General features: G+C 70.8%; 47 protein-coding genes (1 of these 47 only partly in view). 27 read left to right on the top strand and 20 right to left on the bottom strand.

What is annotated here, in order from left to right; genetic code table 11:
* Positions 1-216 precede the first annotated feature (216 nt).
* A complete protein-coding gene (locus ACIBCK_RS15060) occupies positions 217-591 on the top strand; it encodes an STAS domain-containing protein (protein WP_399390257.1) in 375 nt (124 codons plus the stop codon).
* 25 nt (positions 592-616) lie between these two features.
* Here the strand turns inward: ACIBCK_RS15060 and ACIBCK_RS15055 are convergent, their stop codons facing one another.
* Both ACIBCK_RS15055 and ACIBCK_RS15050 read right to left on the bottom strand, forming a co-directional pair.
* On the bottom strand, positions 617-2890 hold the full coding sequence (locus ACIBCK_RS15055) for an ABC transporter permease (RefSeq protein ID WP_399390255.1): 2274 nt from the start codon (positions 2888-2890) through the stop codon (positions 617-619).
* Positions 2887-3594, bottom strand: coding sequence for an ABC transporter ATP-binding protein (locus tag ACIBCK_RS15050; RefSeq protein ID WP_399390253.1), 708 nt, complete (start codon positions 3592-3594; stop codon positions 2887-2889). The genes ACIBCK_RS15055 and ACIBCK_RS15050 overlap by 4 nt, the downstream gene beginning before the upstream one ends.
* Before the next feature lie 267 nt (positions 3595-3861).
* Here ACIBCK_RS15050 and ACIBCK_RS15045 point away from each other — a divergent pair, with 267 nt between their 5' ends.
* Positions 3862-4374, top strand: coding sequence for an EF-hand domain-containing protein (locus ACIBCK_RS15045; protein ID WP_399390251.1), 513 nt, complete (start codon positions 3862-3864; stop codon positions 4372-4374).
* A gap of 13 nt (positions 4375-4387) precedes the next feature.
* Here ACIBCK_RS15045 and ACIBCK_RS15040 read toward each other — a convergent pair whose 3' ends face one another.
* On the bottom strand, positions 4388-5986 hold the full coding sequence (locus ACIBCK_RS15040; protein WP_399390249.1) for a class I adenylate-forming enzyme family protein: 1599 nt from the start codon (positions 5984-5986) through the stop codon (positions 4388-4390).
* 159 nt (positions 5987-6145) lie between these two features.
* Between ACIBCK_RS15040 and ACIBCK_RS15035 the strand changes: the two genes are divergently transcribed.
* From ACIBCK_RS15035 to ACIBCK_RS15025, 3 genes are all read left to right on the top strand, one after another.
* A complete protein-coding gene (locus tag ACIBCK_RS15035; protein ID WP_399390247.1) occupies positions 6146-7312 on the top strand; it encodes an acyl-CoA dehydrogenase family protein in 1167 nt (388 codons plus the stop codon).
* Positions 7313-7320: 8 nt separating this feature from the next.
* Complete coding sequence (locus ACIBCK_RS15030; protein ID WP_399390245.1) at positions 7321-8190, top strand: acyl-CoA dehydrogenase family protein; 870 nt, start codon at positions 7321-7323, stop codon at positions 8188-8190.
* A 427-nt stretch (positions 8191-8617) separates the two neighbouring features.
* On the top strand, positions 8618-9115 hold the full coding sequence (locus ACIBCK_RS15025; protein WP_399390243.1) for an ATP-binding protein: 498 nt from the start codon (positions 8618-8620) through the stop codon (positions 9113-9115).
* A gap of 350 nt (positions 9116-9465) precedes the next feature.
* Here ACIBCK_RS15025 and ACIBCK_RS15020 read toward each other — a convergent pair whose 3' ends face one another.
* Entirely contained in the window at positions 9466-10386 is a 921-nt protein-coding gene (locus ACIBCK_RS15020; RefSeq protein ID WP_399390690.1) for a cyclase family protein, read from the bottom strand.
* A gap of 162 nt (positions 10387-10548) precedes the next feature.
* On the opposite strand from ACIBCK_RS15020, the gene ACIBCK_RS15015 reads away from it, so the two are divergent.
* Genes ACIBCK_RS15015 through ACIBCK_RS15005 form a run of 3 tightly spaced genes read left to right on the top strand, consistent with a single transcriptional unit; the run spans position 10549 to position 13786 of the window.
* Entirely contained in the window at positions 10549-11460 is a 912-nt protein-coding gene (locus ACIBCK_RS15015) for an SDR family NAD(P)-dependent oxidoreductase (protein ID WP_367043019.1), read from the top strand.
* Between the two features lie 17 nt (positions 11461-11477).
* Complete coding sequence (locus tag ACIBCK_RS15010; RefSeq protein WP_399390240.1) at positions 11478-12719, top strand: acyl-CoA dehydrogenase family protein; 1242 nt, start codon at positions 11478-11480, stop codon at positions 12717-12719.
* Positions 12716-13786 (top strand): Zn-dependent alcohol dehydrogenase, encoded by a 1071-nt coding sequence (locus ACIBCK_RS15005; protein WP_399390238.1) that lies wholly within the window; start codon positions 12716-12718, stop codon positions 13784-13786. The genes ACIBCK_RS15010 and ACIBCK_RS15005 overlap by 4 nt, the downstream gene beginning before the upstream one ends.
* A 289-nt stretch (positions 13787-14075) precedes the next feature.
* On the opposite strand, the gene ACIBCK_RS15000 is transcribed toward ACIBCK_RS15005, so the two are convergent.
* Positions 14076-15098, bottom strand: a complete 1023-nt coding sequence (locus tag ACIBCK_RS15000; RefSeq protein ID WP_399390236.1) for a GlxA family transcriptional regulator — start codon at positions 15096-15098, stop codon at positions 14076-14078.
* A gap of 59 nt (positions 15099-15157) precedes the next feature.
* Between ACIBCK_RS15000 and ACIBCK_RS14995 the strand changes: the two genes are divergently transcribed.
* Positions 15158-16486: an MFS transporter gene (locus ACIBCK_RS14995; protein WP_399390234.1), complete on the top strand. Its 1329-nt coding sequence runs from the start codon at positions 15158-15160 to the stop codon at positions 16484-16486.
* Here the strand turns inward: ACIBCK_RS14995 and ACIBCK_RS14990 are convergent.
* Positions 16479-17093: a flavin reductase family protein gene (locus tag ACIBCK_RS14990; protein WP_399390688.1), complete on the bottom strand. Its 615-nt coding sequence runs from the start codon at positions 17091-17093 to the stop codon at positions 16479-16481. The two genes, ACIBCK_RS14995 and ACIBCK_RS14990, sit on opposite strands and share 8 nt — an antisense overlap.
* A 111-nt stretch (positions 17094-17204) precedes the next feature.
* On the opposite strand from ACIBCK_RS14990, the gene ACIBCK_RS14985 reads away from it, so the two are divergent.
* Together ACIBCK_RS14985 and ACIBCK_RS14980 are read left to right on the top strand one after the other, a co-directional pair.
* Positions 17205-17657, top strand: a complete 453-nt coding sequence (locus ACIBCK_RS14985) for a hypothetical protein (RefSeq protein WP_399390232.1) — start codon at positions 17205-17207, stop codon at positions 17655-17657.
* Positions 17658-17664: 7 nt separating this feature from the next.
* On the top strand, positions 17665-18147 hold the full coding sequence (locus ACIBCK_RS14980) for a hypothetical protein (protein ID WP_399390230.1): 483 nt from the start codon (positions 17665-17667) through the stop codon (positions 18145-18147).
* Positions 18148-18185: 38 nt separating this feature from the next.
* Here ACIBCK_RS14980 and ACIBCK_RS14975 read toward each other — a convergent pair whose 3' ends face one another.
* The 3 genes from ACIBCK_RS14975 to ACIBCK_RS14965 all read right to left on the bottom strand — a co-directional run bounded on the left by ACIBCK_RS14975 (position 18186) and on the right by ACIBCK_RS14965 (position 23123).
* Entirely contained in the window at positions 18186-19004 is an 819-nt protein-coding gene (locus ACIBCK_RS14975) for an enoyl-CoA hydratase/isomerase family protein (RefSeq protein WP_399390228.1), read from the bottom strand.
* A 103-nt stretch (positions 19005-19107) separates the two neighbouring features.
* Entirely contained in the window at positions 19108-21333 is a 2226-nt protein-coding gene (locus tag ACIBCK_RS14970; protein ID WP_399390226.1) for an acetate--CoA ligase family protein, read from the bottom strand.
* Positions 21334-21947: 614 nt separating this feature from the next.
* A complete protein-coding gene (locus ACIBCK_RS14965) occupies positions 21948-23123 on the bottom strand; it encodes a flavin-containing monooxygenase (protein ID WP_399390224.1) in 1176 nt (391 codons plus the stop codon).
* A 280-nt stretch (positions 23124-23403) separates the two neighbouring features.
* Here ACIBCK_RS14965 and ACIBCK_RS14960 point away from each other — a divergent pair, with 280 nt between their 5' ends.
* Both ACIBCK_RS14960 and ACIBCK_RS14955 read left to right on the top strand, forming a co-directional pair.
* The gene (locus ACIBCK_RS14960; RefSeq protein WP_399390222.1) at positions 23404-23835 is read left to right on the top strand and encodes a Zn-ribbon domain-containing OB-fold protein; all 432 of its coding nucleotides are present in this window, start codon (positions 23404-23406) and stop codon (positions 23833-23835) included.
* A 79-nt stretch (positions 23836-23914) separates the two neighbouring features.
* Positions 23915-24811: a GNAT family N-acetyltransferase gene (locus ACIBCK_RS14955; RefSeq protein WP_399390220.1), complete on the top strand. Its 897-nt coding sequence runs from the start codon at positions 23915-23917 to the stop codon at positions 24809-24811.
* Between the two features lie 39 nt (positions 24812-24850).
* Here the strand turns inward: ACIBCK_RS14955 and ACIBCK_RS14950 are convergent, their stop codons facing one another.
* Positions 24851-25534, bottom strand: coding sequence for a pyridoxal 5'-phosphate synthase (locus ACIBCK_RS14950; RefSeq protein ID WP_399390218.1), 684 nt, complete (start codon positions 25532-25534; stop codon positions 24851-24853).
* A gap of 110 nt (positions 25535-25644) precedes the next feature.
* Positions 25645-26871: a thiolase C-terminal domain-containing protein gene (locus ACIBCK_RS14945; RefSeq protein ID WP_399390216.1), complete on the bottom strand. Its 1227-nt coding sequence runs from the start codon at positions 26869-26871 to the stop codon at positions 25645-25647.
* 157 nt (positions 26872-27028) lie between these two features.
* Between ACIBCK_RS14945 and ACIBCK_RS14940 the strand changes: the two genes are divergently transcribed.
* Entirely contained in the window at positions 27029-28273 is a 1245-nt protein-coding gene (locus ACIBCK_RS14940) for an acyl-CoA dehydrogenase family protein (RefSeq protein ID WP_399390686.1), read from the top strand.
* Positions 28273-28746 (top strand): nitroreductase family deazaflavin-dependent oxidoreductase, encoded by a 474-nt coding sequence (locus ACIBCK_RS14935; RefSeq protein ID WP_399390214.1) that lies wholly within the window; start codon positions 28273-28275, stop codon positions 28744-28746. The genes ACIBCK_RS14940 and ACIBCK_RS14935 overlap by 1 nt, the downstream gene beginning before the upstream one ends.
* 93 nt (positions 28747-28839) lie before the next feature.
* Here the strand turns inward: ACIBCK_RS14935 and ACIBCK_RS14930 are convergent, their stop codons facing one another.
* Entirely contained in the window at positions 28840-29487 is a 648-nt protein-coding gene (locus tag ACIBCK_RS14930; protein WP_135335578.1) for a TetR family transcriptional regulator, read from the bottom strand.
* Between the two features lie 327 nt (positions 29488-29814).
* Here ACIBCK_RS14930 and ACIBCK_RS14925 point away from each other — a divergent pair, with 327 nt between their 5' ends.
* Entirely contained in the window at positions 29815-32172 is a 2358-nt protein-coding gene (locus ACIBCK_RS14925) for a PQQ-binding-like beta-propeller repeat protein (RefSeq protein ID WP_399390212.1), read from the top strand.
* 319 nt (positions 32173-32491) lie between these two features.
* Here ACIBCK_RS14925 and ACIBCK_RS14920 read toward each other — a convergent pair whose 3' ends face one another.
* From ACIBCK_RS14920 to ACIBCK_RS14910, 3 genes are read right to left on the bottom strand one after another with little or no spacing between them, the layout of a single operon-like run.
* Positions 32492-33262, bottom strand: a complete 771-nt coding sequence (locus ACIBCK_RS14920; protein ID WP_399390210.1) for an enoyl-CoA hydratase/isomerase family protein — start codon at positions 33260-33262, stop codon at positions 32492-32494.
* Positions 33259-33720, bottom strand: coding sequence for a Zn-ribbon domain-containing OB-fold protein (locus ACIBCK_RS14915; protein WP_399390208.1), 462 nt, complete (start codon positions 33718-33720; stop codon positions 33259-33261). Before ACIBCK_RS14915 ends, ACIBCK_RS14920 begins: the two co-directional genes overlap by 4 nt.
* Before the next feature lie 60 nt (positions 33721-33780).
* Positions 33781-34932 (bottom strand): lipid-transfer protein, encoded by a 1152-nt coding sequence (locus tag ACIBCK_RS14910; protein ID WP_399390206.1) that lies wholly within the window; start codon positions 34930-34932, stop codon positions 33781-33783.
* Positions 34933-35058: 126 nt separating this feature from the next.
* Here ACIBCK_RS14910 and ACIBCK_RS14905 point away from each other — a divergent pair, with 126 nt between their 5' ends.
* Complete coding sequence (locus ACIBCK_RS14905) at positions 35059-36663, top strand: FadD3 family acyl-CoA ligase (RefSeq protein ID WP_399390204.1); 1605 nt, start codon at positions 35059-35061, stop codon at positions 36661-36663.
* 29 nt (positions 36664-36692) lie between these two features.
* Here the strand turns inward: ACIBCK_RS14905 and ACIBCK_RS14900 are convergent, their stop codons facing one another.
* Positions 36693-37070 (bottom strand): VOC family protein, encoded by a 378-nt coding sequence (locus ACIBCK_RS14900; RefSeq protein ID WP_399390202.1) that lies wholly within the window; start codon positions 37068-37070, stop codon positions 36693-36695.
* A gap of 171 nt (positions 37071-37241) precedes the next feature.
* Here ACIBCK_RS14900 and ACIBCK_RS14895 point away from each other — a divergent pair, with 171 nt between their 5' ends.
* The 3 genes from ACIBCK_RS14895 (at position 37242) to ACIBCK_RS14885 (ending at position 42553) form a co-directional block, all read left to right on the top strand.
* On the top strand, positions 37242-37841 hold the full coding sequence (locus ACIBCK_RS14895) for a TetR/AcrR family transcriptional regulator (protein ID WP_399390200.1): 600 nt from the start codon (positions 37242-37244) through the stop codon (positions 37839-37841).
* A 14-nt stretch (positions 37842-37855) separates the two neighbouring features.
* A complete protein-coding gene (gene dnaE / locus ACIBCK_RS14890; RefSeq protein ID WP_399390198.1) occupies positions 37856-41401 on the top strand; it encodes a DNA polymerase III subunit alpha in 3546 nt (1181 codons plus the stop codon).
* A 123-nt stretch (positions 41402-41524) separates the two neighbouring features.
* On the top strand, positions 41525-42553 hold the full coding sequence (locus ACIBCK_RS14885) for an alpha/beta fold hydrolase (protein ID WP_399390196.1): 1029 nt from the start codon (positions 41525-41527) through the stop codon (positions 42551-42553).
* A 31-nt stretch (positions 42554-42584) separates the two neighbouring features.
* On the opposite strand, the gene ACIBCK_RS14880 is transcribed toward ACIBCK_RS14885, so the two are convergent.
* The 4 genes from ACIBCK_RS14880 to ACIBCK_RS14865 all read right to left on the bottom strand — a co-directional run bounded on the left by ACIBCK_RS14880 (position 42585) and on the right by ACIBCK_RS14865 (position 47529).
* On the bottom strand, positions 42585-43202 hold the full coding sequence (locus ACIBCK_RS14880; RefSeq protein ID WP_399390194.1) for a hypothetical protein: 618 nt from the start codon (positions 43200-43202) through the stop codon (positions 42585-42587).
* An 82-nt stretch (positions 43203-43284) separates the two neighbouring features.
* Complete coding sequence (locus ACIBCK_RS14875; RefSeq protein ID WP_399390192.1) at positions 43285-43905, bottom strand: DJ-1/PfpI family protein; 621 nt, start codon at positions 43903-43905, stop codon at positions 43285-43287.
* A gap of 288 nt (positions 43906-44193) precedes the next feature.
* Complete coding sequence (locus ACIBCK_RS14870; RefSeq protein WP_399390190.1) at positions 44194-44376, bottom strand: sigma-like protein; 183 nt, start codon at positions 44374-44376, stop codon at positions 44194-44196.
* Positions 44377-44580: 204 nt separating this feature from the next.
* A complete protein-coding gene (locus ACIBCK_RS14865; RefSeq protein WP_399390188.1) occupies positions 44581-47529 on the bottom strand; it encodes an AfsR/SARP family transcriptional regulator in 2949 nt (982 codons plus the stop codon).
* Positions 47530-47827: 298 nt separating this feature from the next.
* Between ACIBCK_RS14865 and ACIBCK_RS14860 the strand changes: the two genes are divergently transcribed.
* From ACIBCK_RS14860 to ACIBCK_RS14830, 7 genes are all read left to right on the top strand, one after another.
* On the top strand, positions 47828-49072 hold the full coding sequence (locus ACIBCK_RS14860) for an amidohydrolase family protein (protein WP_399390186.1): 1245 nt from the start codon (positions 47828-47830) through the stop codon (positions 49070-49072).
* Between the two features lie 237 nt (positions 49073-49309).
* Positions 49310-50269 carry an LLM class F420-dependent oxidoreductase gene (locus ACIBCK_RS14855; RefSeq protein WP_399390184.1) on the top strand — a complete coding sequence of 320 codons (960 nt, stop codon included), beginning with the start codon at positions 49310-49312 and terminating at the stop codon, positions 50267-50269.
* Between the two features lie 32 nt (positions 50270-50301).
* Positions 50302-51087 (top strand): glucose 1-dehydrogenase, encoded by a 786-nt coding sequence (locus ACIBCK_RS14850; RefSeq protein WP_367042961.1) that lies wholly within the window; start codon positions 50302-50304, stop codon positions 51085-51087.
* A gap of 139 nt (positions 51088-51226) precedes the next feature.
* Positions 51227-52354 (top strand): LLM class flavin-dependent oxidoreductase, encoded by a 1128-nt coding sequence (locus tag ACIBCK_RS14845; RefSeq protein WP_399390181.1) that lies wholly within the window; start codon positions 51227-51229, stop codon positions 52352-52354.
* Positions 52355-52523: 169 nt separating this feature from the next.
* A complete protein-coding gene (locus ACIBCK_RS14840) occupies positions 52524-54263 on the top strand; it encodes an amidohydrolase family protein (RefSeq protein ID WP_399390179.1) in 1740 nt (579 codons plus the stop codon).
* Entirely contained in the window at positions 54260-55732 is a 1473-nt protein-coding gene (locus ACIBCK_RS14835; protein WP_399390177.1) for an aldehyde dehydrogenase family protein, read from the top strand. The genes ACIBCK_RS14840 and ACIBCK_RS14835 overlap by 4 nt, the downstream gene beginning before the upstream one ends.
* Positions 55733-56000: 268 nt before the next feature.
* Positions 56001-56715, top strand: the start of a protein-coding gene (locus ACIBCK_RS14830; RefSeq protein WP_399390175.1) for an APC family permease. It continues 845 nt past the right edge of the window; 715 of the gene's 1560 nt are visible here — the first part of the coding sequence; it begins with the start codon at positions 56001-56003; the stop codon falls past the right edge of the window.

Below are 56715 nucleotides of genomic sequence, written 5' to 3'. Positions count from 1 at the left end.
TCCTTGCCCGAACCCTCCATCGAATGTAGTCGCCACCACCGACAACGCACTCCCTTTAAGGCAAAGTGCGCCCGCGTCCGGCCTCGGATGATAGGGAGCGGCATCACTGGTGTTTCATGGAGAAGAGGCGGGGCAGCCGCGACGTAGGAAGCGTAGGGAAGGCTTCCGCATCGGCGAGCTACGAGCGAGCGGTATCAGCGAGCGAGAGGCGTGCGAGTGACGCTGCAGGTGGCCGTGGACGAGCAGGACGGCTGGGCCGTCCTGCGGGTGTCCGGCGAGATGGACCTGGTGACCTCGCCTGTCGTGCGCCAGCGCGTGCACGACGCCGTCGCCGACGGCCGCCACAGCCTGGTCCTGGACCTTTCGGACGTCCTCTTCTGCGACTCCAGCGGCGTCGGCGTACTGATCGCCACCCGCCGCCTCTTCCGCTCCTGCCAGGGCCGCCTGCGCCTGATACTGCCCGCGAAGGGCGCGGAGGACGGCTCCCACGTGAACCGCGTCCTCGCGGCCCTCGGCGTACGCCGCCTCTTCGAGGTCTACCCGGACGTCGCGGCAGCGGTGGACGACGAGGCGATCCCGCTCTCGGCGTGACACCGCTCCGGCGCCACACCGTCCCTCAGTCCCGCCGGATCAGCTCCGGGTCGATGCGCCGCCCGACCAGCGGCAGCGTCCCCACGACCGCCAGGACGAGCACCCCGGCCATGGCCGCGACCAGCAGCGGAACCCCGGCCCCGTCCCAGAAGATCTCGCCGCCGCCGGTGACCAGATAGGCGGACTCCGCCAGCTTCCCCGCGACGAGGGCGAGCAGCAGGCCCACGGCCAGCGGCAGTACGACCTGCGTGCACTGCACGAGCCGCAGGGTGCGGGCCCGCGCGCCGATCAAGGAGAGCGCCGTGACCTGGGGTCGGCGCTCCATGGCCCGGTCGGTGACGGAGACCAGGAACGCCGCGACACCGATGACCAGGCCCATCACCATGCCGAGCGCGAGCAGCGTCTCGATCACGGTGATCTGCTGGAGGCCGTCGATGTTGATGCCCGCCGGGTCGACGTCCGCCGTGGGCGCGACGGCGCCGATGCGGTCCAGGACGTCGCGTACGGTGCCGGGCTCCGAGCTGCTCGTGAGGACCAGCGTGGCCGCGGCGGGCAGGGCGTGCGCCGGGAGCTCGGAGGGCGGCACCAGGAGGCCGGGGCTCGGCATGTTGGTGACCTCGTACCCGTCGAACAGGACGGTGGCACTCGGCACCTTCACCTTCAGCGAGGTCCGCTTTCCGTCCTGCTGCTTCATCACGTACGTCGAGAGCTTGAGGGGGGACTCGGACACGTCCGGGTCCTGGAGCCGGAGCACCTTGCCCTCCTCGCAGCCCGCCGAGTGCTCCACCAGCTTCGCGAGCTGTGCGCAGGTGGCGACCAGGGCGGGGGCCTGCCAGTCGCCGCCCTCCTTGGTGGGGTCGGTGTGCGGCTCCATCACGATCGCGTCCGCCCGTACCCCGGGGATGTCCCGCAGCTTCGCCTGCTGCTCCTCGCCGAGCTGCGAGAGCCGCAGGCCGTACTCCTGGACGGGCGAGTCGGAGCGGGTGATCTGCTGTTCCTCCACCAGGACGCCCTGGGCGAGCGACGCCGAGAACACCAGCAGGACGAGTCCCGTGACCACGCGCATCGCGCTGCCCGGCTCGACCTCGTTGCGGCGCATGGCCAGGCTCAGGGCGAGGTTGCCGGAGCGGGCCAGACGCGTGGCGATGCCGTACGAGAGCAGCGGCATGACCAGCACCAGGCCGAGCCCGGTGAGGAGCACCCCGCCGGGCACCAGGAGGGAGTTGATGCCGGTGCTCTGCGCGGGGTGGTCGGTGAGGCCGGTCGCGCAGTAGCCGATGACGATGCCGAGCCCGGTGACAAGGAGCAGGCCGCCCCAGACGCGGGGCGCGCGCGGGGCGGCGGTACGCCGGGTGCTCAGCGGGTTGGTGGCCGCCGCGCGGGCGCTCGCCCGGCCCACGAACCAGGAGAGCGCGGTGCAGCCGATCAGGCAGAGGGCGACGGTGGACGCGGAGAGCGCGCCGTCGGCCGGGTACCACTTCAGGCCCGGCAGCCCAGTCCTCGCCATGATCTGGTTCAGGAGCCAGAACTCGCCGAGCCCGAGCAGCGCCCCCAGGAAGGCGGCGACGACGGTCTCGGCGGCGTTCACGCGTTGCGTGCCCTTGGCACTCAGGCCGAGGAGGCGTAGCGCGGCGAGGCGGCGGTTGCGGCTGGCGGCGGAGAGCTTGGCGCAGACGGAGAGGAAGACGCCGAGCGGCAGCAGCACGAGGGCGGCGAGGGTGAAGCGCAGGATGTCGAGGGTGGACTTCTCCACGGCCGTGGTGGGCGGGTGCTCGGAGCCGAAGCTCTTCAGCGCGCGTGCGTCGTCGGCGAGGTCGGATCGCGTGGTGCCGACGTAGGCGTAGAGCTCGTTCGGGTCGGTCAGGCCGGAGGGGCCGATCAGCCCCTTCTCCTCGCCGGGGAGCAGCCCCTTCAGGCCGGGCTCGCGGCGGAGCTGATCGTGCAGTGCGGGGGAGACGTACACCTCGCCGGCGGCGGGGAGTCCGCTCAGGCCGGGCGGAGGCTGCACCCTGTCGGCATCCTTGCCGCGGGCGAGAAAGACGCGGCCGAACGGCTTCGAGCCGTGCGGATCGGTGCGCTCCAGGACGAGGGTGGGCTGCCCGGACCTCTTGCCGGCGAAGACCTGTGGGTCGCGGTCGGCGGCCCGTCCGTCGTGGGCGCCCAGGATCGAGGGGATCGTCAGGACGAGCGCGAGGCAACAGACCCCGAGGGAGCCGCCGAGGGCCATCAGCAGGAAACGTACGCGGGTGCCGCGCCCGGAGCCGAAGAGCAGCCGCAGGCCGAGCAGGAACTCGCTCATGCGGAGGCGCCCTTCGCGGTGAGGACTCCGTCGGCCATGGAGTAGTTGCGATCGGCCTGGGCGGCGACCGTGGGGTCGTGCGTGACGAGCAGGACGGAGGTCCCCTGCGAGCGGGCGAGGCCCAGGAACTCCTTGAGGACGGTGGCGGCGTTGGCGCTGTCCAGCGAGCCGGTGGGCTCGTCGGCGAAGACGACCGCGGGCCGGTGCACCAGGGCCCGCGCCACGGCGACGCGCTGGCTCTGCCCGCCCGACACCTGCGAGGGCCTGCGCTCGCGCAGGTCGGCGATCCCGAGCCGGTCGAGTACCTCGGCGGCGGCCTCGAGCGCGGGGCGCTTGCGCTGTCCTGCCAGGCGCAGCGGCAGCGCGGTGTTCTCCTCGATGGTCAGCTCGGGGAGCAGCTCGCCGTACTGGAAGACGAAGCCGAAGCGCTCGCGGCGCAAGGCGCTGATGTCCTCGTCGTCGAGCCCGCCGTACGCCCGCCCCTCGAACCGCACCTCACCGCGCGCGGCCGGCAGCACACCGGCGAGGCAGTACAGCAGCGAGGACTTCCCGGAGCCGCTCGCCCCGGTGATCGCCGCGACCTCACCACGCGCCAGCGTCAGATGGGCATCGCGGACGGCGGGAGTGGAGCCGTAGGAGAGGTCGACTCCCGTGGCGCTGAGAACTTCTGACGTACTGCTCGACGTACTGATCGCTTCCCCCAAGACGGCGCAGGGCCCGGAGCGGGGTCAGGGCCCGGTGTGCATGCGTAACAGCATGCCAACCGGGAAGTTTGAATCACGGAGTCAAGGGAGACCCAAAAGATCATCAAGGATCGGCTCCTGGTACAACCTCTCTTGTCCCGGTCTTGGCACAAGCGTCGGCTTCCCGCCTCCGGGCGGTCGTCGACGACGTACGCTCGCTGCCAGAGACACCCAGGGAACCCCCTGTGTACACGCACCCAACCGCAGAAGTGAGGCGGCCCGAACACCATGGACAGTGCCGAGTACGAGCGTAAGATCGCGGCCCGTTTCGCCACCTTCGACCAGGACGGCAACGGCTACATCTCCCGTGAGGACTTCAGCACGGCGGCCGCCGCCCTGCTCATCGAGTTCGGCGCGACAGCACGCTCCGAGAAGGGGCAGGCGCTCTACATCGGCGCCGAGGGCTTCTGGCAGGGCATGGCCGGGATCGCCGACCGTGACGGCGACCAGCGGATCACCAAGCCGGAGTTCGTGGGCGGCGCGGTCAAGCGGCTGCGGGACAACCCGGCCCGGTTCGCCGAGATCGCACGGCCGTTCCTGGACGCCGTGATCGCCGTCGCGGACGGTGACGGGGACGGTTCGGTCAGCCCGCAGGAGGTCGAGCGCGTGCTGAAGGCGCTCGGCGTCCCGCAGGACATCGCGAGCGCGGCGGGCGGCTCGCTCGACACCGATGGGGACGGGCGGGTGACGGAGGAGGAGATCGTCGCGGCGTTCGCGGCGTACTTCACCGTTCCCGAGTGAGCGCGCACGTGGGCTAGCCCCGCGTGAACCGCTCCCGCAGCTTGTACTTGAGCACCTTGCGCAGCGTCTCGTTGCGGGGAAGGGCCTCCACCAGCTCCAGTTGCTCCGGCAGCTTGTACGTGGACAGGCCCTCCCCGCGCAGATACGCGGTCATGGCCTCCAGGGTCAGGGCGCCCGCGTCGTCGTGCGCGCCCGTCCGCTGCTCGATCACCGCGCAGACCCGTTCGCCCCGTTCGGGGTCCGGGAGGCCGATGACCGCCGCGTCGCCGACGGCCGGATGCCGGTGGAGCAGGTCCTCGATCTCCTTCGCGGAGATGTTCTCGCCCTTGCGGATGATGATGTCCTTGGCCCGGCCCGTCAGGACCAGATGCCCCGACGGCCGTACGTGGCCCAGGTCGCCCGTGATCAGGAAGCCGTCCGCGTCGAAGACCCCGGCGCTCTGTTCGGCGTCCAAGTAGCCCTGACAGACCGCCTCCCCGCGCAGCCGTACCTCGCCGTCGACCCCGGCGGGCACCTCCTTGCCCTCGGCGTCCGTGACCCGGATCTCCATGCCCGGCGGCGGCATCCCCTCCGTCGTCGCCAGGTTCTCGGCGGTGTCGTCCGGCGCCCCCATGGTGATCATCGGCACCTCGGTCATGCCGTACCCGTGGGTGAGTTGGCAGCCCATCTCCCGTACGACCGCGTGATAGATCTCCGGCGGCTTCGGCGCACCGCCGCCCGCGAGGAGGCGCAGGGAGGGGATGAGCTTCTCGCCCGGCGGCAGCTTGCGCTGCTCGGCGAGGAACATCGAGTAGAACGCGGTCGAGCCACCCGCCACCGTCACGCCGTGCCGCCGGTAGCCGTCGAGTGCGTCCGGCAGTGCGAACGTCTCGAACATCACCGCGGGGAAGCCGTAAAGCAGCAGCATCACCGTGTAGTCGGGGCCCGCGATGTGCGCGAAGGGGAACGCCATCGAGCCGATGTCGTCCGCAGAGAGATGCAGCGCGTGGGCCAGGCACGAGCCGCCCGCGATCAGCGAACGGTCGGTGTGCAGCACGCCCTTGGGGTCGGATGTCGTGCCCGAGGTCCAGTAGATCCAGCGCACCGATGTGCCCTCGGAGGGCGGCGCGGGCAGGACGGACGGGTCGGCGTCGGGCAGGTCGTCGTCCGTGTACGCCTCGAAGACGCCGCGCGCGCCGAGCCTGCGGGCCATCTCCACGTGGTCGAAGCCGCGCCACACGCCGGGCACGGCGAAGAACTCGGCCTTCGACTCCCGCAGCGCGAAGCCGACTTCGCGGTCGCGGTAGAAGGGGATGACCGGTGACTGGACCGCGCCGATGCGGGCGAGCGCGAAGGAGAGCAGGGCGGTCTCGATGCGGGTGGGCAGCTGCCAGGCGACCACGGTGCCGGGGCGCACACCCATCTCGTAGAGGCCGGCGGCCACGCGCTCGCAGCGGGCGCGCAGTTCGCCGAAGGTGAGCGTCCGGTCGGCGGCGGGGTCGGCGGCGGGGTCGGCGGCGGCCTGGATGAGGACGGGGGCGTCGGGGGTGAGCCGGGCGCGGCGCTCGATGAGCTCCCAGAGGGTGCCTGACGCTCCCAGCTCGTACGCGGTCTCGTTCTCCGAGGTCCTCATGCGATCCCCTCACCGAAGGCCACTAACTGACGGGCAGTCAGATCGTGCGGAGAGCGTAAGGCTCACCGCCTTGTCGGTCCAGGGGTGCGGGGCTAGCCTGCGTTCTGACGGGCCATCAGATGTGCCGGAGGGGCCGGAGAGACGACCGGAGGGGACGACGTGGACCTCACCTACACGCAGGAGGAGGATTCCTTCCGGGCGGGCCTGCGCGAGTGGCTGGCTCGGACCCTTCCCCAACTGCCGCCGCGCCCGGACCCCTTGGACTGGCCGGGGCGCCGGGCCTACGACATGGGGTGGCAGCGCAGGCTGTACGACGCCGGGTACGCGGGACTGCACTGGCCCGTCGACGCGGGCGGCCGTGGCGCCACCCCGACCCAGCACCTGATCTTCCTGGAGGAGACGGAGAAGGCGGGCGCGCCCTACGTAGGGGCGAACTTCGTGGGCCTGCTGCACGCAGGGCCCACCATCGCCTCCGAAGGCACCCCGGAACAGCGCGCCCGGTGGCTGCCGCCCGTCCTGCGCGGCGACGAGGTGTGGTGCCAGGGGTTCAGCGAACCGGACGCGGGCTCCGACCTCGCGTCGCTGCGCACGCGCGCGTGGCGCGACGGCGACGACTACGTGGTGAGCGGATCCAAGATCTGGACCTCGCACGCGGAGGTCGCCGACTGGTGCGAACTCCTCGTGCGAACGACGCCGGTGAGCGAGGACGTGCCCAAGCACCGCGGCATCTCGTGGCTCGCGATGCCGATGGACGCCCCCGGGATCACGGTCCGCCCGCTGCGCACGCTCGCGGGCTCGACCGAGTTCGCCGAGGTGTTCCTCGACGAGGTGCGCGTCCCGGTCGCGAACCGCGTCGGCGCGGAGAACGACGGCTGGCGCGTGACGATGGTGACGCTGTCCTACGAGCGCGGGACGGCCTTCGTGGGGGAGGTCGTCGCCTGCCGCCGGGTCCTCGGTGAACTGGCCCGCGAGGCGCGCAAGAACGGCCGCTGGGACGACGCGGTCCTGCGCCGCAGGCTCGGCAGGCTGAGCGCGGAGTTCGGGGCGCTGTGGCGGCTCACGCAGTGGAACGTCAGCGAGTCGCAGCGTGCGGGCGGCGGCGTGCCGGGCATCGGCGGTTCCGTCTTCAAGCTGCGCTACTCGCACGCACGCCAGGAGCTGTACGAGGCCGCGGGCGAGGTGCTCGGACCCGGGGCGCTCGACCTGGGCCACGAGTGGACCCTGGACCGGCTCTCCTCGCTCTCGTACACGATCGCCGCCGGGACCTCGCAGATCCAGCAGAACATCGTCGCCGAGCGGATACTCGGCCTGCCGAAGGGGCGGTGAGGGGGCGCGTGGACTTCCAACTGACGGAGGACCAGCGGGCGTTGCAGCACGGCGTACGCGAGCTGCTCGACGGGCGGTTCGACGCGGCCGGCCTGCGGGAGGCCGCGAACTCCGGGGCTCCTTCGCTCGACCGGGCCCTGTGGCGGGAGCTGGGGGACGCCGGGTTCTTCTCGCTGCGGGTGCCGGAGGAGGAGGGCGGGGTCGGACTCGGGCTTCCGGAGGCCGTGTTGGTCTTCGAGGAGGCGGGGCGAGCGCTGCTCCCCGGGCCGCTGGTGGCCACGTTCCTCGCGGCGCGTGAAGTCACCGGCGCGGCGCAGGGCGCGACGGTGGTGACGGACGTATCGGGCGGGCTCGTCCCCTGGCTGGACGAGGCGGACGTCGTCCACGGGGATGCCTCCGGCGCCGTACCCCTGCGTTCCGTCGACCCGCTGACGCCGCTGCACCGGGTGCCGGGCGAACACCAGGGCGGGGCGGCATCGGAGGCGGATCTGCTGCTCGCGGCGGAACAGCTCGGCAGTGCGGGCAGGACCTGTGAAATGGCGGTCCGTTATGCACGGGAACGTACCCAATTCGGCAGATCCATCGGATCCTTCCAGGCCGTCAAGCATCTCTGCGCCCAGATGCTCGTGCGCACCGAGGTCGCCCGTGCCGCCGTGTACGCGGCGTCGGTCACCGGTGACGGAGCGGAGATAACGGCGGCCAAGCTGCTCGCCGACGAGGCGGCGGAGCGTGGCGCGCGCGACTGCCTTCAGGTGCACGGCGGAATGGGCTTCACCTGGGAGGCGGACGTACACCTGCATCTGAAGCGTGCCTGGGTACGGGCGGGCCTCGGCAAGGCGGCGGCGCGTGCGGAGGAGGAGCTCGCGGCGGCGCTGTGACGTTCCCGGGCGCGGAGAGTGATCGACTTGTGAAGTCCCCGAAGTGGGGGGAGGCTACTGAGCGTCGATATCGGGTTGTGTCCTATGCGTGACTCGTCACGGCACGGAGTCGGGCTTCCGCTCCGGTACCTTGTGTGAGATGCGAGTGGTTCTGAGGTCGAGCCATGCCGGTGTTGCCCCTGAGGCGGCGCCGGACCCGGCAATGCGTGCCGCTCGCAGTGCAGGAAGGGGCTTCATGCCCACCTGTTCGACCCCCCGCAGCGCGCGTCGCACAGTATGCCGCACGCGTACTCCTTCGCGCTGGAATATGCCTGAAGCGCTTGTTGGGGTGACTGAACGTCAACCATGCTGTCTCTCAAGGGGATCACGTTCCGTGACCCCGTGGAGTCGCGAGGCGATGTGTCCGCCGGTTCGGATGGTGTGAGCGGTGCAGGTGCTTCAAGTTCAGCTGGAGGTCAGGCCCGACCCCGCAGAGGTGGGGCGGGCTCGGAGGTGGGCGCGCTCGCGGCTCGCCGGTTCCGGGATAGGGGCCGACGAGCCACTGGCCGAGACGCTGATCCTGCTGATCTCGGAGCTGGTCACCAACGCGGTGGTGCACACGGGCTGTCCGGCCGTGCTGCGCATGCGGCTCTCCGACGTCCCGGACGTGCCCGAGCAGTCCGCGGGTGCGGGTGCGGGGCCGGGGACGGTCAGGGTCGAGGTGGCCGACGCCAGCGCGCGTCCGCCGAAGCAGCGGCATGCCGACGGCGACGCGACCAATGGCCGGGGCCTTGAGCTCGTCGACGGCCTCGCCGACCGCTGGGGCTGGCAGACCGAGGGCGCGGGCAAGAGCATCTGGTGCGAGGTGGACCGGTGCGATTCCGGCGCCGCGGCGGTCGCGTTCGACGGGACGACCTACGAGGACGTCGCGTACGAGGCCGTCTGAGCCCCGCGTGGCGGTGCCGGGAGCCCGCATGCGCCGTCACGTGCCACGATGCGCGGCCGTGCGCGGCAGGTACAAAAGCGGCATAATTCATTAATCGCCGGACGGGTGTTGACGTACCGTGTCCGATTGATCACGCTTGTGTGCAGCGATTCGCCGCGAGGGGACGTCGAGGGACGGTGGTCCGTGACCCGGTCCTTGACGAGATGTGGGTCGCCGCCGGCGCCGGCCCCTTCGTGGCCGAAGAGGGCAGGACCAGCGCGCCGGAGCCGGATGGCGGCGTGCGCGGCGACGCGCTCGGGGCGGGAGCCGGGCGCGCCGCCATCCGAAGGCTCACGGAAGGTCCGGAAAGCTCACAGCACCGCCACCGGCGCGACGGGCGTCCCCGTGCCGCCGACGAACGGCTCGGGCATCGCGGAGAGAAGGAAGCTGTAGCGGGAAACTTCTGCACAGGCTGTGGACAACTTTTCCAGATTCCAGTTCTGGCCCTGCAGCATCCCCATCTCGACCAGGTCGAGCGCGTGCACGGGCAGCCAGAGGTTCTCGATCTCGGGCGGGAAGATCTCGAAGGTGAGGGTGTCGTTGGCGACCGCCGCGACGTCGCGCGCGTGGAACCACTCGGGGGTGCGGACCGAAAGGCCGGGGGACGGATAGCCGTACGCGTGTTTGTCGCCCGCCAGGTAGGTCTGGATCTGCCCGGTGCGTACGAGGACGATGTCGCCGACGCGGACGGTGAGCCCCGCGAACTCCTCGGCCTGCGTGAGGTCTTCGGGGGTGACCGCGTGATCGCCGGGCAGCCGGTCGACTCCCTTGGCGCGGGCGACATCGAGCAGTACGCCGCGCGAGACGAGGTGCGGCACCTTGTCGATGCCGCTGAACCGCGCGCGGGTGTGGGCGGTGATGGTGTCCGCGGGGCGGCCGTTGTAGATCACCCCCGAGTGCGACGCGTGGGTGAGCGCGTCCCAGTGGGTGGCCGTCTGCAGGCCCATCGTGACGGCGTCGTCGCTGGTGGCGACCGTGCCGGGGCCGAAGAGCTCCTGGTTGATCTGCACCATCGTGTGGAGGGGGTTGACCCGGCCGGGTATCAGCCCGGTCTGGACGCCGTCCTCCTTGAGGGGCAGTGCGAGCGGGATGCGCCGGCCGGTGCGGATGGTGGCGGCGGCCTCGCGGACGACCTCGTCGGTGATGAGGTTGAGCGTGCCGATCTCGTCGTCGGAACCCCAACGGCCCCAGTTGTTCACGCGTTTGGCGATGTCGAAGAACTCGGGGGGCAGCGAGGAGTGGGCTGTGCTTGTGGACGCCGGTCCGGTGGGTGACGGTTCCGCGGAGCCTGTGGGTGCCGAGTCTGACATGGGTCCTCCCCGGGGCTTGTCTTCTGGTGTCTGACGGGTCATAGAATCTAACGGTCCGTCAGAAACCGCGGGAAGGGGCCGGACGTGGGGAACTTCTTGGCAGGCAAGGTGGTGGCCGTGACCGGTGCCGGGCGCGGCATCGGCAAGGCGGTCGCGCTCGCCGCCGCGGCCGAGGGCGCGAAGGTCGTCGTGAACGACTACGGCGTCTCCATGGAAGGCGCGCAGCCGACCAGCGAGATAGCCGACGGCGTGGTCAAGGAGATCCAGGCGGCGGGCGGCGACGCCGTCGCCGTGGCCGACGACATCTCGACCATGGCGGGCGGTCAGCGGATCGTGGACGTCGCGCTCGCCGAGTACGGGCGGATCGACGGCGTCGTGTGTGTGGCCGGGATCCTGCGGGAGCGGATGCTCTTCAACATGTCCGAGCAGGAGTGGGACCCGGTGGTCGCCACGCACCTGAAGGGCACGTTCACCGTCTTCAAGGCCGCTTCGGCGGTGATGCGGAAGCAGGGCACCGGCACGCTGATCGGCTTCACCAGCGGCAACCACCAGGGGTCCGTCGCGCAGGCCAACTACAGCGCGGCCAAGGGAGGGATCATCTCGCTGGTGCGCAGCGCGGCGCTCGGTCTGAACAAGTACGGGGTGACGGCGAACGCGGTGGCGCCCGTCGCGCGGACCCGGATGTCCGCCAACGTGCCCATGGAGCTGAAGGAGATCGGGGAGCCGGAGGATGTGGCCGCCCTTGTCACGTATCTGCTGAGCGAGCGGGCCCGGCAGGAGAAGATCACCGGACAGGTCTACACGGTCGCGGGCCCGAAGATCGCGGTGTGGGCGCAACCGCGCGAGCTGCGGGCCGGGTATGTCGAGGGCGGCTGGACCCCGGAGAAGATCGCCGACTTCCTGCCGGGGACGGTGGGGGTCGACCCGATGCCGCTGCTGGCCCAGGTGGAGGCGATGGCGAAGGCCGCCGCCGCCAAAGACCGGCCGAACGCGTAGGCCGGGCGGGCCAGGCGGTGGAGTTCGGATTCGGCGCCGAGGACGAGGAGTTCCGGGCGGAGGCACGGGCGTGGCTCGGCGAGCACCTGACGGGGGTGTTCGCCGGGGCGGCGGGGCGCGGCGGGCCTGGCAGTGAGCACGAGGGCGCGGCCGAAAGGCGGGCCTGGGAGCGGGAGTTGGGCCGGGGCGGGTGGATCGGGCTCGGCTGGGACACCGGTGCGGGCGACGGTGCGGGCTCGGGGCCGGGCCTCGGTGCGTACGGGAACCGGCGGGCGACGCTGACCCAGCAGGTCGTCTGGGCGGAGGAGTACGCGCGGGTGCGGGCGCCCGGACGCTACGGCCACATCGGCGAGAACCTGCTGGCCCCGACCCTGCTCGCGTACGGCAGCCAGGAGCAGCGGGACGAGTTCCTGCCGCCCATCGCGCGCGGGGAGGCGCTGTGGTGCCAGGGTTACAGCGAGCCCGGGGCCGGGTCGGACCTGGCGGGGCTGCGGACGGCGGCGGCGCTGGACGGCGACGTGTACCGCGTCACCGGGCAGAAGATCTGGACCTCGCTCGCCCACGAGGCGGACTGGTGCTTCGTGCTTGCGCGCACGGAGGCGGGGTCGCGTGGGCACCGGGGGATCTCGTTCCTGCTGGTGCCGATGGATCAGCCAGGCCGCATCGAGGTGCGTCCCATCCGGCAGTTGACGGGGACGAGCGAGTTCAACGAGGTCTTCTTCGACGGGGCGGTCGCGCGCGCCTCGCACGTGGTCGGCGGCGTGGGTGACGGGTGGCGCGTCGCCATGGGGCTGCTCGGCTTCGAGCGGGGAGTCTCCACCCTCGTACAGCAGATCGGGTTCGCGGAGGAGCTGGGGGCCGTGGTCCGGGAGGCCGTCGGCAGCGGGGCGGTCGATGATCCGGTGCTGCGGGACCGGCTCGTTCGGCAGTGGGCGGAGTTGCGGGTCATGCGGTGGAACGCGCTGCGTACGTTGGCCGGTTCGGGAGGCGTCGCCCGTCCTGATGCCGGGGCGCCGAGCGTGGCCAAGCTGCTGTGGGGCGGGTGGCATCAGCGGCTCGGCGAGCTGGCCATGGCGGTGCGGGGGGCGGTGGGGGCGGTCGGCCCCGGGGACTGGCGCGAGGATGCCCCGTACGAACTCGACGCCCTGCAACGGCTGTTCCTCTTCACGCGGGCCGACACCATCTACGGCGGCTCGGACGAGATTCAGCGGAACATCATCGCCGAGCGTGTGCTCGGCCTGCCGAGGGAGGCGCGATGAGGGGTGTCGTTTTCGACAGGAGCAAGGCTGAGGGGAGTCGGGTCCAGGTCGTCGACGACCTGGCGGTACGGGACCCGGGGCCGGGGGAGGTGCTGGTCGCCGTCAAGGCCGCGGGGCTGTGCCACAGCGACCTGTCGGTCATCGACGGGACCATTCCCTTCCCCTCGCCGGTGGTGCTCGGGCATGAAGGGGCGGGGGTGGTGGAGGCGGTCGGCGCGGGGGTGACCCATGTGAGCGCCGGTGACCATGTGGCGCTCTCGACCATCGCGAGCTGTGGGGCGTGCGGGGAGTGCAACCGGGGGCGGCCGACCATGTGCCGGCGCGCGATCGGGATGCCGGACCAGCCGTTCTCGCGGGGCGGCGAGCCGATCTACCAGTTCGCAGCCAACTCCGCGTTCGCGGAACGCACGGTGGTGAAGGCCGTGCAGGCCGTGAAGATCCCGGAGGAGATTCCGCTGACGTCGGCGGCGTTGATCGGGTGCGGGGTGGTGACGGGGGTCGGCGCCGCCCTGAACCGCGCGAAGGTCGACCGGGGTGACAGCGTGGTGGTGATCGGTACCGGGGGGATCGGACTTAATGTCCTCCAGGGGTCCAGGATCGCCGGGGCCACGCGGATCGTGGCGGTCGACGCGAACCCCGACAAGGAGGGCGTGGCACGGCAGTTCGGCGCGACGCACTTCTTCTCCTCGGCGGAGGCCGAGGGTGTCCGGGAGCTGCTGCCGACGGGGGCCGACCACGTCTTCGAGTGCGTGGGCCGGGTCGAGCTGATCCGCCAGTCGATCGACCTCCTCGACCGGCATGGGCAGGCGATCCTGCTGGGGGTGCCACCGGCCACGGCCGAGGCGTCGTTCCTGGTGTCGTCCCTGTTCCTGGACAAGTCCATCCTGGGCTGCCGCTACGGCTCCGCCCGCCCGCAGCGGGACTTCGCCCTGTACGCGGAGCTTTATCTGGCGGGGCGCCTGCTGCTGGACGAGTTGGTGACGGAAACGTATCCGGTGGAGGACTTCGCGAAGGCGGTGGGGGACGCGGAGGCGGGGAGGGTGGCGCGGGGGGTTTTGACGTTCTGATGGGGCCTGCGGGGCTTTGGCGGTGCGTTGCTGGGTTCGGGCGGTCGTGCGTTGTGCGGGGCCGGCCTGTGGGTGGGTGCGGGGCCGCGCCGGTATGTCCGTCCTCGCTATCGTCCGGTGGGCGCTGGGCTGCTTCGGCTCCGGAGCCTTCGGGAGCCGTGCTCCGGGCGGACATACCGGCACGTCCCTTCGCGCGCGCTGCCGACTGCGGCGATTCGCCGGTTGCTGCGGGGCAATCGGGTGGGTGGGCGGGAAAGGCTTGTTCGGTAAGGGGAGGGGCAACCCGGGGTCACCGCCCAGGCCCCGACAGCGCCCCCGCTCGGAACGTGCGGCGGTACGCGGTCGGGGTCACACCCAGGGCCGCCTGCAAGTGCCCCCGCATGGACTGCGCCGTACCGAAGCCCGCATCCCGCGCCACCCCGTCCACGGAGAGATCGCTGGACTCCAGAAGGTGGCGCGCCCGCTCGACCCGCTGCTGTGCCAGCCACTGGCCGGGGCTGATCCCCACCTCCTCGCGGAAGCGGCGCGTGAAGGTGCGTACGGACATGGATTCCTGATCCGCCATGTCGCGGAGCTGAATCGGCTCGTGGAGCCGCGCGAGGGCCCACGCCCGCGCGGCCGTCGTCGTCGCGAACTGCGGTGCCGGGACTGGGCGTTGGATGTACTGGGCCTGGCCCCCGTCTCGGTGCGGCGGCACCAGCGTACGGCGGGCCACCTCGTTGGCGACCGCCGCTCCATGGTCACGGCGTACGACATGAAGGCAGAGGTCGAGGCCCGCGGCCACGCCCGCCGAGGTGAGGATGTCCCCGTCGTCGATGAAGAGGACCTCCGGATCCACCGTGATCCGGGGGAAGAGGCGCTGGAAGTGCTCCGCCGACGACCAGTGCGTCGTCGCGGTGCGGCCGTCCAGATAGCCGGCCGCGGCGAGCACGTACCCGCCCGTGCAGATGGAGATCAGGCGCGTGCCCGGTGTGATGTGCGCCAGGGCCGAGGCCAGTTCCTCGGTCAGGACGCCCTCCTCGTAGACCGGCCCCAGTTCGTACGACGCCGGGATCACCACCGTGTCGGCGGTGGCCAGGCACTCCGGGCCGTTCTCCACCAAGATCGCGAAGTCGGCGTCGCTGCGCACCGGGCCCGGAGGGCGGACGGAGGCCGTCACGACCTCGTAGAGGCACGGGCCTTCGGCGGCCCTCGCACGGCCGAAGATCCGTTGCGCGATGCCCAACTCGAAGGGGATCACGCCGTCCAGGGCCAGGACCACCACACGGTGCGGGGCGGTGGTCGTGTGCGGGATGCCGGTCTCTGAGGCCATGGCCCGATCCTAGTCAATGCTGTCCTTCGGGCCACTCGATCAGGGTCGCCGGGAACCGGATGCTGGTTGTCGTGACCCAGACAGACGTGAATCAGACGGTCGAGGCGCCCCTGGAGGCGCCGAGGCGACGGCGCCGTATCCACCGGGCGTGGTTCGTCGCCGCCGTCACCTTCGTGACGATCATCGGCGCCGCCGCGTTCCGCTCCCTTCCGAGCCTGCTCATCGATCCGTTGCACGACGAGTTCTCCTGGTCGCGCGGCACGATCGGCCTCGCGGTCTCCATCAACCTCGCGCTGTACGGGCTCACCGCGCCGTTCGCCGCCGCGCTGATGGACCGCTTCGGCATCCGGCGGGTCGTGGCGGTCGCGCTCGTCGTGATCGCGCTCGGCTCCGGGCTCACCGTGTGGATGCAGCATGCCTGGCAGCTGCTGCTGTGCTGGGGGCTGCTCGTCGGTCTCGGCTCGGGTTCCATGGCGCTCGCCTTCGCGGCCACCGTCACCAACCGCTGGTTCACCACGCGGCGCGGGCTCGTCACCGGCATCCTGACGGCGGCCTCCGCGTCAGGGCAGCTGATCTTCCTGCCGCTGCTCTCCTGGCTCGTGGAGGCGCATGAGTGGCGGCCCGCCGCCGTGACCGTCGCCCTTGCCGCGCTCGCCGTCGTCCCGTTCGTGTGGCTGCTGCTGCGCGACCATCCAGCGGACGTGGGCCTGAAGCCGTACGGCTCCGAGGAGTTCGTGGAGAAGCCGCCGCCCACCACCGGGGCCGCGCGGCGTGCGGTCACCGTGCTGTTCAAGGCGGCACGCACCGGCCCGTTCTGGCTGCTCGCGGGGACCTTCGCCATCTGCGGCGCGTCGACGAACGGCCTGATCCAGACACACTTCGTGCCCGCCGCGCACGACCACGGCATGCCGATCACGGCCGCCGCCTCGCTCCTCGCCGTCATCGGCGTCTTCGATGTCGTGGGGACGATCGCGTCCGGCTGGTTCACGGACCGCTTCGACGCGCGGCGGCTGCTTGCCGTGTACTACGCGCTGCGCGGCGTCTCGCTGCTCTTCCTGCCGCTGCTGCTGGCGCCGACCGTGCACCCGCCGATGATCTTCTTCATCGTCTTCTACGGCCTCGACTGGGTGGCGACGGTGCCGCCGACCCTGGCCCTGTGCCGCGAGCAGTACGGCGACGACAGCGCCATCGTCTTCGGCTGGGTGCTCGCCTCGCACCAGGTGGGAGCCGCGATCGTGGCCGTCGTCGGCGGCGTCGTACGGGACGCCTTCGGGTCGTACGACGTCATGTGGATCGCCTCCGGTGCGCTGTGCGCGGCGGCGGCGCTGATGGCCCTGGTCATCCGGCGGGCCGGCGACGAGCAGGCCGTGCGGCCCGCGGTCATGTAGCGAGCGTGCCGAACCTGCCTCGGTGGAAGAGGAGCGGTTCGCCCTCGTCCGTGGCGCCCAGCGCGTCCACCCGGCCGACCACGATCAGGTGGTCGCCCCCGGTGTGCACCGCCTGGATCGTGCAGTCGATCCAGGCCGGTGCGCCGGCCAGGCGGGGCGAGCCGGTGACGGGCGCGGCGTCGTACACGACACCGGCGAACTTGTCGGCGCCGCTCACCGCGAAGCCGCGGCACAGCGCGCCCTGGTCGGCGCCGAGGACGTTGACGCAGAAGACGCCCGCGCGCGCGATGCGCGGCCACGTCGTCGACGTACGCGCGACCATGAAGGAGACCAGGGGCGGGTCGAGGGAGAGCGAGGAGAAGGACTGACAGGCGAACCCCGCCGGGCCTTCCTCGCCTTCGGATGCCGGTGCCGTGACAACGGTCACGCCGGTCGCGAAGTTCCCGAGCACGCGCCGGAACTCACCCGCGTCGAGCGGCGCCCGCTCGTCGTCGCCGACCGCCCGCAGCTGCGGGCGCGGGAGGACTTCGACCGGGCCGGTGGCGGTCGGTGCGCCGACCGACCTGAGGTATCGGACGACGGTGGCCGCCATCCCTGCATGTCCCATCACACCAGCCATTGAAGCTGACGGGCCGTCAGATGGGAAGGGCGCGGGCCGGCTCTTCGGTAGGGGGAGGCGCCTCATCGGCGGTGTGATGGCCCGCGTACCTTCAGGTCCATGACGTGGGGGGACACACGGGACGGCGCGCGGGATCCCTGGGGCGGTGGGATGGCGGCGGCCAGCGCGGCGTGCGCCGCGCAACTGCCCGCGGCCGGACTGGTCGCCTTCGTGCTCTCCCTGGACAACGACAACTACGGGGCAGCCGAGGGTGGCGCCATCGGCCTGGCCTGCCTCGTCCTCTTCCTGCCGCTGCTCCTTCCGGTCCTCGGCCTGGTGCACGCGTGCGTGCAGGTCGTTCCGGCGACGCTCATCGGCCGGACGGCGCGGCGGAAGTCCGGACGGGGTCCGGAGTGGGCCTGGGTGATCGGCGCCCAACTGGTGCCGAGTGCGGGGTGGGGGCTCCTCTTCGCCGCCCTGGGCGGGCCGTTCGTCGAACCGATGCTGTGGGGGGGCGGCCGCCGGGGTGCTGCCCGCGCTGGCCCTCGCGTACTGGGAGAGGCGGGCGAGTGAGGGTCCCGTGCGGCTGCGCAGGCTCTGGTTCCGGTCGGGACTCGCCTCGGTGGGGCTGTGCGTGGTGGTCGTAGCGCTGGCCGGGGTGGCCACCGCCACGGGACTCCTCAAGGAGTACGAGCCGCCGCGGCTCAGCGACGAGCAGCTCGCCGGGGTGTGGCGGGACGAGGGCGGCGACAGGGCGGTGCTGAGGCTGACGGCGGACGGGCGCGCCGAACTCGCGGAGCTGCCGGCCGACGAGGAGGACGAGTCCGCCATCGTCGCCCCGGACGAAACCCTGGACGAGAAGGGTCTCTCGGGCTGCGAAGTGACCGGCACGTGGACCATCGGCTTCGACGACACCGACGGCCGCCCCAGGGTCGACATCGACCTTGACGGTTGCCAGGGCACCCAGGCCTGGTCGATCGGCGGCACGGAGGACGCCCCCGAGCTGTTCGTGACGTCCGGCGATCCGGACGCCCCCGAGATCGAGAAACTGGTGAAGGACTGAGGCCGCCGCCGCCGGCTCCTGGTGGGCCGGGGGCTGCCTCAGCGGCCTTCGTAAGAAGGTGAGCGTCGTTCCACGAAGCTGGTGACGCCTTCGTTCGCGTCCTTCGTCGTCATGTTGATCTCCTGCGCCGCCGCCTCCGCCGCGAAGGCGGTCGCGCGGTCCGATTCCAGGGACGCGTTGACCAGTTGCTTGGTCAGGGCGATGGCGCGGGTCGGTCCCGTCGCCAGGCGTTCCGCCCAGGCGCGGGCCGTCTTCTCCAGTTCACCGGCCGGTACGACGCGGTTGACGAGCCCGAGCCGTTCGGCGTCCGCGGCCGGCACGGAGTCCCCGAAGAACATCAGCTCCTTGGCCCGTTGCGGGCCGATCAGGCGCGGCAGGAGATAGGCGCCGCCTCCGTCGGGCACCAGGCCGCGGCGCACGAACACCTCGATGAACTTGGCCTGTTCGGCGGCGATGACGAGGTCGCACGCGAACGCGAGATGCGCGCCGATGCCGGCCGCGGTGCCGTTCACCGCGGCGATCACCGGCTTCTCGCAGTCGAGTACGGCGGAGATGAGGCGCTGGGCGCCCCGTTTGATCGTGCGAGCCACGTCACCGGGCACGCGCTCGGCGCCGCCGTTGGGCGTGCCGCTGGGCGCGCCGCGTAGATCGGCCCCCGCGCAGAAACCCTTGCCGGTGGCGGTGATCACGACCGCTCGGACGCCGGGGTCGGACGAGGCGTCGGCGAGCAGCGAAATGACGCGTTCGCGCTGGTCCCAGGTGACGGCGTTCATGGCTTCGGGCCGGTTGAGGGTGATCCACGAGACGGCGTTGTCAGTGGCGTGGAGTACCAATGAGTCGAGGGGGGTGTCCGACATGCGGGAGTGGCTCCGATTCGTATGCGGGGTAATCGGGTGGGTGCGCGGGAGACATCCGCAGCGAAGCGGCGGTCCGGCGCGAAGCTGCGGTCCGGAAAGGCGCTCAGCGGCAGACGGCCAAGGCGTCCAGCGCGACCGCACCCTGCCCCTGGGGCAGCACCATCAGCGGATTGATGTCCAACTCGGCGAGGTCATCGCTCAGTTCGAGCGCCATCCGCTGCACCCTCAGGACGACTTCGATGAGTGCGTCGACGTCGGCGGGGGGCGCCCCCCGGACCCCGTCGAGCAACGCGCGCCCGCGCAGTTCGGACAGCATCGCGGAGGCCTGCGACTCCCCGAACGGCGGCACTCGTACGGCCACGTCCCGCAGCACCTCGACGAGGACACCCCCGAGCCCGACGGTCACCGTAGGACCGAAAAGATCGTCCTGCGTCACGCCCACCACCATCTCGACGCCCCGCGCCACCATCTGGCAGACGAGGACACCGTCCAGCGCGATGCCTTCGTAGCGGGCGATGTCGGTCAGCTCCCGGTAGGCGTCCCGCACCTGGCTCGCCGACGTCAACCCGACCTTCACGAGCCCCAGTTCGCTCTTGTGGGCGAGGTGCGCCCCGGACGCCTTCATCACCACCGGGTAGCCGACGAGCCCGGCCGCCCGCACGGCCGCCGCCGCGCTGGTCACCAACTGCTCACGCGGTACGCGAATCCCGTACGCGCGCAGCAGCTGCTTCGCCGCGTGCTCGCTCAGCTGCTGGCCGGGCCGCATCAGGGCCTGCGCCTTGCGGAAGGAGGGCGAGGCGGTGCGCGGGGCCTCGTCGAAGGGGGAGCGGTAGCGGGCCGTGAAGCGGTGGTGGTCCAGATAGGCGCGTACGGCCGTGATGCAGTTGGCGAAGGTACGGAAGGTGGCGACGCGCGACGAGCCGAGGAGCGTGCTGCGGTAGGCCTCCTCGGTCCCCACCGGCGAGCCCCACACCACGCACACCAGCTTGTCCGTCTGCTCCGCCGCGTCCACCAGGTCCTGCGCCAGTTTGTCGCTCATGGGCGGGAAGGGGCCGGTGATGGGACAGATCAGCACCCCCACCTCCGGATCGTCCAGGATCGCGTCGATGATCTTCCGGCCGCGCCAGTCGCCCACCGGGTGGCCGCCGTTGTCGACGGGATTGGCGACGTTCAGGTAGTCCGGTATCCACTGGTGCAGCTCCGCCTGCTTGGCGTCCGAGAGCGCGGGAAGCCGCAGCCCCGCCTCGGTCGCCAGGTCCGAGAAGTGCGCGCCCGTGCCGCCCGAGATCGAATAGACGACGACGCCCTCCGCCTTCGGGGGCTTCGCCCGCGCCAACAGGGCGGACGTGTCCTGGAGTTCGTCGAGCCCGTCGACGCGGATCACGCCGTACTGCCGCATCGCCGCGTCGATGACCGTGTCGGCGCCGGTGAGCTTGCCGGTATGTGAGGCCGCCATGCGGGCGCCGGTCTCGGTGCGGCCGACCTTGACCGCGACGACGGGCACGCCGCGCTGGGCGGCGCGGTCCGCGGCGAGCAGGAAGGATCGGCCGTCCTTCAGGCCCTCGACGTAACAGGCGATGGCTCCGACCTCGGGGCGTTCGGCGAAGTAGGAGATGAAGTCGGAGGTCTCCAGGTCGGCTTCGTTGCCGGTGGGCGCCCAGTGCGAGAGGCGTACGCCGATCTCCTGCATCGTGAAGACGGGGCGGCCCTGGTGGCCGGACTGGGTGATCAGGGCGATGGCGGGGCCTTCGAGGTCGTCACGGAACTTCTCGAAGGCGTTGAGGTTGGTGTTGGGCCCGAGCAGCCGCAGCCCCGAGCGTTCCACGGCGGCGGCCAGGCGGGCCTGGGCCGCCGCGCCCTCCTCGCCGGTCTCGGCGAACCCGGAGGCGAAGGCCACGGCGAACTTCACCTTGGCTTCGGCGAGTTCCTCGATCACGGGAAGGGGGTCACTGACGAGGAGTACGGCCAGGTCGACCTGTTCCGGCAGATCCGCGACGGAGGGGAAGCAGGGGGTGCCGAAGACGGACCGGCGGGTGGGGTGCACGGGGTACAGCCGGGCGCCGCCGCGCTCGGCCCAGTCCATGAGCTGGCGCGTGATGCCGGTGTTCGGCCGTCCGTCGGCGTCCGACGCGCCGATGACGGCGACGGCCTCGGGGCGGAAGAACCGGTCCAGGTCCGGTATGTCGGCGTGCAGCGGGCGTCCGCTGACGTCCAGGTCGTCCGCCGTGGCGGCGTGTCCGTGGACGGCGGGTCCCGGGGCTTCGCCGCAGGCCACAACACGCGCGCGGCGGGGGTCGGTGGTGAAGGTGCCGTAAGTCGATCCAAGCATCGGTCCGCCCGCTCCTGTGTGACAGCAACTCCAACTGACGCATAGTCAGGTTACTGAACTGACGGTGTGTCAGGAACAGTGCTGCACGAAGTGGGGGCGGCCCTTTAGCAGTACCCGGGTGGGCCGGGGGGTTACTCCCCCTTCGGGGGGTGGGGTTTCGGGAGGGTGTAGTACCGGCCACGGGGGGTTGTGGGGGTGGGGGGGCCGGGGGTGTGCGTGTCTGCGGTGGCGTTGTGGGTGGGTGTTGCGGTTCCTCGCGCCCCTTGGGGGTGTTGCGGTTCCTCGCGCCCCTTGGGGGTGTTGCGGTTCGTCGGGTGCCTGCTGGCCTGTTGTGGTTGGCCGCGCAGTTCCCCGCGCCCCTTACGGGGCCGTCGAGGTTCGTCGGGTGTCTTTCGCGGCGTCGTGGCTGGGTGCGCAGTTCCCCGCGCCCCTATAGGGGGCGTTGGGGTTCGTGGGCGTCTGACGCGCCGTCTTGGCTGGGCGCGCCGTTCCTCGCGCCCCTTGGGGGCCTGGGCGTTCGTTGGGTGTCTGAGGTGGCGTCGTGGCTGGGTGCGCAGTTCCCCGCGCCCCTTGCGGGGCCTGCGGTCGCGCCCCTTGTGGGGCCCCTCGGGGCGTCAGCGGGGGGTTGGGTGGGTTTTCGTTATGGCCTTTGCGATCTTTTCTGCGTCCCGGGCCATTTCGCGCAGCATTCCGCTGATGGGGTTCGTGAAGCCGGTGAAGTAGAGACCGGGGGCCGACTTTGTGGTGCGGGGGCCGCGGGTGAGGGGCGTGCCCTTTGCGTCCAGTACGCCCAGGTCGCCTAGGAGCGGTTCCAGTGCCCGGCGGTAGCCCGTGGCCGCGATGACCGCCTCGGGGACGATCCGGGTGCCGTCGGCCAGGACGACCTTGCCGTCCTCGAAGGAGTCGACGGCCGCGACCGGTTCGACCTTGCCCTTGCGCACCGCGTCGATGAGGCCCACGTCCTGGACCGGGATCGCCCCCTGCTTGACGCGCGAGTACAGGCCGGTGTCCGGGCGGGGCAGCCCCCTCGCCGACAGGTCGGGAACGCTCACCCTGGCGATCGGGCCCGCGAGACGGTCCACGAGCGCGACGGGCAGCCTGCGGCACAGGATGCCCGTGCGCTGCGCGGGCCAGCCCGCGGTGGACCGGCGGACGATGTGCGGCGCGGTGCGCACCGCGAGCCGGACGCGGGCCGCGCCGCCCGCGACGAGGTCGACGGCGATCTCGGCGCCGGTGTTGCCGACGCCCACGACCAGGACGTCCTTGCCCTCGTACGGGCGCGGGTCGCGGTAGGCGCTCGCGTGCAGGAGTTCGCCTGTGTACGTGTCGCGGCCGGGCCAGTCCGGCAGGTGGGGCGTGTGGTTGTACCCGGTGGCGATCACCACCGCGCTGCCGGTCAACTCCCGTCCGCCGGTGGCGTGCAGGAGCCAGCCCGCGCCGTCGGCCGTACGCTCCAGGCGGGACACCTCGACGCCGGTGACGATCTCCAGCTCGTGGAACTCGGCGTACTTCTCCAGGTAGCGGAGCACGTTGTCACGTGACACCCAGCGTCCGAAGGAGCGCGGTATCGGGAGCCCCGGCAGGGCGGAGAGGCGGCGCGTCGTGTGCAGGTGCAGGCGGGCGTAGTGCGAGCGCCAAGAGGCGCCGACCCGGTCGGACTTCTCGAGCACGACCGCGCGTACGCCGCGGGCACGCAGCGCGGCCGCGACGGAGAGCCCGCCGGGTCCGCCGCCGACGACGTACACAGGACGGTCTTGCTGTGGCGCTTGTGGGGGAGTGGTGTCGGCCATGAACCTGAGAGTAATCACGCGATCACTTGATGGGGGACGGTCAAGCCCCAAACCGGTTGCGAATTGATCACGGGTATACGCGGCGCGCCCTGCGTCCGTGGGTTTCGCGCCACGTCCGCGGGCCCGGTGAGGCGTCCGCCCTCCTGCGTACGCCTCCTACTCGTACACCCCCTGGTACGCGTTGCTTTGAGTGCATGTCTTGCTTGTGCGCCGGGCATGCGGTGAACTGACTGACCGTCAGAAGTGGTTGTTGTGTGGCGTCAGAAAGCGGGCCGTCCTTGTGAGTACTTCGAGTTCCGCCAGCCCGCGCTTCGACCTCCCCGAGGCCGACGCCTTCACCCGGCCCTACTGGGACGCGGCGGCCGAAGGGCAGCTGCTGATCCGGCGCTGCGGGCGATGCGGCGAGGCGCACCACTACCCGCGCGAGTTCTGCCCCCACTGCTGGAGCGAGGACGTCACCTGGCAGCGGGCGAGCGGCCACGCCACGCTCTACACCTGGTCAGTGGTGCACCGGAACGACCTGCCGCCGTTCGGTACCCGCGTCCCGTACGTCGCCGCGGTCGTCGACCTCGCCGAAGGCCCGCGCATGATGACGGAGATCGTCGACTGCGAGGAGGGCGAGCTGCGGATCGGGATGGCGCTGGAGGCGGGGTTCCGGGATGTGGGGGAGGGGACGGTGGTCCCGGTGTTCCGGCCGCGGACCGCCCCGTAGCCACGAGGGGTGCATTGCCTGCTGCTGCACGCCGCTTAATTCGCTTCCGTCGGGCCTGCGGCCAGGGAGATCATGGTCCATGGCCTCCTCAAGTGCGCATGCGGGTGTCTGGCAGTTGACCTCCGACCTCGACGAGTTCCACTCCCGCGCCGCGGCCTTCCTGCACTCGGCGCCCGCCCTGCACACCGCGCTGCTCAGCGTCACCGACATGCTCCGTACGCGTGGGCTGCATGTGTACGGGAAGGAAGATCCCCTCTTCGGAATCCGCGCTGACGGTGACGGCGTCGTGAGCGGTGCCTTCCTGTGGACCCCGCCGCACTTGCCCACCCTCAGCCCGCTCGCAGGCACCGACGCGGCCGTCGACGTTGCCGCGGCCGACCAGCTCGCCGAAGTCCTCGCCGACGCGGGCCTCGCGCCTGCCGGGGTGGCGGCCGAGAGTGCCACCGCGGCTGCGTTCTCCGCCGCCTGGCAGCGGCGGACGCACGCCACCCCCGTCGTCCACTACGCCCAGCGGTTGTACCGCCTCGGCACCCTCACGCCGCCCCAGCCCGCACCGGCCGGCGGCGCGCGCGTCGCCACCGGCGGCGACCGGGCGCTGCTCGCGCTCTGGCACGGTGAGTTCCACGAGGCCCTCGGGCAGAAGGCCGCGATGGACGCCGGCGAATGGGCCGACGCCCGCCTCGCCTACGGGGGCGTCACCCTCTGGGAAGCCCCCGACGGCACCCCTCTCGCCATGGCGGGCAACACCCGCCGGGTCGCGGGCCAGGTCAGGATCGCCCCCGTCTACACCCCGGCCCACCTGCGCGGGCGGGGCTACGCGGGCGCGGTCACCGCCGCCGTGAGCGGCGCGGCGGTCGCGGCGGGCGCGGACGAGGTGCTGCTCTTCACCGACCTCGACAACCCCACGAGCAACGCGCTGTATCAGCGGCTCGGGTTCCGCCCGGTGCGGGACTTCGCGCAGTACAGCTTCACGTAGCAGCGCTTCACCCCTGGACCCTCATGCGGGCCGGGCCCCTCACGGCCACAGCAGCTCCTTGAGCCAGCTTCCGTCCGTCTGCCTGCGGTATCGCAGCCGCACGTGCCTGCGTCGCGCGTCCCCCTGGAAGAACTCGACCTCCGCCGGTTCGAGCACGTACAGCGTCCAGCTGGGCGCCGGTGCGTCCGGTTCCGCCTGCGCGTGCTCCCACGCGGCCTGGCTCGCGGCCACCAGATCCCCGTACGACGGGAGCACTTCGCTCTGCCTGCCGACGAGCGCCGACGCCAGTGCCCCTGGCGAACGACGTGCGAGGTCGGCGCGGCTCGCGGTGGCGCTCGCCGCCGTGACCCGGCCGCGCACGCGGACCTGGCGGCCCTGGACGGGCCAGTAGAACCCGAGCGCGGCCTCCGGGCGCGCGGCGAGCTGGCGGCCCTTGGCGCTGCCCGCGTGCGAGCCGAAGTGCCAGCCGTCGGCGTCCGCGTCGTGCAGCATCAGCGTCCGTACGTCAGGGCGCCCCGACTCGTCCGCCGTGGCCAGCGTCATCGTGTGTGGCTCCACTTGCCCCGCCTCGGCCACGTCCACGAACCACTGCCAGAAGAGGGGCAACGGCTCGGTGGGGGCGGTCTCCGGGTCGAACGGGGGCAGTTCGGTGTCCCAGACGCGGAGGGAGCGAAGGAGGGCGCGGCCGTGGGCGATGTCATCGGGCCTGTCGGTGTCGTCCATCCGCCGAATCTACGGGAGGGCTCGGCGAATCTACGTGAGCGGTCCAAGCCTGGGGCGAGGGTGACCCCCGCGGGACCGCACCCCGCACCCCGCACCCCGCAGCAATCCCCCTACCCCCGCCCCAGCACCACCGTCCCCGAAGAGCAGAACCATCCGCCCGTTCCCGAAGCCACCGCCACCTCTGGCAGGCCGCCCCGCGCCTTCCGGACCTGGCGGCCCTCGCCCGCCTCTCCGCGTAGTTGGCGTACGGCCTCCACCAGGAGGAACAGGCCGCGCATGCCCGGGTGTTGGGCGGAGAGGCCGCCGCCGTCCGTGTTCGTCGGGAGTTCGCCGCCCCGCAGCAGGCGGCCCTTCTCCACGAACGCGCCGCCCTCGCCCTTCGCGCAGAACCCCAGGTCCTCCAGCGTCACCAGGGTCATGTAGGTGAAGGCGTCGTAGATCTGCGCGATGTCTACGTCCTCGGGGCGTACCCCGGCCCGTTCGAAGGCGAGGCGGCCGCTGACCGCTGCCGGGGAGACCGTGAAGTCGTCCCATTCCGACATCGTCGTGTGCGAGACGTGCTCGCCGGTGCCGAGCACCCACACGGGGGTAGAGGCGCAGTCGGCCACGTACTCCTCCGCCGCGAGGAGCACCGCGCAGCCGCCGTCGGACCGGATGCAGCAGTGCAGTTTGGTGAACGGGTCCGCGATCATCGGGCCGCCGAGTACCTCGTCGACCGTGATCGGGTCGCGGTACATCGCGTCGGGGTTCGTCGCCGCGTTCGCCCGTGCCTGGACGGCCACCGAGGCGAGCTGTTCGAGCGTCGTGCCGTACTCGTGCATGTGGCGGCGCGCGGCCATCGCGTACTTGGCGATCAGGGAGTGCCCGTACGGGACCTCGAACTGGAGGGGCCCGCGCGCGCCGAAGGACAGGTTCGACGTGCGCCGCCCGGCCTTGATGTCCGCCCGCGCCGTCGAGCCGTAGACGAGGAGCACGGCGTTCGCGTGCCCGGCGGCGATCGCGTCCGCCGCGTGGGCCGCCATGACCTCCCAGGTGGATCCGCCCACGGAGGTGGAGTCGACCCAGCGCGGCTTCAGGCCCAGATACTCGGCGACCTCGACCGGGGCGAGCGTCCCGAGGCCGGCCGACGCGATGCCGTCGATGACCTCGCGGCCCAGGCCCGAGTCGGCCAGGGCTCGGCGGGCCGCCTGGGCGTGCAGGGCATAGGGGGTGGCCTCGTCGACGCGGCCGCAGTCGGAGAGGGATATGCCGACGACGGCCACCTTGCGCGTGCGGGTGGCCGCCGCGCCCGTACCGGCCGACGCCACAGGAGTGCTGTGGGGAAGGGGAGTTGGCATGAATCTGACGGTACATCAGGTTGGCGTGTCGCCGGGAGTCGTCGGGAGGTGTTACGTGGCGTCGTGACCCTGTGCATCTGGTCGGCACGGTCTTAGCATGACGGCCCGTCAGATTCGGGTGGCGGGCATGGCCGCCACCCCGGGGAGGAGCCCGCCGATGGACGCCGCCTTCACCGCGGAGCAGGAAGAAATCCGCCGCACCCTTCGTGAGCTCGTCACCAAACGCTGCGGCCCGGACGAGGTGAAGGCCGCGGTCCGCACCCCCGCCGGATACGACACCGCCCTCTGGTCCGCCCTCGCCGAACAGCTCGGCCTGCCCGGCATCGCCGTCCCCGAGTCGTACGGGGGTGTGGGGTGCGGCCCTGCGGAGCTCGCACTCGGCGGCGAGGAGCTCGGCCGCGCCCTCACCCCCTCGCCCCTCTTCGCCACGGCCGCGCTCGTCGCCCCGCTCCTTCACCGTCTCGGCACCGACGAGCAGCGGTCGCGGCTCCTGCCCCGCATCGCCACCGGCGGCCTCACCGCCGCGCTCGCCGTGCCCGGCACCGGACTCGCCACCGCGCTCGGCCTGGTCGGCGACAACCTCGGCGACTGGTCGGGCGGCGGCCGTGCGGGCGGCGTGCAGGCCAAGCTCTCGGACGACGGGGTCTGGCGGCTCTACGGGCAGGCGGAGCAGGTACTGGACGGGCACAGCGCGGGGCTGCTCGTGGTGGCCGCGCACACCGGGGGCTTCGCCCGCTCCCGTACGCTCCTCTATCTCGTGCCGGAGGGCGCCGCCGGACTCGTACGGACCCGGCAGATCTCCCTCGACGAGACACGGCCGCAGGCTCGCGTCGAACTGCGCGATGTGGAGGCGGAGTTGCTCGGCGTCACTGATGACGCCGACGTGCCGGGCGCGCTGGCCGCCGTCGGTGACATCGCCGCGACCGTGCTCGCCGCGGAGGCCGTGGGCGCCGCGGACCGGGCCCTTGAACGGACCGTCGAGTACGTCAAGCAGCGCGAGCAGTTCGGGCGGGCCATCGGCTCCTTCCAGGCGGTCAAGCACCGGCTCGCGGACGTGTACGTCCAGGTACAGGCCGCGCGGTCGGCCGCGTACTACGCGGCGTGGGCCACCGGGACGGGCTCCGGACAGATGGCTGGGCAGACGTCCGAGCAGGCCGGGGGGCTCGCGCTCGCGCAGTCGCTCGACGCGCTGCGGACCGCCGCGTCGGAGGCGGTGCAGCTGCACGGCGGCATCGGGTTCACCTGGGAGCACGAGGCGCATCTGTACTTCAAGCGGGCGTCGAGCGACGAACTGCTCTTCGGGCCCGTGCACCGGCTGCGGGCGCGGGCGGCGGAACGGGCCGACCTGTTCCGCGCGGCGACGGCGTCCACGTCCGAAGCGCAGCCGACGGTGGCCGTCTGATGCCGCCCGGTGTCCGCCTGATGCAGAAGGTGTCGTCCACCCGGGCCTTCGCGAAGATCGCCCCGCGCTTCATACCCGCGATGGACCGCACCGTGCACCGCCTCACGCGCGGCAAGGTGCTGCTCAGCGCGAAGATGCTGCCCGGCGTGATCCTGACGGTGCGCGGCGCCAAGAGCGGGATCCCGCGGCGCACGCCCTTGGCCTGTATGCCGGAGGAGTCCGGGAGTTGGATCCTGATCGGCTCCAACTTCGGGCGCCCGGGGCACCCCGCCTGGACCGGCAATCTGCTGGCCCACCCCGACGCGGACATCAGCTGGCACGGCAAGGACATCCCGGTACGGGCACGGCTGTTGAGGGGCGAGGAGCGGGAGAAGGTTTGGGAGGCGGTCCTGGCTTTCTGGCCGCCGTACGCCACGTATCAATCCCGGGTGGAGCGGGAGATCCGCTTGTTCCGCCTGGAGAGGCGCGGCTGATGCCGCGATGCCCGGCAGGGACCACAGCGGCGGACCACATAAGTGATCCGCCGCTGAGGCTGACAGGACAAAAGGACGGGAGCCCCGCAGGGGCTACTTCGTCGGCTTCTTGCCTGTTACGCCCAGATGCACCAACAGTGCGAGATTGGGCTTCAGTTCGGCCTGCTTGACGCCCCAGGTCTGGAAGCCCCGCTGGTGCGAGGCGACCGCGGCGAGCATGGCCACCAGGGAGCCGGCCATCGCCGCCGGGCTGACGTCCTTGTCGACCTTGCCCTTGGCCTGGAGCTCCTTGACCGTGTCCGTAAGGGAGTTGTTGACCGAGTTCAGGATCTTCATGCGGATCTTGTAGAAGCGCTTGTCGCCCTCGGCGGCGCCCAGATCGACCACCCGGAGGATCGCGTCGTTCTTGCGCCAGAAGTCGAGGAAGCCGTCGACCAGCTCCTGTGCGGTCTGCCACCCCGCCTTGCCGACCCAGGAGCGGCCGTCGAGGAGCTGGGTCAACTCCGCGCCTTCCGCCGCCATTTGCTCGGCGATCTCAAGGACGGCGCCTTCCACGTCGGGGAAGTACTGATAGAAGGTCGCGGGTGAAGTCCCCGCCTTCCGGGCGACGTCGATGACTTTGACGTCCCGGTAGGGCGAGGAGCTGAGCATCTCGCTGAGGCAGTCGAGCAGCTTCTGACGCGTCGCCTGACCTCGCCGACCGGCCACGCGGCCGTCGACGGTACGTACCTGTCCTGTCATGCCGTCAGCTTACCGAGGGGTGATCGGAGCGCGATTCGGCCGAGTGCAAATGGGGTTGGGGGCCGTATCGAGGGGCGTATTTCTCTCGATTTCGCGCGCCGGTGGGGAGCCGTACGTGAATAGTTCGTGCGTTCGAATCAAGTTTCGCTCACATATCTCCTTCTTCTTGCGCCTTCTTTGTCCCACAACACCCCGATCCCGCCCCGGGTTCGCAACCACCGCCCCGGACAGGAAGAATCAGGGTGCGTGCCGCCGTAGCGGCTCGGTGGTGAGACGCTGCACGGGGCCGCCCATACGGCGCCCGCGTACGGGGAGGTGGCAGGGCAAGTGGTGGATCAGCTGACGCAGCACGATCCGAGGCGGATCGGCCCGTTCGAGGTGCTCGGCAGGCTCGGAGCCGGTGGCATGGGCCTTGTCTACCTCGCGCGCTCCGCGTCAGGGCGGCGCGTGGCGATCAAGACGGTCAGGACCGAGCTCGCCGAGGACCAGCTTTTCCGCGTCCGCTTCACGCGCGAGGTCGAGGCGGCGCGAGCCGTGTCCGGTTTCTACACGGCCGCCGTCGTGGACGCCGATCCGCGCGCGGCCGTGCCGTGGCTGGCCACCGCCTACGTACCCGCTCCCTCGCTCGAAGAAATAGTGAATGAGCACGGTCCGCTGCCCACCCAGGCCGTGCGCTGGCTCGCGGCCGGCGTCGCCGAGGCCCTGGAGTCCATCCACGGCGCGGGCCTCGTCCACCGCGACCTCAAGCCGTCGAACGTCCTCGTGGTGGAGGACGGCCCGCGCGTGATCGACTTCGGCATCGCGTCCGGCGTCTCCAACACCCGCCTGACCATGACGAACGTCGCGGTGGGCACGCCCGCGTACATGTCGCCCGAGCAGGCCAAGGACTCCCGCAGCGTCACTGGCGCCAGCGACGTGTTCTCGCTCGGCTCGATGCTCGTCTTCGCCGCCACCGGCCACGCGCCCTTCCACGGGGCGAACCCCGTGGAGACCGTCTTCATGCTGCTCCGCGAAGGCCCCGACCTAGAGGGACTCCCGGACGAGCTGCGTCCGCTCATCGAGACGTGCATGCAGATGGAGGCGGTGCTGCGGCCAAGCCCCGCCGACCTCCAGGCCCAGCTCGCGCCGCACCTCTTCGCCTCGGAGAGCGAGGACGGCGACAGCGGCACCGCGTCCGCGTGGCTGCCGGAGCGGGCCGTCGCCCTGATCGAGGCCCGCAGGGGAGGCCGTCCGCCCGCGCGGGCCGCGCTCGCCTCCTCCGGCAGGAGCGGCGGCCGTGGCGGCGCTCCCGCCGTCGCGCCGCCCCCTCCGCAGCACGCGCCGCCGGTACCGCCGACGCAGCCGCCGCCCTTCGGGGGTGTGCCGGACGCCGGTCCCGTGCACCTGGCCGGGGCGAAGGTGCCGATCGGTCCCGGCCCGCGGGTGGCCGACGCACGGGCCGCCGTCGGCTCGATGCCCGCCGACACTGGCCTCGCCGCCTCGTGGTCGCGGTCCAGGGCCGCGGCGAACGGCGCCGACCCCGTGGTGCCCGCCCCCACCGCCGCGCCGGACGCGGGGGCCGCGTGGCGGCCGTGGCGCTTCCGGATGTCGAACGACGTGTGGGGTACGCCCGCCGTCGCGGGGAACCTCGTCTACGTCACGTCCTTCGAGGTCCACGCCCTGGACGTCGGCACGGGCCGGCGCAGCTTCAAGACGCGGGACGTCGCCTGGTCCATTGGCGTCGCCGACGGACGTATCCACGCCTCCGACGGCCCCACGCTCTACGCCCTCGACGGCTCCGACGGCACCGACCTGTGGCGCCTGAACACCGACGCCTGGGTGTACTCCCTCCAGGCCGACCGGGGCACCGTCGTCACGGGGACGCGCGGCGGCGGCGTACAGGCCTGGGAGGCCGCGAGCGGCCAGAAGCTCTGGGAGATCACCGGGGCGCAGACCGACTTCGAGACCCCCGAGGCGGGACCCGTCGTCCACGACGGCACGGTCTACGTCTGGAAGGACGCGCGCCTGCGCGCCCTGGAGGCCCGCACCGGCGACGAGCGCTGGTCGTACCCCATCGGCGACGCGGCCTCCTGCGGCGGCGTCCCGGTGCGGCTCGCGCCCGCCCAGGACGGGTACGTGTACGTGTCCGCGGGCTCCCGGGTCCTCGCGATCGACGTGGCGGGCGGGCATGTCCGCTGGCACTTCGAGGCGCCCGCCGCGTTCCTGTGTCCGCCCGCGTTCGCGCCGGGGCCCGCAGTCACCGGCGGCGGCGTGTACCTCGCGGACTACCTCGGAACGGTGTACGCCCTCGACGCCACGGACGGCCGCGACCGGTGGCGCATCGCCACGGAGTCCCGGGCGTCGATCGAGCCCGTCCTGGTCGCCGACGGCCACGTCCACGTGGGCAGCGGCAAGGGGCTCTACACGCTTGACGCGGTGACGGGCACGCCGAAGTGGCGGTTCCAGGCCGGCGGCGAGGTCGTCGGCACGCCCGTCGTGGCCGACCGGCGCATCCACTTCGGCTCGACCGACCACCTCCTCTACACGCTGAAGGCGGACGACGGCCGCCTGCGCTGGAAGCTGGCCACGGGCGGCGAGATCACCGGGGCGCCGGTGGTGCGGGATGGCGTGGTGTACGCGTGCAGCAAGGACCGCTGCGTGTACGCGCTGGACGCGGAGCGGGGGACGGGCACGGCTCGGTCCTAGCGGACCTGGGGTGCTGCTCGGTGCGGGTCGTGTCCGCCCCGCGCCGCCGCCCCGCGGCGGATCTTTCCCGCCCACCCACCCGGTTACCCCGCGTCGGGCCCACCGGGCGCAGAACGTGCCTCGTGACGGCCGTCGTACCAGCTTTGGAAGGGGCTCCGGACGGCGGCCGTCCACTCGTGACGCTACGCCGACTGGATGAACCCTGCCAGGCGGCGGCCCGGACCCCGGGCGTCGTCAGGGGCGCGGGGAACTGCGCGACCAGCCACGACGAACCCGCACCGGGAAGCCGCCCTCGCTCACCCGGCCCGGAAGTTGCTGCTCACCTGATACGGAAGCCGCTGCCGCGCCCCGTGAAGAGACCCGCCTGTCGCTCCGGGGGGAGGTTGCCGAGTGCGATGAGGTGGGGGGCCTGGGTCAGGGCCTGGGTGCGGGCGGCCTCCTTCGCCGCCCAGAGCGCCCGTACCGTCCCCTGGACCGGCTCGGTCGGGTACGAGGCGATGACCTCCGCGGCGCGGCCGGCCGCCGCCAACAGATCGGCGGCCGGAGCCAGTTCGGAGACCAGGCCGATCTCGTACGCCCTCCGCGCGGAGACCCGCTCGGCCGTACCCATCAGCGACATCCTGGCCACCTCGCCCAGCGGCATGCGCTGCGCCATGAGGATCGCCTCGTACGCGCTGACCATGCCGTACGTGGTGTGCGGGTCGAAGAACGTGGCGTGCTCGGCGGCGATGACGAACTCCGCCTCGCCCAGAAGATAGAAGGCCCCGCCGCACGCCATGCCGTTGACGGCGGCGATGACCGGCTTCCACAGGTCGTTGGCCTTGGGGCCGACGGAGAGCAGCGGATCGTCCATCGAGTAGGGGGAGCCGGGCTGCGGGACATCCGTGTCGCGGTCGATGCCCGTGCAGAACGCCTTCTCGCCGGCCCCGGTGAGCACGATCGCCCGCACGGTGTCGTCGAAGCGGAACCCCCGCCAGGCGCTGGCGAGTTGATCCGCCGTCTCGGTGTCGATGGCGTTGTGCCGGGCCGGGCGGTCGAGGGTGACGACCGCTACGCCCGTGTCCTTGTCGATCGCCGTACGCAGGCTCACGGCCGCTCCAGGAGCCAGCGGGGCATCGCGATCCCGTTCACGTCGGTGAACGCGACCTGCACCTTCGCTCCGATACGCAGGCGCTCGGGGTCGACGGAGTTCAGCGGGGCGTCCGGGGCGGCGACGAGGTTGCCGACCAGGCGGATGCGGGGGGCCTCGGCCAGCTCGACGATGATCGCGTTGTACGGGGCGTGTTCCCCGTACGCGGGGAGCAGGGGTGGGTGCGGGCGGACGTAGGACCAGATGCGGCCGCGTCCGCTCATGCGGCGCCACTCGCTCTCGAAGGACTGGCAGTGCGGGCAGCAGGGCCTGGGCGGCCACCGGAGCTCGCCACAGCTGGGGTCGGCGCAGGCCTGGATCCTCAGTTCGCCCTGGGCGGCGTACTCCCAGAAGGGGGCGCCGTCCGTATCGATGGTGGGGGACAGGAGGGGCTCGGTCTCAGTCGTCGCGTCTGCCATGTGGTTGTCCTCTTTCGGGTGCGGGACCGTCGTGGTTGCTCGCGCAGTTCCCCGCGCCCCTTACGGGGCCCGCAGCAGTACCGCCGACGTGGGCACACCTTCGCCCGCCGTCACCAGGCAAGTAGCCGCGTTCGGCACCTGCGCCGTGCTCGTGCCCCGTAGCTGCTTCACGCCCTCGTTGATGAGGTTGAAGCCATGGACGTACGCCTCGCTCAGGCCGCCACCCCCGGTGTTGATCGGCAGCCGGCCGCCGCTCTCCAGCGCGCCGCCCTCCGTGAACGCGCCGCCCTCGCCGCGGCCGCAGAAGCCGTAGCCCTCCAGGGACAGCGGGATCAGGGGGGTGAAGGCGTCGTAGATCTGGGCCACGTCCACGTCCTCGGGTGCGAAGTCCGCCTGCTTCCAGAGGTGGCGGGCTGCCGTCCACGCGGGGCCCGTCAGCGGGTCGTCGTTCCAGTAGTTGACCATCCCGTGGTGCTGGGCCGGCAGCCCCTGGGCGACGGAGTGGACGTACACGGGCTTCTGGCGGCAGTCCCGCGCCCGCTCGGCCGACACGATCACGCACGCCAGCGCGCCGTCCGTCTCCAGGCAGTTGTCGAAGAGGCACAGTGGCTCGCTGATCCAGCGTGACGACATGTACATCTCGCGGGTGAGCGGGCGTTCGTACATCATCGCGGCGGGGTTCTGGTTCGCCCGGTTCCTGCACGCGAGAGCGACGTTGAAGAGGTGGTCGCGGGTCGCCCCGTACTCGTGCATGTAGCGGCGCGCCAGCATCCCGATCTCGTCCGCCGGGCGGAGCAGGCCGAAGGGGCGTGTCCACTGGCCGGGGGTGGGGAGTTGGACCGCCGTGTTCTTCCAGGGGCGCGGCCCGCTGCCGCGCTTGCGGGAGCGCCAGGCGATGCCCACACTCGCCTGGCCGGTGGCGACGGCGGCCGCGAGGTGGGCGATGGTCGCGCAGGAACCGCCGCCCCCGTAGCCGACCTTGCTGAAGAAGGTCACGTCGCCCGCGCCGATGGCCTTGGCGACCTCGACCTCGTCCGTCTCCTCCATCGTGTACGAGGCGAAGGCGTCGACCTCGGAGGGGGCGATGCCCGCGTCGTCGAGCGCGGCGACGATCGCCCGGCAGGCCAACGTCTTCTCGTCCTCGGGCAGTTGTTTCGCGAACGCGGTCTGCCCGATCCCGACTATCGCTGTAGCGTCCTTGAGTGAAGCCATGGGCAACGACACCTCCGCGAGTGGCGAGGCCCCAGGGCTTCGCCATACGTCGTCCCGACTGCTGACAGCGCGTCAGGTTACAGCTAATCTGACGGATAGTCAGCTACTGCGGCGGAGGGGCTTGCGATGCGCGGCGACCTGGAGTGGGGCAGCATCCCGGGACTGGTCCGGGCGGCAGTCGAGCGGTACGGGGACCGGGAAGCGGTCGTCGAGGGCCGCACCCGCATCTCGTACGCGGAGCTGGGCCGACGCGTGGAGCGAGCCACCGCCGCGTGCATGGCGAGCGGGGTCAACTCCGGTGACCGGGTGGCCGTCTGGGCGCCGAACACCTTGGACTGGATCGTCTCCGCGCTCGGCGCGGTCTCGGCGGGCGCGGTCCTCGTCCCCCTCAACACCCGCTTCAAGGGCGCCGAGGCGGCCTACGTACTGCAACGCAGCCGCGCGAAGCTGCTCTTCGTGACGGGCACGTTCCTCGGCACGTCGTACGTCGCCTCGCTGCGGCGTGCCGCGGCGGAGGGGCAGGGGGAGGGGCCGCTGCCGGGACTCCCGCGTCTGGAGCAGGTGGTCGTCCTCGCCGACGACGCCCCGGAGGACTTCCGCACCTGGAAGGAGTTCGTGGCCGGCGGTGACGGGGTGAGCGGTGAGGCGGTGCGGGCCAGGGCGGCGAGCGTCGACGGTTCGTCCCCCTCGGACATCGTCTACACCTCGGGCACGACCGGCCGCCCCAAGGGCGCGGTCATCACCCACGCCCAGAGTCTGCGCTGCTACGGCATCTGGAGCGAGCTCGCGGGCCTGCGGGAAGGTGACCGCTACCTCATCGTCAACCCTTTCTTCCACACCTTCGGCTACAAGGCGGGGATCATCGCCTGCCTGATGCGCGGCGCGACGATGATCCCGCAGCCGGTCTTCAACGTGGACACGGTCCTCGCGAACGTGGCGGCGGAACGGATCTCGGTGCTCCCCGGCCCGCCCACCCTCCACCAGTCCCTCCTCGACCACCCCGCCCGCGACCAGCACGACCTGTCGGCCCTGCGCCTGGTGGTGACGGGCGCGGCGGTGGTCCCGCTGCAACTGGTCGAGCGGCTGCGCGCCGAGCTGCACATCGCCACGGTCCTGACGGCGTACGGCCTCTCCGAGGCGAGCGGCATCGTCACGATGTGCCGCCAGGGAGACGCGGCCCAGGTCATCGCCTCCACCTCGGGCCGGGCGATCCCGGACACCGAGGTACGGGTGGTGAGCCCCGGCGGCGACGAGCTCGCCCCGGGCCACCCCGGCGAGGTCCTGGTGCGCGGACACAACGTCATGCAGGGCTACTTCGAGGACCCGGCGGAGACGAAGAAGACGCTCACGCAGGACGGCTGGCTGCGGACGGGCGATGTCGGGGTCCTCGACGAGGACGGGAACCTCCGCATCACGGACCGCATCAAGGACATGTTCATCGTCGGCGGGTTCAACGCCTACCCCGCGGAGATAGAGCAACTCATCGGCGTGCACCCACAAGTGGCGGACGTGGCGGTGATCGGCGTACCGGACCCGCGCCTCGGCGAGGTCGGCAAGGCGTACGTGGTCCGGCGCGCGGGAGCGGTCCTCACGGCGGACGACCTGATCGCCTGGTCACGCCGCGAGATGGCGAACTACAAGGTCCCCAGGGAGATCGAGTTCGTGACGGAGCTGCCGAGGAACGCGAGCGGCAAGGTCGTCAAGCACGAACTGCGCTGTCGCCGCCCCTAGTTGCCCTGTCCCTGGTCGGCTGCACTCCGCTAGGCGGCACTGCGCTCGGCCGCACTGCGCTCGACGCAGAATTCGTTGCCCTCCAGGTCGCTGAGGGTCACCCAGCCGCGCCCGTCGGGCCGCCGGTGGTCGCCCACGACCTTGGCGCCGAGCGCGAGGAGCCGCTCGACCTCTTCGTCGCGGGTGCGGTCCTGCGGCTGGAGGTCCACATGCAGGCGGTTCTTGACGGTCTTGGTGTCGGGCACGGTCACGAACAGCACGGCGATGCCGTCGGCGGTGACCAGGGCTTCCGGGTCCCCCGGAAAGTCGTCGTCGGCGATCTTCCCGCCGAGTACTTCGGCCCAGAAGATGCCCTGTCGGTAGGCGTCGGAACAGTCAAAGGTGAGGTGGCGCACGAGAGAGGCCATGCGCCGCACTATCGGCGAGGGGCGCGTCGGCTGTCCAACGAATTTCAGTGCCTGCCGGGGGGCGGTGCTGGTCGTTGCCTGCTGGGGGTGGTGCTGGTCGTCGTGGGTCTTGAACGCACGTCCTGAACGAGCGTTCTGAACGGACGTTCAAGTCTGCTGTACGGTGGACCCATGGGACACCGGGAACAGCTGATGGTCGGCGCCAAGCGATGCCTTCAGGAGCGGGGGTACGCACGGACGACCTCGCGCGACATCGCCGCCGCCGCGAACAACGCCCCCGTGGGGACGATCAACTACCACTACGGCTCCAAGGAGGCCCTGCTCAACGCCGCACTCCTTGAGACCCTCATGGAGTGGGGCACGGCGATCGTGGCCGTGCCGCCGGATGCGCGGGCCCCCGAGCCCCTGGAGCGGATGTGGGCCCGGATCATCGGCTCCGCGGCCACGGACCGGCCCATGCTGGTCGCGAGTACGGAAGCCTTCGCCCAGGCCGAGCGCGCCCCCGAGATCCGCGAGCAGATCGCAGCCGCGTACGAGCGCGCACGCCCCGACATGGCCGCCCACCTGCACGGCATCGACGCCACCGACGACCCGGACACGGCCCGCGCGGTCGGCTCGGTGCACATGGCCCTCGTCGCGGGCCTGACCCAGCAGTGGCTGATCGACCCGGACCACGCCCCGTCGGCGCACGACGTGGCCGCGGGCCTGCGCGTCATCGCCCGACGGCTCGAAGAGGATGCCGAGTCCTCCCCGAGCGCCGCCGCCGACTGAACACCGGAGTGGAAGTGCCGAAGCCCTTCACCCACCTGCACGTCCACACGCAGTACTCGCTCCTCGACGGCGCCGCGCGGCTCAAGGACATGTTCGACGCCTGCAACGAGATGGGCATGACGCACGTCGCCATGTCCGACCACGGCAATCTGCACGGGGCGTACGACTTCTTCCACCAGGCCCAGGACGCGGGCGTGACGCCCGTCATCGGCATCGAGGCGTACGTCGCCCCCGGGTCCCGCCGCGACAAGCGGAAGGTCAAGTGGGGTCAGCCGCACCAGAAGCGCGACGACGTGTCGGGTTCGGGTGGTTACACGCACAAGACGATCTGGGCGGCGAACAGCACCGGTCTGCACAACCTCTTCCGGCTGTCATCGGACGCGTATGCCGAGGGCTGGCTGCAGAAGTGGCCGCGTATGGACAAGGAGACGATCTCCCGGTGGTCGGAGGGTCTCATCGCCTCCACCGGTTGCCCCTCCGGGGAACTCCAGACCCGCCTGCGCCTCGGCCAGTACGAGGAGGCCCGCAAGGCAGCGGGTGAGTACCAGGACATCTTCGGCAAGGACCGCTATTTCCTGGAACTGATGGACCACGGCATCGAGATCGAACGCCGGGTCCGCGACGGCCTTTTGGAGATCGGCAAGGAGCTGGGAATCCCGCCCCTGGTGACTAACGACTCGCACTACACGTACGCCCATGAGTCCGTCGCCCATGACGCCCTGCTCTGCATTCAGACGGGCAAGAATCTGTCGGACCCGGACCGTTTCCGCTTCGACGGGACCGGCTATTACCTGAAGTCGGCGGACGAGATGTACGCCATCGACTCCTCGGACGCCTGGCAGGAGGGCTGTCGGAATACGCTCCTGGTGGCCGAGCAGATCGAAACCACCGGGATGTTCGAGAAGCGCGACCTGATGCCGAGGTTCGCCGTTCCGGACGGCTATACGGAGATCAGCTGGTTCCGGGAGGAAGTCGCCGCGGGAATGCGGCGGCGATTCCCCGCGGGAGTGGGCGAGGATTACGCGCGGCAGGCCGAGTACGAGATGGACATCATCATCCAGATGGGCTTCCCGGGGTACTTCCTCGTGGTCGCCGACTTCATCATGTGGGCCAAGAACAACGGCATCGCGGTCGGCCCGGGGCGCGGTTCGGCGGCCGGTTCTCTCGTCTCGTACGCGATGGGCATCACCGACCTGGACCCCATCACGCACGGCCTGATCTTCGAGCGTTTCCTCAACCCCGAGCGGGTTTCGATGCCGGACGTCGACATCGACTTCGACGAGCGCAGGCGCGTCGAGGTGATCCGGTACGTGACCGAGAAGTACGGCGCCGACAAGGTCGCCATGATCGGTACGTACGGAAAGATCAAGGCGAAGAACGCCATCAAGGACTCCGCGCGCGTGCTCGGATATCCGTACGCGATGGGCGACCGTCTGACGAAGGCGATGCCACCGGACGCGGGTGGAAAGGGAATTGAGCTCGCGGGCATCACGGATCCCGCGCACCCGCGCTACGGCGAGGCGGGCGAGATCCGGGGGATGTACGAGAACGAGCCCGACGTGAAGAAGGTCATCGACACCGCGAAGGGTGTGGAGGGCCTGGTCCGGCAGATGGGAGTGCACGCCGCCGGCGTCATCATGTCCAGCGAGACGATCACCGATCATGTGCCGGTGTGGGTGCGGCACACGGACGGCGTGACGATCACGCAGTGGGACTACCCCCAGTGCGAGTCGCTCGGCCTGCTCAAAATGGACTTCCTGGGCCTGCGAAACCTCACCATCATGGACGACGCCGTCAAGATGGTAGCGGCGAACAAGGGCATCGACCTCGACCTGCTCTCCATTCCGCTCGCGGATCGCCGCACCTTCGAACTCTTCGGGTGCGGCGACACCTTGGGCGTTTTCCAGTTCGACGGTGGCCCGATGCGTTCGCTGATGCGGCTGATGAAACCGGACGAGTTCGAGGACATCACGGCCGTCACCGCGCTCTATCGCCCCGGCCCGATGGGCATGAATACGCACACGAATTACGCGCTGCGGAAGAACGCCCAGCAGGAGATCACCCCCATTCACCCGGAGGTGGAGGAGCCGCTGCGTGACGTGCTCGGCCTCACGTACGGGTTGGTCGTCTACCAGGAGCAGGTACAGAAGGCGGCCCAGGTACTCGCGGGCTACACGCTGGGACAGGCTGATCTACTGCGCCGCGCGATGGGGAAGAAGAAAAAGGAGGTCCTGGACAAGGAGTTCGTGCCGTTCCGGGACGGATGCAGGGAGCGCGGATACAGCGACGAAGCCGTGCAGGCGGTCTGGGACGTCCTGGTCCCCTTCGCGGGTTACGCGTTCAACAAGGCGCACGCCGCGGCGTACGCGCTGGTCTCGTACTGGACGGCGTACCTGAAGGCGAACCATCCGGCGGAGTACATGGCCGCGGTGCTGACCTCCGTCCGTGACGACAAGGACAAGTCGGCGGTCTATCTGAACGAGTGCCGCCGCATGGGGATCAGGGTCCTGCCGCCGAATGTCAACGCGTCGGTGGCGAACTTCGCGGCGCGCGGCGACGACGTCATTCTCTTCGGGCTCACGGCGGTGCGGAACGTCGGAACGAATGTGGTCGAAGCGATCGTCAAATGCCGTGATGCGAAGGGTAAGTACGAGTCCTTCCCCGACTACCTGAAGAAGGTGGACGCGCCCGCGTGCAACAAGCGGACCACCGAGTCCCTCATCAAGGCGGGCGCCTTTGACGAGATGGGGCACACGCGCAAGGGCCTGGCAGCGTGCTACGAGCCGTTGATCGACAACGCCGTGCAGGTGAAGAGGAGGGAGGCGGAGGGCCAGTTCGACCTCTTCGGGGGTGAGGTCGGGGGTGAGAGTGAGGGTGAGGGGGCCGTGCTGGGCGTCGGGGCTGACGTGGAGTTCGCGTCCGACGAGTGGGAGAAGACGTATCTCCTCGCCCAGGAACGGGAGATGCTCGGCCTTTACGTCTCCGATCATCCCCTGTTCGGCATCGAGCACGTCCTGTCCGCCAGGGCCGACGCGGCGATCGCGAGCCTGACCGGCGGCGAGCACGCGGACGGCGCGGTGGTGACCATCGGGGGCATCATCTCGGGGCTGCAGCGCAAGGTGACCAAGCAGGGCAACGCGTGGGCGGTCGCCACGGTGGAGGATCTGGCGGGCTCGCTGGAGTGCATGTTCTTCCCGGCGACGTATCAGCTGCTGTCCGCCCAACTGGTGGAGGACACCGTGGTGTTCGTGAAGGGTCGACTCGACAAACGGGAAGACGTCCCGCGTCTGGTGGGGATGGAGCTCTCGGTACCGGACCTCTCGCAGGCGGCCGTGGACGCGCCGGTCGTCCTCGACATGCACGAGCCGCAGGTGACCCCACGGACGATCGGCCGGCTGAAGGAGATCCTCCGCTCGCACCCGGGCCCCACGGAGGTCCGGCTGAGGGTGCGGGGGAGGGAGAGGACGAGGGTGTACCGCCTCGGGTTCCGGGTCGCGGTCAGCCCGGAGTTCTGGGCGGACCTCAAGGCGGCGGTGGCGGTCGTGGTGGCGCGCGGCTGAGCCATTTGCCGACCCGGCAAAGTTTCTCGCGGGCGGGGGAGGGGTGGGCCCAGGATCATGACGTCAAAGGTCCGAACGTCGTGCGTCCTCCGACGTACGTATTGATCTGATCCGGGAGGATCCATGCCGCACCCCGCGCAGCACCACCGACTCGTGGACGTCCCCGGCGGCCGGATCCACCTGGTGGAGCAGGGAACCGGCCCGCTCGTCCTTCTCGTGCACGGCTTCCCCGAGTCCTGGTACTCCTGGCGCCACCAGCTCCCGGTGCTCGCCGAGGCGGGCTTCCGGGCGGTGGCGATCGACGTGCGCGGCTACGGGCGCTCGTCGAAGCCGTGGGAGGTGGACGCGTACGGGATGCTGGCGCATGTCGCCGACAACGTCGGAGTGGTACGTGCGCTGGGGGCTGGCGCGGGCGCGGGTGCGGGGACGGCGACGATCGTGGGGCACGACTGGGGTTCGACGATCGCGGCGAACTCGGCGCTGCTCAGGCCGGACGTGTTCACGGCGGTGGGTCTGCTGAGCGTCCCGTACGCGCCGAGGAACGGGTTCCGGCCGACGGACGCCTTCGCTCGGATCGGTAGTCGGATCGGCGGTGAGGACGAGGAGTTCTACGTCAGCTACTTCCAGGAGCGGGGGCGGGCGGAGGCGGAGATCGAGCCGGATGTGCGGGGCTGGCTCGCGGGGTTCTACGCGGGCCTTTCGGCCGACACGATGCCGTCACCCGATGCCGGGAGCCTGCACTTCGTACGCCGGGGCGGAAAGATGTCCGACCGCTTCGTGACGGGAGAGGCAGGGCGGCTCCCCTCGTGGCTGACGGAGGACGACCTGGACGTCTACGCGGCCGAGTTCGAGCGCACGGGCCTGACGGGCGCGCTGAACCGCTACCGCAACGTCGACCGCGACTGGGAGGACCTGGCCGCGTGGGACGGAGCCCCCATCGTCCAGCCCTCGCTCTTCATCGGCGGCGACCAGGACGCGTCGACGACCTGGATGGCCGACGCGATCAAGGCGTACCCGAAGACCCTGCCCGGCCTGGTCTCCTCGCACATCCTGGAGGGCTGCGGGCACTGGGTGCAGCAGGAACGGGCGTACGAGGTGAACCGCATCCTGGTGGACTGGCTGAGGTCGGTCCATGACGACGACGGGGCATGAGCGGCCTGACTTGGCCGTGCCATGACTGACGTCAGTGGCCGGTGGGCGGCTCCATGCAGCCGGTCTCCGGGAAGGGGCCGTTGGTCTGCACGCCGTAGTTGGTCGGTTGCACGAAGGCGGTGACGCAGGCGTGGTCGCCCACGTAGAGGCCGATCGACGCGCCTTCGGGCGTGACGTACTCGTCGTTCTCGTAACGCGAGCGCATCTCCTGCACGTCGAGCTCACCGCCGAGCAGCTTGCCTCCGGACGTGGTCCGGCGGATCTCGTACCCGAGCTTGCCGGTGAGCGCGGCCTTCACACTTTCCGGGTCCCACTTCTTGTCCTCGTGGAGCCGCTTGAGGACGGGCTCCATACGGGCGGCCTCGGCCTGGGCCGCCTCCTCGTCCGCCGGGGACATGTCGCGGGGGCGCCGGTAGGCGTTGTTGTCACCGTTGTGGGGCGCGCCGTCGACGACGCCGGGTTCGACGTACGGGGAGGGGGCGGGGGAGGAGGGACTCGGGGAGGTGGCGGGGGTGCTCCGAGTGCCTCCGCTGCTGTGGTGCTGCTCGCCGCAGCCGGATACGAGAGCGGCGCCTGCGAGGAGTGCGGAGGCGGCGACACCGAGGCGTCGCCGCCGAGTTGAGGTGACCGTGAAGACCATGCGGACCATGTGGGTGACTCTGCCACGGAGGCGTGACGGACGCGGCCCGGCAGGGACACGGCTAGGACACGGTCCTACCGGACCCGATCCGCTACGACACGGGCTGCGATCGGAACTTCTCCACCAGGGCGGCGGGCGCCTTCTCCGGGGAGCCGGCGTCGTACGGCGGCTGGGGGTCGTACTCGATGAGGAGCTGCACGGTCTGCGCGTGCTCGTCGCCCGCGATCTTCCCGGCGAGCGTGAGGCCCATGTCGATCCCGGCGGAGACGCCCGCGCCGGTGACGTACTTCCCGTCGAAGACGACGCGCTGCCCGGTCGACTCGACCCCGAATTGCTTGATCTGCTCGAGCGCGAGCCAATGCGACGTCGCCCGGCGGCCCTTGAGGAGACCGGCGGCGGCGAGGATGAGCGACCCGGTGCAGACGGAGGTGGTCCAGGTGGTGGCGGCGTCGACGGCGCGGAGCCAGCCGAGGATGGCCTCGTTATCGAGTGCGGGCTCCGGACTTCCCGGTACGACGACGATGTCCGGGCTGCTCACCTCGGCGAGGGACTTGGTGGCGACGAGGGAGAGCGCGCGGGTGTCATCGAGCACGGGCCCGGCCTCTTCGGCGACGAGGACGACTTCGGCGCCGGGCAGCCCGGCGAGGGTCTGGAAGGGGCCTATCGCGTCGAGGACGGTGAACTTGTCGTAGAGGAGGATCGCGATCTGCATGGGGTCGGGGTCCCTTCCCGGAGGCGACATCGGAGACGACATCAGAGGCGGTAGGTGCGGGAGGGCGTGCGGCCCGCGGGTTCGAGTCTTGTGTCGCGCTCCGATGTCCGCAATGTGTCCGCCCTGACGATCAGCCCACCTTTCCTGCCACCGGGTTGTCCCCAGAGAGGGGGCGGGCCCGGCAGACCCGGCGGACCGGAGGCCACGCCCGGCGACCCCGGACATGCGTCGACCGCGGTGGCTCCCCCTCCGCGCCACCGCGGTCGACCCCCCGTCAGGATGTAAGTCTTAGTCCTTCGCCGGCGGGGCCGGGATGTGTCCGTCGCCCTGCGTCGTGGCTGTGCCGTCCTTCGCCGGCGGGGCGGGTATGTGCCCGTCGCCCTGCGTGGTGGCTGTGCCGTCCTTCGGCGGCGCGGGGATGTGCCCGTCGCCCATCGTGATGATGTCTTCGTTCCTGATGACGTCGCTCATAGTCGAGAACTCCTATGGGATTGACGGTGTGCTGAGTCGAAGCGCCCGCTCGGCAACTCCCCCGAGGGTCGCCGAACGGGCGCTTCAGGGCCGATCACTTTACGGTGGGGCCCATTCCGATCCGCCTGCCCCCCGACGCGACGGGTCGATGCCTAGAGAGTGGCAGCAGCCCATAAACGTTCGATGAACGCCTCGGTCGCCGCGTCAGGCTGCTGCGACCGGGGCCAGCAGCCTCCGCACCTCGTCGGCCTCCGGCGCTCCTGAGTCTTCGTGGATCGCCAGGGCCTCCCGCCAGCAGGCGCGTGCACGGTCGAGTTGGCCGAGGTTGTCGAGCGACCTTCCGAGGAGAGTCAGAACATTGGCACGCATCCATTCGCCGCCGACGCAGCCGATGCTGAGTGCCTGCTCCGCGTGCTGCGCGGCCTGCGCCGACTGGGCGGCCGCGAGGTGGACCTGGGCTATGCGGAAATGCGTCGTCCCTTCCCACAGGCGCTGGCGGTTCTCCACGAACATCTGCAGTGCGTCGGTCAGCTGGTCCAGAGCCTCCGAGTGACGGCCCACGTGGTTCAGAGCGATCGCGAGGGCGCACTTGGCGTTGGCGAGACGGAAGGTGAGGCCCAGATCGTCGTAGATCGCCATCCCTTGCCGAGCGAGGTCGATCGCCTTGGACGTGCGATTCATCGAGACCAGTACGCGGGACAGGTTGCACAGGGCGCTCGCCTCACCGGCGCGGTTGGCGTCGGACCGGAACTCGTCGATCGCCTTGAGCAAGTAGGTCTCGCTGGCGGCGTGGTGGTTCACGCAGTACGCCGTGATGCCCTGCTCATTCGGTGCGTTCCCGCACGTCCACGGATCCTTGGAGAGTTCGCCGAGGCGCGCGGCCCGCTCCAGCTCCGCCGACGCCTTGTCGAAGTGCCCCACCTTGCTCAGCACCTGCGCGAGCGTGACCCGAGCCCGCCCCTCCGCATGAGCGTCCCCCACCGCCGCCGCGGCATCGCGCGCAGCCGATGTGGCCAGCTCGTAGCGGAGGGCGCTCGCACCCGACTCCGCCAAGTCCTTGGAGGCCAGCAGCAGGTCGACCGCCCGGCGCAGCGTTCTCGGCTCCAGTGACTGCTGGACGCAGGCCAGAATGCAGGCCGCCTCCGAGTGCAGCCAGTCCAGGGCCTTCGCGTCGTCGCTGAAGTCCTGGCCCAGGTGGTCGGTCACTTCGAGGTGGTCCACCGTCCGGTCGCCGGGCCGCTCTATCGCGTACACCCGAGCCGCCGTCGCCAAGTAGAAGTCCAGCAACCGCGAAGTAGCGGATTCCCGCTCGCCCGGCGGTAGTTCCCGTTCCGCGCACGCACGCGCGTAGAGGCGGACCAGGTCGTGGTAGCGGTAGCGGCCCGGCGCTGCTGATTCCACCAGGGACGTGTCGACCAGGGACTCCAGCAAGTCCTCCGTCTCCTCCACCGGCAGGTCCAGGACCGCGGCCGCCGCTGCGAGGGAGAGGTCCGGGCCGTCCGCAAGGCCCAGGAGGCGGAACGCCCTTGCCTGCGCCGGCTCCAGTTGGCCGTAGCCCAGTTCGAAGGTGGCCTTCACGGCAAGGTCGCCCGCCTGGAGCTCGTCCAGTCGGCGTCGCTCGTCCGCGAGCTTCGCGGCCAGCGTCGAGACCGTCCACGTGCGGCGGGCCGCGAGGCGCGACGCCGCGATGCGGATCGCCAGCGGCAGGAAACCGCACGCCGCCACCACGTCCAGCGCCGCCTTCCGCTCGGACTGGACTCGTTCCTCGCCCACGATCCGTGTGAAGAGGAGTAGTGCCTCCTCCGGACTCATCACGTCCAGGTCCACCAAGTGCGCGCCCGCCAGGTCCACCATCCGGATCCGGCTCGTCACCAGGGCCGCGCAGCCCTCCATGCCGGGCAGCAGGGGGCGTACCTGCGCCGCGTCCCGCGCGTTGTCCAGGACCACGAGCACTCTGCGGCCGTCGAGCACCGACCTGTAGAGCGCCGCCCGCTCCTCCAGGGAGTCCGGGATGGCGGAGTCCGCTGTTCCCAGGGCCCGCAGGAATGCGCCGAGGACCGTCTCCGGCTCGGCCGCCCTCGCGCCCGCTCCCTGAAGGTCCACGTACAGCTGCCCGTCGGGGAAGTACGTCCGCGCCACGTGGGCCACGTGGACCGCGAGGGTCGTCTTGCCCACGCCGCCGATGCCCGCGAGCGCCGAGACGGCCATCACCCGGCCCTCCGCCGCCGAGAGGATGTCGCTCAGTTCGGACACGAAGGATGCGCGGCCGGTGAAGTCGGGGACTGTGGCGGGGAGTTGAGCCGGGCGCACCGCCGCCGCAGCCGGTTCCGGAGCCGCCGCCGAGGGTTCCGCGAGGGCCGGGTCCGCCTGGAGTATGCGCTGCTGGAGTTCCTTCAGACCCGGGCGCGGGTCCACGCCCAGTTCGTCGTCGAGGAGGCGGCGCGTGTCCGCGTACACCGCGAGGGCCTCGGCCTGGCGCCCGCTGCGGTACAGCGCCAGCATCAGGAGCTCGCGCAGGCGTTCACGCAACGGGTGCGCCGCGGTCAGTGCCGTCAGTTCCGAGACCGCCTCCGCGTGGCAGCCGACCTCCAGGTCCATGTCCAGGCGGGATTCCAGGAGTTGCAGGCGCCACTCCTCCAGGCGGGTGCGTTCCGTTTCCGCGTACGGGCCCGGGACGTTGGCCAGGGGCTCGCCGTCCCAGAGGCTCAGCGCCTTGTTCAGCAGGGAGCGGGCCTGGCAGAGGTCGCCCACGGAGCGTGCCTTCTCGGCCTCCGTCGACAGGTCTTCCGCGAGCGCCAGGTCGAGCGAGCCGTCGGCCACCACGACCGCGTACCCACCCGACTCGCTGACCAGGACCCCGGCGGGGAGCACCTTGCGCAGCCGTGACGCGTACGTACGGACGGCGGCCAGCGCCTGTGAGGGCGGTTCCTCACCCCAGAGCGCGTCGATCAGTTCGTGTGACGTGGCCGTGCGGCCGTCCCGCAGCAGGAGTGCCGCGAGCAGGGCGCGCTGTTGCGGAGAGCCCATGGACAGCTGCTCGGCGCCGTGCCATGCGCGTACGGGACCGAGCACGCTGAAGTGCGGTCTCAGTCCCTCGGGGGCGTTCCCCGGGGCCGGACGCCGTTGGTCCGGTACTCGCGGTACACCGTCCATCGCTCCCCCTGCTGCCCTTCCGTGCCCGGCCGTCACCGTGCCTGGTCGTGCGCGCGGGTCTGCCCTGCCCGCGATTGTCACCCTTTGCCTGGTTCCGTTCTCCACTCGGCTCTTGCTCCCCGCCAGTTTGCCTTGTTGACGCCGGATGCGTCAGCTGTGCGAGACGGCTCTCACAGGGTCCACGCACTCGGGGCCGGTAATGATCGGCGCGCCAACGGCCGGTGCGTGCCGGACGGATGGCCGACAAGTAGCGGACAGGGAGCTGACGGGTCGTCAGATCGACGCTACCGTGGAGCGCATGGAGACCACTGAGACCCCGCCGACGTTCCCGAGGATCATCTCGGTGGACGACCACACCGTTGAGCCCGCCCACGTCTGGCGCGACCGGCTCCCGTCGAAGTACCAGGACCGCGGGCCGCGCATCGTCCGGGCCCCCTTGAAGTCAATGAGCTTCCTGGGCGGGAAGTTCGCCCCGGTGATGGGGGCCCAGGGGGACGACGGGCCCATCGGTGACTGGTGGATCTACGAGGACCTGCACCGGCCCCTGACCCGCCTCGACACCTCCGTCGGATACGACAGGGACGAGATCAAGCTCGAAGTCATCACCTACGAGCAGATGCGGCCGGGGTCCTTCAGCGTGCCGGACCGGCTGGCCGACATGGACGTCAACCACGTCCAGTCCGCCCTCTGCTTCCCGACCTTCCCCCGCTTCTGCGGGCAGACGTTCACCGAGGCCAAGGACCGCGAACTCGGCCTGCTCGGCGTGCGCGCGTACAACGACTGGATGGTGGACGAGTGGTGCGGGCCCGAAGCGCAGGGCCGCCTCATACCGCTCACCCTCATCCCGCTCTGGGACGCCGAGCTGGCCGCCGCCGAGGTCCGCCGCAACGCCGCCCGCGGCGTGCGCGCCGTCGCCTTCTCCGAGATCCCGCCCCACCTGGGCCTGCCCTCCATCCACACGGACGAGTGGGACCCCTTCCTGCGGGCCTGCGACGAGACCGGCACCGTCATCGCCATGCACATCGGGTCGAGCAGCAAGATGCCGAGCACGTCCGCGGACGCGCCGCCCGCCGTGGGCTCCACGATCACCTTCGCCAACTGCTGCTTCTCGATGGTCGACTGGCTGATGAGCGGCAAGTTCGAGCGCTTCCCGAACCTCAGGATCATGTACGCGGAGGGGCAGATCGGGTGGATCCCGTACATCCTGGAGCGCGCGGACGTGGTGTGGGAGGAGAACCGCGGCTGGGGCGGGGTCGCCGACAAGGTGCACCGGCCGCCGTCCGAGCTCTTCACCGAGCATGTCTACGGGTGCTTCTTCGATGACGCCTTCGGGCTGAAGAACCTCGACGCGATCGGGGTGGGGAACGTGCTGTACGAGACGGACTATCCGCACTCCGACTCGACCTGGCCCAAGTCCCGTGAGGTGGGGGAGTCGCAGATGGGCCACCTCGCGCCGGACGTGGTCGACCGGATCGTGCGCGGCAACGCGATCGATCTGCTCGGGCTCACGAGCGACGGGCTGTGGGCGGGGCCCGGGGCGTAGCGGAGAGCGGGGGCGGGGGCGAGGTCGGGAACGGGGAGTCCGTGAGGCGGTGGGCTTCCCGTGCCGGCCTGCCCGGCTTGCCCGGCCGTCCCGGCTTGCCCGGCCGGGCGGTCGCCCGCCCTCCTTCGGAGGAGTGAGTCGTCTCGTACCCCTTGCCTGACGATGCGTCAGCTACGACGATGAGTGCCGTCGCCGTATATGACGTACCGTCAGATCAAGGTGAGGGGCTGGATTCCCATGGCTGCCAACGCGCCGGCGCACATCTTCCCGCAAGGGCGACTGGTCTACGGGATGCAGCTCCCGATCCAGTCCCAGAGCGTCATCTACGCCGAGGCGTGGGAGGCGGAGGCCACCGCCGACGACCTCGCCGAGATCGCCCGTACCGCCGACCGGAGCGGCTTCGCGTACCTCGCGGGCTGCGACCACGTGGCCATACCCCGGCGGCTCGCCGACACCATGAGCACCGTCTGGTACGACCCGGTGGCCACCCTCTCCTTCCTCGCCGGGATCACCGAGAACGTACGGCTGATGAGCCACGTCGCCGTCGTCGGGCTCCGGCATCCACTCGTCACCGCCAAGCAGTACGCCACCCTCGACCGGCTCAGCGGCGGGCGGCTGATCCTGGGGGTCGGAGCAGGTCATGTGCAGGAGGAGTTCGACGCGGTGGGCGCCGACTTCGAGCGGCGCGGGCCCGTGCTCGACGAGACCATCGACGCGCTGAAGGCCTCGCTCGGCCCCGAGGAGTACCCCGAACACCACGGTGAGACCTACGACTTCAGCGGGCTCGGCCAGCAGCCGCGGCCCGTGCAGCCCCGCGTGCCCATCTGGGTCGGCGGCTCGTCGCCCGCCGCCGTCCGCAGGGCCGCCGTACGCGGTGACGGGTGGCTGCCGCAGGGCGACCCGCGCGACAAACTGCCCGCGCAGATCGCCCGGCTCAAGCGGCTGAGGGAGGAGGCGGGGATCGCGGAGCCGGTCGTCGTGGGCGCCATCGCCGAGCCGCTGTACGTGGGGGAGCCCTCCTGGTCCGTCGGGCGGCGCACGCTCAGCGGGAAGCCGGACGCTCTCGCCGAGTCGCTGCGGGCGTACGGCGCGATGGGCGTCCAGCAGATCCAGGTGCGGTTCCGCTCGCGCGGGCGCACCGAACTCACCGACCAGATGGCGGCGTTCGCCGCCGAAGTCGCTCCGCACCTCAACTGACAGCTCCACCGGGCTCATTCAAGGAGACAGGCATGGGCAAGCTGGACGGACGCGTCGTCATCGTCACCGGTGCGGCGCGCGGGCAGGGCGAGCAGGAGGCGCGGCTCTTCGCCGCCGAGGGTGCCAAGGTCGTCATCGGCGACGTCCTCGACGACCAGGGCGAGGCCCTCGCCAAGGAACTCGGCGGCGACGTGGCCAAGTACGTGCACCTCGACGTCGGTCAGGAGGCCGACTGGGCCACGGCGGTCGGTGCCGCCAAGGACGCCTTCGGGAAGATCGACGGGCTCGTCAACAACGCCGGGATCCTGCGCTTCAACGAGCTCGTCAGCACCCCGCTCGAAGAGTTCGAGCAGATCATCCGGGTCAACCAGATCGGCTGCTTCCTCGGCATCCGCAACGTCGCGCCCGAGATCGGGGCGGCCGGCGGCGGGACCATCGTGAACACCGCCTCGTACACGGCGATGACGGGCATGGCGTACGTCGGCGCGTACGCCGCGACCAAGCACGCCATCCTCGGGCTCACCCGTGTCGCCGCGCTGGAGCTCGCCGCGCAGAACATCCGCGTCAACGCCGTCTGTCCCGGAGCCGTCGACACCCCGATGACCAACCCGGCGCAGCTCGACCCGACCGCCGACCCCACCGAGGCGCGCGAAGCCGTCGCCGAGCTCTACAAGAAGCTCGTGCCGCTCGGGCGGATCGGCAGGCCCGACGAGGTGGCCGCGCTGGCGCTCTTCCTGACCGGGGGCGACTCGGCGTACATCACCGGGCAGCCGTTCGTCATCGACGGCGGGTGGCTCGCGGGGGTCAGCATCGTCTGAACGCAGGCCATGTCTGACGCCACGTCAGTCAGGCCGCCCGCGGGTATTGACGGTCATCGCGGCCGGTGGAACAGTCGACGCATCACAATCTGACGGTTCGTCAGAAACTCGCAGATACGCACGAGGATGGTGAACCTCCTTGGAATTCGGTCTCTTTGTACAGGGATACGTGCCCGCCGAGCGGGCCAAGGTCGACCCCGAAGCGGAGCACAAGGCGCTCATCGAGGAGACCGAGTACGTCATCCAGGCGGACAAGTCCGGCTTCAAGTACGCCTGGGCGTCCGAGCACCACTTCCTGGAGGAGTACTCACACCTCTCCGCCAACGACGTCTTCCTCGGCTATCTCGCCCACGCCACCGACCGCATCCACCTGGGTTCCGGGATCTTCAACCCGCTCGCCCCGGTGAACCACCCGGTCAAGGTCGCCGAGAAGGTCGCCATGCTCGACCATCTCTCGGAGGGCCGCTTCGAGTTCGGGTCGGGGCGCGGCGCCGGGTCGCACGAGATATTGGGCTTCATGCCGGGCATCACCGACATGAACCACACCAAGGAACTCTGGGAAGAGACCATCGCCGAGTTCCCCAAGATGTGGCTCCAGGACGAGTACGTCGGCTTCCAGGGCAAACACTGGTCGCTGCCGCCCCGCAAGGTCCTGCCCAAGCCGTACGGGAAGTCGCACCCGGCGATGTGGTACGCCGCCGGGTCCCCGCCCTCGTACGCGATGGCAGGGAAGAAGGGGCTCGGGGTGCTTGGCTTCAGCGTGCAGAAGGTCTCCGACATGGAATGGGTCCTGGAGTCGTACAAGACGGCCGTGAAGGACGCCCAGCCGGTCGGTGACTTCGTCAACGACAACGTCATGGTGACCTCGACGGCGATCTGCGCCGAGACGCACAAGAAGGCCGTCGAGACCGCCGTCAGCGGCGGGCTCAACTACCTGCAGTCGCTGTTGTTCCGGTACCACGACACCTTCCCCCGCCCCGAGGGCATTCCCGAGTGGCCCGAGCTGCTCCCCGAGTACACCGAGGAGATCATCGAGCTGCTCATCGCCGAGGAGCTGATGATCTGCGGCGACCCGGACGAGGTGCTCACGCAGTGCAAGCGGTGGGAGCAGGCGGGGGCGGATCAGCTCAGCTTCGGGCTGCCGATCGGGATCTCGCCCGAGGACACGAAGAACACGATCAAGTTGATCGGTGAGCATGTGATTCCGAAGATCGATACGGATCCTGTGCATCGGACGTCGCGCTTCCGTCAGGCGGGGGCTTCCTGAACCCCCCCTCAGCTGCCCCGGCCTTCCCTTCCCGGACGGAGGCCGGGGCACCCTCTGCGCCCTTCGGGCGTGTCCTCAAGCGCCGGACGGGCTTCTCCCGCCCACCCACCCGTTCTGGACGGGTCGAATCCGCACCGAAAACCGCCGATCAAGGGGGCTGTCCACCGTCATGCTCGACCACCTCATCAAAGGCGCCACCGTCGTCGACGGGACCGGCGCCCCCGCGTACACGGCCGACGTCGGCATTCGGGACGGGCGCATCGCCGTCATAGCCGAGCCGGGGACCACGGCCGAAGAGGCCCGGTCCAGCGAGGACGCCCAAGGGCGCATCCTCGCCCCCGGCTTCGTCGACCCGCACACGCACTACGACGCCCAGCTCTTCTGGGACCCCTACGCCACCCCGTCCCTGAACCACGGCGTCACCACCGTCGCGGGCGGCAACTGCGGTTTCACGCTGGCGCCGTTGAACCCCGCGCGCCCCGAGGACGCCGACTACACGCGGCGGATGATGTCCAAGGTCGAGGGCATGTCGCTGGTGGCCCTCGAAGAGGGTGCGCCCTGGTCGTGGAGTTCGTTCGGCGAGTATCTGGACGCCCTTGACGGGCGCGTCGCCGTCAACGCGGGCTTCATGGTGGGGCATTGCGCACTGCGGCGGTACGTCATGGGCGCGGACGCCGTGGGCGGCCAGCCGTCGCCCGAGCAGATGGAGGAGATGCTGCGGCTCTTCCACGACGCCATGGACGCCGGCGCCTGGGGTCTTTCCACCACGCAGTCGTCCACGCACTCGGACGGCGACGGGCAGCCGGTGGCATCCCGCCACGCGAAGCCCGACGAGCTGCTCGCGCTCAGCCGGGCCGTCGCCGAGCACGAGGGCACCCAGCTCGAAGCCATCGTCGCGGGCTGTCTGGATCAGTTCAGCGACGACGAGATCGACCTGTTCGTCGAGATGAGCGCCGCCGCCGGGCGGCCCCTGAACTGGAACGTCCTCACCATCGACGCCGCCGTGCCCGAGCGCGTCCCGCGCCAGCTGGTCGCCAGCGAGCGCGCCCGTAAGTCCGGCGGCCGGATCGTGGCACTGACGATGCCGATCCTCACCCCCATGAACATGTCGCTCGGCACCTTCTGCGCCCTGAACCTGATCCCGGGGTGGGGAGACGTGCTCGGTCTGCCCGTCCCTGAGCGGATCGCGAAACTGCGCGACCCGGAGGTCCGCGGCGAGATGCTGCGGCGCGCCGAGAGCAAGGAGGCCGGGGTCTTCCGACGGCTCACGCACTTCGACCGGTACGTCATCGGGGACACGTACTCCAGGGAGAACGAAGGCCTCACCGGCCGTGTCGTCGGCGACATCGCCGCCGAGCGCGGGCAAGAGGCCTTCCAGTGCCTCGTCGAGATCTGCGCCAACGACGACCTGCGTACGGTCCTGTGGCCGATGCCCTCCGACAACGACCCCGGCTCATGGGCCCTGCGCCAGGAGACCTGGCAGCACGAGGACGTCATGCTGGGCGGCTCCGACGCGGGCGCGCACCTGGACCGGATGTGCGGCGCCCCGTACACGACCCGGTTCATCGGGGACTGCCTGCGGGGCCGCAAGCTGGTCGGCCTGGAGCAGGCGGTGAAGATGCTCACCGACGATCCCGCGCAGCTGTTCGGGCTGCGGGAGCGGGGCCGTATCGAGGAGGGCTTCCACGCCGACCTCGTCCTCTTCGACCCCGAGCGCATCGACGCGGGCAAGGCCACGCTGGTGCACGACCTGCCCGGCGACAGCCCGCGCCTCGACTCCAAGGCCATCGGCGTCAACGCCGTGTGGGTCAACGGGGTCGAGGCCATCCGCGAGGACCGCGTGACGGGCGCGACTCCCGGCACGGTGCTTCGTTCGGGGCGGGACACCAGGACGGTGAGCACCAAGTGAGCGGCCAACTCGCGGGCGAGCAACGGCTGTTCATCGGCGGGGAGTGGGTCGAGCCGGCCGGCGGGCACTACGAGGTGATCAACCCCGCGACGGAGGACGTGGTCGGCCTCGCCCCCGAGGCGAGCCGCGAGCAGGTGCACGCGGCGGCCGGCGCCGCCCGCGAGGCCTTCGCCACCTGGTCGCGCACGACCCCCGAGGAACGGGCCACGGTCCTTGACCGCGCCGCGTCGATCATGCAGCGCGACTTCGTCCCGTACGCGGAACTCGCCCAGGCCGAGAGCGGCGCGACGACGGGTACGGCGCGGGGCATGCAGGTCGCGGTGTCGGTGGCGCGCTTCAAGCGGTACGCGAAGGGCGCCCTGGAACCGGTGGAGGCAGGCCTGCCGCCGCAGATCAACGAGGCGGGGCCGATGGGGAGGGCGGGCGTCGTGGGGGCGCTCACCGTCCGCCAGCCGGTGGGGGTCGTCACCTGCATCACCTCGTACAACAACCCGTGGGCCAATCCCGCGGGCAAGGTCGCGCCCGCCCTGGCCATGGGCAACACGGTCCTCGTCAAGCCCGCCCCGCAGGATCCGCTGTCGGTGTACCGGATGGCCGCGGCGCTGGAGGAGGCCGGGGCGCCGCCTGGTGTGGTGAACGTGGTGAGCGGCGCGCGCCCCGAAGCGGGCGAGGCGGCCGTGGACTCTCCGGACGTCGACATGGTGAGCTTCACCGGCTCCACGTCGGTGGGGCAGCGCATCGCCGAGGTGTGCGGCCGTGACATGAAACGCCAGCTGATGGAGCTCGGCGGCAAGGGCGCGGCGCTCGTCTTCGATGACGCGGACCTGGACTCGGCGGTGGCGGGCATCGGGACCACGTTCTCCTTCTACAGCGGCCAGATCTGCACGGCTCCGACGCGGGTGATCGCGCACCGTGCCGTCTACGACGCCCTGATCGAGAAGCTGACGGACTACATCGGCTTCATGAAGGTCGGGGACCCGCGGGAGAAGGGGACGATCGTCGGCCCGGTGATCTCGGCCGCGCACCGGGACCGCATCGAGTCGTACGTGGAACTGGGGCGGAAGGAGGGTGCGCGGGTCGTCGCGGGCGGCGAGCGCCCTGCCTCGTTCGAGAAGGGCTTCTACGTCGCCCCGACGCTGCTCGCGGACTGCACGAACGACATGCGGGTGGTCCGGGAGGAGATCTTCGGCCCGGTCGTGGTGGTGGTCCCCTTCGAGGACGAGGAGGAGGGCATCGCGCTCGCCAACGACAGCGACTACGGCCTCCTCGACTACGTCTGGTCGGGCGACGTGGCCCGCGCCTTCCGGGTCGCGCGGCGGCTGCGCGCGGGCGGGGTCGGCGTGAACACCATCGGCCGGAACATGGAGGCGCCGTTCGGCGGGTTCAAGCGGAGCGGGGTGGGCCGGGACGTGGGGTCGTACGCGCTGCACGCGTACAGCGAGCTGCAGTCGATCGTGTGGCCGGGGTGATGCGGCGCCCGGGGTGATGTGACCCGGTTGATGTCCGTTATGTGGAACGCGGGAAGACGCTCGGGAAAATTTTGAAACGGGCAAAACGGACAGTGCTGCGGTTCTCGCATACCGGACGGTCTGGCTTTTGCCTGGCAAAGAGCAACCGTTCCGGTTGAGCGATCAAGCAATCAATGGCAGGTGTCCCGATTCGCCCATCGATTACAAGACGCGAGATGCGGATCTAGACCCTCCGTATGTGGAAACCGCAGCCCTTAACGTCCTGTTCATGACCCAGTTGGACGTACGGCCCCAGGCCGGAGACACGGTAAACGGCGCCCCCGACGGGGGCGTACGCGCCAAAGGGCTCGGCGGTAACTCCGTCGGCCTCATGGGCAGCGCCGTCATCGGCATCTCGACCGTCGCCCCCGTCTACTGCCTGACGTCGACCCTCGGCTCCACCGCCGGCGAGGTCGGCCTCGCCATGCCCGCGGTCTTCCTCGCGGGCTTCCTGCCGATGCTCTTGGTGGCCTTCGCCTACCGCGAGCTCAACAAGGCCATGCCGGACTGCGGCACGTCCTTCACCTGGACGGTCAAGGCCTTCGGCCCGCGGATCGGCTGGATGTGCGGCTGGGGCCTTGTCATCGCCACGATCATCGTCCTGTCGAACCTCGCAGGCGTGGCGACCTCGTACTTCTGGCTCCTGGCGGGCGAGATCACGAGCAGTGACTCGGTGGCCGCCCTCGACGACAACAAGGCCGTCCACATCCTCACGTGCCTGGCCCTGATCGCTGCGGCGACCGCGATCAGCTATCGCGGGATGACGGCCACGAAGGGGGTGCAGTACGCGCTGGTGGGCCTGCAGCTCGTGGTGCTCGCGCTCTTCGTCGTGATGGCTCTCGGCAAGGCCCGCAGCGGTGACATCGCCGGGTCCATGGACTTCTCCTGGTCCTGGCTGAACCCGTTCTCCGTCCAGTCCTTCGGCGCCTTCACGGCCGGTCTCT

Source organism: Streptomyces sp. NPDC051218, from assembly GCF_044455475.1.
Taxonomy (GTDB): domain Bacteria; phylum Actinomycetota; class Actinomycetes; order Streptomycetales; family Streptomycetaceae; genus Streptomyces.
Note: the sequence above shows the minus strand (reverse complement) of the source record. Positions and strands in the feature narration are given on the sequence as shown.

Coding starts and splice junctions, on each gene's coding strand:
- ACIBCK_RS15055 (WP_399390255.1), bottom strand. CDS start 2,890: ATGAGCGAGTTCCTGCTCGGCCTGCGGCTGCTCTTCGGCTCCGGGCGC.
- ACIBCK_RS15045 (WP_399390251.1), top strand. CDS start 3,862: ATGGACAGTGCCGAGTACGAGCGTAAGATCGCGGCCCGTTTCGCCACC.
- ACIBCK_RS15040 (WP_399390249.1), bottom strand. CDS start 5,986: ATGAGGACCTCGGAGAACGAGACCGCGTACGAGCTGGGAGCGTCAGGC.
- ACIBCK_RS15005 (WP_399390238.1), top strand. CDS start 12,716: ATGAGGGGTGTCGTTTTCGACAGGAGCAAGGCTGAGGGGAGTCGGGTC.
- ACIBCK_RS15000 (WP_399390236.1), bottom strand. CDS start 15,098: ATGGCCTCAGAGACCGGCATCCCGCACACGACCACCGCCCCGCACCGT.
- ACIBCK_RS14995 (WP_399390234.1), top strand. CDS start 15,158: ATGCTGGTTGTCGTGACCCAGACAGACGTGAATCAGACGGTCGAGGCG.
- ACIBCK_RS14990 (WP_399390688.1), bottom strand. CDS start 17,093: ATGGGACATGCAGGGATGGCGGCCACCGTCGTCCGATACCTCAGGTCG.
- ACIBCK_RS14985 (WP_399390232.1), top strand. CDS start 17,205: ATGACGTGGGGGGACACACGGGACGGCGCGCGGGATCCCTGGGGCGGT.
- ACIBCK_RS14975 (WP_399390228.1), bottom strand. CDS start 19,004: ATGTCGGACACCCCCCTCGACTCATTGGTACTCCACGCCACTGACAAC.
- ACIBCK_RS14970 (WP_399390226.1), bottom strand. CDS start 21,333: ATGCTTGGATCGACTTACGGCACCTTCACCACCGACCCCCGCCGCGCG.
- ACIBCK_RS14965 (WP_399390224.1), bottom strand. CDS start 23,123: ATGGCCGACACCACTCCCCCACAAGCGCCACAGCAAGACCGTCCTGTG.
- ACIBCK_RS14955 (WP_399390220.1), top strand. CDS start 23,915: ATGGCCTCCTCAAGTGCGCATGCGGGTGTCTGGCAGTTGACCTCCGAC.
- ACIBCK_RS14950 (WP_399390218.1), bottom strand. CDS start 25,534: ATGGACGACACCGACAGGCCCGATGACATCGCCCACGGCCGCGCCCTC.
- ACIBCK_RS14945 (WP_399390216.1), bottom strand. CDS start 26,871: ATGCCAACTCCCCTTCCCCACAGCACTCCTGTGGCGTCGGCCGGTACG.
- ACIBCK_RS14940 (WP_399390686.1), top strand. CDS start 27,029: ATGGACGCCGCCTTCACCGCGGAGCAGGAAGAAATCCGCCGCACCCTT.
- ACIBCK_RS14935 (WP_399390214.1), top strand. CDS start 28,273: ATGCCGCCCGGTGTCCGCCTGATGCAGAAGGTGTCGTCCACCCGGGCC.
- ACIBCK_RS14930 (WP_135335578.1), bottom strand. CDS start 29,487: ATGACAGGACAGGTACGTACCGTCGACGGCCGCGTGGCCGGTCGGCGA.
- ACIBCK_RS14915 (WP_399390208.1), bottom strand. CDS start 33,720: ATGGCAGACGCGACGACTGAGACCGAGCCCCTCCTGTCCCCCACCATC.
- ACIBCK_RS14910 (WP_399390206.1), bottom strand. CDS start 34,932: ATGGCTTCACTCAAGGACGCTACAGCGATAGTCGGGATCGGGCAGACC.
- ACIBCK_RS14905 (WP_399390204.1), top strand. CDS start 35,059: ATGCGCGGCGACCTGGAGTGGGGCAGCATCCCGGGACTGGTCCGGGCG.
- ACIBCK_RS14900 (WP_399390202.1), bottom strand. CDS start 37,070: ATGGCCTCTCTCGTGCGCCACCTCACCTTTGACTGTTCCGACGCCTAC.
- ACIBCK_RS14895 (WP_399390200.1), top strand. CDS start 37,242: ATGGGACACCGGGAACAGCTGATGGTCGGCGCCAAGCGATGCCTTCAG.
- ACIBCK_RS14885 (WP_399390196.1), top strand. CDS start 41,525: ATGCCGCACCCCGCGCAGCACCACCGACTCGTGGACGTCCCCGGCGGC.
- ACIBCK_RS14880 (WP_399390194.1), bottom strand. CDS start 43,202: ATGGTCCGCATGGTCTTCACGGTCACCTCAACTCGGCGGCGACGCCTC.
- ACIBCK_RS14875 (WP_399390192.1), bottom strand. CDS start 43,905: ATGCAGATCGCGATCCTCCTCTACGACAAGTTCACCGTCCTCGACGCG.
- ACIBCK_RS14870 (WP_399390190.1), bottom strand. CDS start 44,376: ATGAGCGACGTCATCAGGAACGAAGACATCATCACGATGGGCGACGGG.
- ACIBCK_RS14865 (WP_399390188.1), bottom strand. CDS start 47,529: ATGGACGGTGTACCGCGAGTACCGGACCAACGGCGTCCGGCCCCGGGG.
- ACIBCK_RS14860 (WP_399390186.1), top strand. CDS start 47,828: ATGGAGACCACTGAGACCCCGCCGACGTTCCCGAGGATCATCTCGGTG.
- ACIBCK_RS14855 (WP_399390184.1), top strand. CDS start 49,310: ATGGCTGCCAACGCGCCGGCGCACATCTTCCCGCAAGGGCGACTGGTC.
- ACIBCK_RS14850 (WP_367042961.1), top strand. CDS start 50,302: ATGGGCAAGCTGGACGGACGCGTCGTCATCGTCACCGGTGCGGCGCGC.
- ACIBCK_RS14840 (WP_399390179.1), top strand. CDS start 52,524: ATGCTCGACCACCTCATCAAAGGCGCCACCGTCGTCGACGGGACCGGC.